The organism is Rossellomorea sp. LJF3, from assembly GCF_037046045.1.
Lineage (GTDB): Bacteria > Bacillota > Bacilli > Bacillales > Bacillaceae_B > Rossellomorea.
On the sequence record NZ_JBANLY010000017.1, the window covers coordinates 1 to 57671 of the forward strand.

The window sequence follows — 57671 nt, forward strand, 5'->3', positions numbered from 1 at the left end:
TCCCTCACTTTTATGTAATATCTTCATTTTACAAGAAAACAGCGTATCTTTCTTCGATTTCTCGAAGAAAGATACGCTGTTTAGTAAATGAGGTACTTTTTCAGTGGCCTCAATTTTTTAGGGTCTTTTTCTTATTACAAGAGGGACGGACCTCCAAATGCCTTTGATTCGAGAATGAACCGGGGCTTACTGGAGGTCCGTCCCTCTTGTATGTTTACTATTTCACATATAGGGAAAATGTTGTTCATTAGATATTTCAAGGAGGGTTTAGTTTATGGGAAGATTGGATGATAAGGTTGCGGTGATTACCGGGGCCGCCACAGGGATCGGGGCAGCGACTGCCAAAGTGTTTGCCCATGAAGGTGCGACGGTGGTTTGTGCAGATATAAATGAAGAGGAAATGAATAAGACAGTCGATGGGATCAGAAGCGATGGTGGGAAGGCAGAAGCATTCCAACTTGATGTTTCAAGTGAGGAAAGTGTCACGTCGTTTGCTGAAAAGATAAAGGGGAAATTTGGTGTGATCGATGTCCTCTTTAACAACGCAGGGGTCGATGAACAGGGGGGGAAGGTGCATGAATATCCTGTCGAACTATTTGACCGGATCATCGCAGTCGATTTGCGAGGGACCTTTTTATGCAGCAAGTATCTAATCCCGCTTATGCTTGAAAACGGTGGATCCATTATCAATACGGCGTCCATGTCCGGCCAAGCGGCAGATCTTGACCGGTCCGGCTACAATGCGGCAAAGGGTGGCATCATCAACTTTACGAAGGCCATGGCCATTGATTATGCGCGACATGGCATCCGAGTGAATTCCCTTTCACCCGGAACAATCGAGACTCCCCTGATTGACGATCTTGTCGGGAGCAAACAGGATAAGATGGGAGAGGAATTCAGGGAGGCCAATAAGTGGATCACACCGATGGGCCGTTTGGGAAGACCGGAAGAAATGGCGACGGTTGCTCTATTCCTCGCATCGGACGACAGCTCCTACGTGACCGGTGAAGACATCACAGCAGACGGAGGCATCATGGCTTACACGTGGCCGGGGAAAATGCTGATCGAGGAAGAAGAGTGGAAGAAGGGTACAGAATAATAGTTTTGAGGGACGGACCTCCGATCTTACGGCAATCCTTTGCATCAAAGGATTGCATGTAGGATGGGGGTCTTTTTAAATTGAATATATTAATAGAAGAAAATTTATAAAATTCAGAGGATAATAGTTGTTAAATAGAGGTCTAACTAGTAGGATAGTCTTACAAATATATGAGTTGGAAGCAAGGATCATTCACTGATGAAATGGGCGCTGTTTGTGAATAGGAGCGAGTGGCGCAACCGGCCAGCACACTGCCAAGCTGAGAGCCTTCATAAAACGACTACTATCTCTTTGGTACATATTTGTCTTGTCTCTACTAATTTTTTTGAAAAAGAGGAAGTGTTGCGAAGTGCTGAAAACAAAATCAAGAAATAGTACTCAAGTGTTTAAGGAGTCTGCAATACTAGCAGCCATTGAAGAATCTCTTGCCATGATTGAATTCGATGGTAACGGAAATGTGCTCTGGGTGAACGGGAATTTTGCAAGGACGATGGAATATGATACAGAAGAAATGATTGGGATGCACCATCAGACATTTTGTACAAAGGAGTTTTCCGGCAGTCTGGATTATAAGAAGTTGTGGCGGGATTTAAGGAATGGGAAAAGCTTTCAGGAGAAAATTCAGCGGGTCACGAAGACCGGGAATCTTCTTTGGCTGGAGGCTACCTATACACCGGTATATAGTGAAGAAGGAAAGCTTGAAGGTGTTGTAAAGGTCGCGACTGATATTACGGAACGGGAAACAACGATTGGAAAGGTCGCTTCTGAATTACAGAAGATGTCTGAAGAGCTGAGTGAAAAAGCGGAGCAGGGGATTACGAGAAGTGAAGAAGCGGCTATTGCCACCGGGAAACTGGTAGAGGACTCAAATGAAAATATGAAAACCTTGGAGTCTCTTACTCTGCAGGCGCATTCCATCGGAAATATTGTCAAGACGATCAGGGAAATTGCGACTCAAACCAATCTTCTTGCACTGAATGCCGCCATTGAAGCGGCACGGGCAGGAGAACATGGAAGAGGATTCAATGTGGTAGCAGGTGAAGTGAGAAAGCTTGCGACGAGAGTCCAGGACTCCATTCAGGAAGTGAACGCCCATGTGGAAGGAATCACAGGCGAAATCAAAAAAATCAATGAAGGAACACTCCGGTCACAATCAGGTATCTCAAATAACCAGGGCCTCAACGAACAGGCCGTCCTGGCCTTCAAAGAAATCGGCAGTGCAGCCCGACGACTCGACCTCCAAGCACGGGACTTCAAAGATATCCTGTAAGGTTGAGGGACGGACCTCCAATTTCACCTCCTTCCGTTTGTGAATCAACCGGAAAAGGTGAAGGATTGGGGGCTTTTTTCTTTAGTGGGGTAATGCGGTGAGGGACGGACCTCTAAATATCCTTTACGGGACCGGTGATCAACGAATTTGGAGGTCCGTCCCTCAAACCATATCTTCCCATCCATCACGGGGTGTGGTAGAATGGGTGTAACTTATGAGAAATGGAGGTTTTCCTTTTGATTTTGATCAGACTACGCATCCGCAATTTGAACGCTTAATTGAATAAGTTCAAAGGCTCTGCCTGTGTGCAGGGTAAATGGGATTGGTCTGACTATTTTTAAAGGAATTCTTCATTTAACGTGAAATGAAGGAAGGGAGTGCGCATGGCACTTTCTTAAAAATAGAATTGAATACTTACCGAAAGGCGCTATCGTGTGTTTTTTAAAATGAAAAACACGCCGGGGGAAAATGCGGTCTTCTTCTTGTGCCATTGGTATATTCAAATCCATTTACAAAAAGCACAGGCGGAGGCCTGTGTTTTTTTCTGCACCATCATGACCAAAATAAACAAACAGGAAGTGACTATGTAATGGAAGAAAGATTAAAAGCTATCGCCATAGGCGTTAATACAAAGGATAAGAACAATGACTTTGAGTATTCGATCTTAGAGTTGAAAGGATTGGCAGATGCCAGGCAAATCGATGTCGTGGGGGAACTGACTCAGAATCTGCCCCGGCCGAATCACGTGCATTATATCGGAAAAGGGAAGATTGAAGAACTGTTGCCACTCATAGAAGAGTGGGAAGCGGATGTTCTTATTACAAACGATGAACTCGCGCCTTCTCAGATCCGGGTCCTCGAAGAAAAGCTTGATGTCCGGGTGATGGACAGAACGATGCTGATTCTGGATATCTTTGCAGAACGGGCCAAAACCCGCGAAGCCCAGCTGCAAGTCGAGGTGGCACAACTGCAATACATGCTTCCCCGTCTGGTTGGACGCCGGGAATCACTGGGCCGTCAAGGTGGCGGGTCCGGACTTGCCAACCGTGGAGCCGGTGAAACGAAGCTTGAGCTTGACCGCCGCCGGATTGAAGAAAAAATTACTGCCTTGAATAAAGAACTGGATTCCCTGGTTGACCTGAGAACCACGCAGCGAAAACAGCGCAAAAAGAGTGAAATCCCCGTCGTTTCCCTGGTCGGGTACACGAATGCGGGTAAATCGACGACTATGAATGCATTTGTCGAAACCTTTCATCCGAATGAGAACAAGCAGGTATTCGAGAAGGATATGTTATTTGCGACCCTGGAAACCTCGGTAAGGAACATCACCTTACCGGACAAAAAGGAATTTCTTCTGACAGATACGGTCGGGTTCGTAAACAAACTCCCCCATCAGCTGGTCAAGGCATTCCGTTCAACCCTTGAAGAGGTACTGGAAGCGGATCTCATCATACACGTGGTAGACTATTCTGATCCCCATCATGAAAAATTGATGAACGTGACTGATAAAACGCTTGAAGGCATTGGAGTAGGAGATATTCCGGTCATCTATGCCTTTAATAAAGCAGAGTTAGTGGAAGGAGAAGTTCCCAGAGTCGAAAAGGATCGAATTTATCTATCGGCCAAGAAGAGAATCGGGATGGACGAATTGCTCCATGTTGTGAAAAGCTATATTTTTAAAGATTACAAAAAGTGTCAGATGCTCATTCCATTTGATAAAGGTCATTTGATTTCTTATTTCAATGAACAAGGAAATGTAGTGGAAACGGAATATGAAGAATCAGGGACAAAATTGACCCTTGAGTGCAAGGTAAGTGACTTTGAGAAGTATCAACAGTATGTCATTCATGAGTAACATGGAAAGACAGGGCCTTTTTCTAATCGAAAGGTCCTGTTTTTTTACTTTTAATAATGCCAGGTACTTCACAGTTAACCTATCAAGAATAGGTTCAGACCGGCATTTCAATACATCAACTAAACACTTGGACCCGGTTAAGATAAAGTTTACCCACATACAGGAAAGGGTAGAGTGGCTAATAATTTACGAAGGAGGATGCTGTAACGATGATAGCAAACTACACAAAGACGTCTTCAACTCGGAATCTATGGGCCGGTATCTTATTTGGGATGGGGATCGTGGCATTTATCGATGAAGCTGTATTTCATCAGTTGCTTCATTGGCATCATTTTTATGACAAGGCCACCACATCGATCGGGCTCGTATCTGATGGTATTTTTCATGCATTTAGCTGGTTTGCTACTATCGGAGGTTTGTTTATGTTTGCTGACTTACGCCGTAAAAAAGGGCTGTGGAAGAAGAGATGGTGGGGAGGGATTTTGCTTGGAGCAGGAGGGTTTCAATTGTATGACGGAACAGTGCAGCATAAGCTGATGGGGCTTCATCAGATCCGTTATGTGGAGAATCTCCTTATGTATGACATGGTCTGGAATGCGAGTGCAGCTGCCATGATTCTCTTCGGGGTCATAATGGTTGTGAATACGAGATATAAAAGATATGAGAATACCGCAAATGCAAACTGATCATTCTATCTTAAACGTATCTCAAGGCGTGGGATTGAATTCTAATATTATTCTAGCCGTTCTTTTTATAGTTGCATTAGTACTGTACCTCCTTGCTGTGATAGTTTCCAATCGCAAACATAAACCATGGCCGATTTCCCGTACAATCTTATGGGTCATCGGTGTCGGCTGTGCATTGGTTGCTGTATCAGGACCGGTGGCTCAGCAGGCACATATGGAGTTTTCTTTTCATATGCTTGGTCATCTGCTTTTAGGAATGCTGGCCCCTCTTCTCCTGGTACTCGCTGCGCCGGTAACACTTACACTGCGGACGTTGCCAGTCACCCTTGCCAGGAGACTATCCAACATACTTAAAAGCCGCATGATGGGATTGGTAAGTGACCCCATTTTCACTGCTATCTTCAATATTGGAGGTCTATGGGTTCTTTATACCACCAGTTTGTACAAGGCAATGCATCACGATATACTCCTTTATTTATTCATCCACATCCACGTCTTCCTGGCTGGATATCTCTTTACAATTTCCATGATATATATTGATCCGGCTCCTCATAGAAGAGGATATATTTACAGAGGGATTGTATTGATCCTTGCCTTGAGCGGTCATGGCATTTTGTCTAAATACATATATGCCCATCCTCCGATCGGAATACCCCGTGATCAGGCACAGAGTGGAGGGATGCTTATGTATTATGGCGGTGATATGATTGATTTGATTCTGATCTTAATCTTTTGTTATCAGTGGTATAAGGCTGCCCGGCCGGGAATGAATATTAGCAAAAGCAAAGACAATAAAAATTTCGAAGAGCCACAGCCGTTTAAAGGCTAATTCCGGTCATAAGGGTAAAAGCACCCAGGTTTAGGGTGCTTTTTTCTTTATTGAAAAGTATACTTTCAACATTTACAAAAAAATCGTCAATCATTGTACATGCTCACCCATCTGGGCTTCTGCATACAGTAGGCTTGAGGAGGGATGCAGTATGTTTTTTCAACGACGCTATCCGGTTTATCCAACAGCGTATGAGTGTTACCCATTTGGAGCAGAAGTAAGAAACGATTATGAAGATATGTTTTTACCACATACTTATCAACAATACGTTCCATACAATGATTACTATCCGCAGAATCATCCTTATCAGGGATATATCCAAGAGCCTGTCTACACGGATCCATTTGACTCCCGGGCCAATTGGAGGGAATGGGAGGATCTTGGTGCACCGCCACGTGGGATGAAGGGTTCACCTGCCGTTGCATCCTGGCAGGCCAACCGGCTGGATACGTTTGTCAGGAGTGAAAACGACAGAATGTATCATAAATGGTGGGACGGATCCCGCTGGAGTGAATGGGAGGACCTCGGAGCTCCAAGGCGGGGGTTGAAGAGTTCGCCAGCTGCCGTATCGTGGGGCAGAAACAGGATTGACACCTTTGTCAGGGGGAACCGGGATATTCTTTTTCACAAATGGTGGGACGGCAGAAGCTGGAGTGAATGGGAAGACCTTGGAGGGCCTCCACGTGGCTTCAAGGGAAATCCGGCAGTGTCATCATGGTCAGCCAATCGGCTGGATGTGTTCGTCCAAGGATACGACAATAATCTCTGGCACAAATGGTGGGACGGCAGGAACTGGAGTCAATGGGAGAATCTCGGCGCTCCAAGGGGCGGCCTGAGGGATTCACCGGGTGCCGTATCCTGGGGACCAAATCGGATCGATTGCTTTATACGCGGGAACAATGACCGGATGTGGCATAAGTGGTGGAACGGTTCCAGATGGAGTAATTGGGAAGATCTCGGATCGCCGCCTCGTGGATTCGAAGGGGCTCCGGCAGCATCTTCATGGGCAACCAATCGAATCGACACCTTCGTACGGGGAGACAACAATAATATGTGGCACAAATGGTGGAACGGTTCCCGTTGGAGCAACTGGGAGGATCTTGGTGCACCACGTGGGGGCGTGCGTTCATCACCTGGAGTCGTTTCCTGGGGACCCAACCGGGTGGATGCCTTTGCCAGAGGAAGAAATGACCATATGTGGCATAAGTGGTATGCCTGATGAATGGAACCATCCCTGTGTGTGAAGAGGGATGGTTTTTTTATGCCTGAAAATTAAGATTATGTTATGATTTGGTAAAACAAGGAAGGGTGCGGTTTGCCATGGGAGAAGAGATTCTAGATATCAGACTAGCGAAAAAGGAAGATCTTGAAGAAGTGTTGGAGTTATTGGTGAATGCAGCAGGCTGGTTACTTACAAAAGGAACGAAGCAGTGGGATTATTACCTTACTGATCTTGAAGGAAACAAAGAAGAAGTCATCGCTTCCATTGAAAATGAATCAACCTATATCGTAGAACACGAGGGGAAGGCGATTGCCACCCTGACACTTGAATCGGCACCGAATGAGTGGGATATGGATATTTGGGGAGAGGAAGCAGGGGATGATGTTGCATACTTACATAGATTGGCGGTTCACAGAGATTTTGCGGGGAAAGGGATTGGGGCAAGCCTACTGGATTGGGCTGAAAATGCTATGAGAACGTCCGGTAAAAAAAGCATCCGCTTCGATTGCATCGCAGACAATGAGGGGCTGAACCGCTATTACCAAAAACGGTATCCGTTAAAGGAAGTCATCGATATCCATGGCCGTCATTGTAAATATGAAGTTCCACTAATGAAAAACCAGGTGTGAGACGTATCACACCTGGTTTTTAGTTTAACTGGCTTTTCTTTTAGGTTGAGCTTCCATCATCGGCATGTATTCGTTGAAATAATGATTTGTCTCCGAAACGATGACTTTATAGAGTAATAGTAAGGCAATCAGGTTCGGAATCATCATCAAGGCATTGGACATGTCGGCAAAGGCCCAAACCAGGTCTAAATTCGCGACTGCCCCGAGTCCGGTGGCAAAAATGTAAATAAGCCTGTAGGAGTTGGCAAATCGATAATTCGTAATATATTCGAAGCATTTCTCTCCATACATGTACCATCCGACGATCGTCGAGAATCCGAAGAAGATGACGGAGAAGGCTACGATATACTCTCCAACCACACCAAGGGCATGTCCAAACGCGGCGCTCGTCAATGCCCCGCCGTCAAGAGTCGGGGCGTGCTCGACCCCTGAAATCGCACCGCCTGTCGGATCCCAGAAACCTGTGATCAAGAGAACGAGACCGGTCATCGTACACACGACGATCGTGACGATGAATGTTCCTGTCATGGCGACAAGAGCCTGCTTGACCGGATGATCCGTTTTTGCATTACCGGCAATCAGTGCTGCCGTTCCAAGACCTGCTTCGTTTGAGAAGATTCCTCTTGATACCCCGCTGCGAATGGCTTCTGAAATAATGATCCCTGTAAATCCACCTGCAGCTGCCACAGGATTGAATGCGTAGAAGAAAATCATTTTAAACGCTGGAATGATCATATCGTAATTTAAGACGATAATCAGAAGTGAACCACCGATGTACAGGAACGCCATGACCGGAACAAAGAAGGAAGCGACGGTACTGATCCGCTGAATCCCTCCGAAGATGATCAATCCTGTCAGGACGGCGAGAATGATACCCGTTGTCAGATTGTTAATGTGGAAGCTTGTGTCCATGACATCGGCAATCGTATTCGACTGTACGCTGTTCCCGATTCCGAGAGCGGCGAAAGCACCGAATAACGCGAATGCGACGGCCAGCCACTTCCACTTGCTGCCGAGCCCCTTTTCTACATAATACATAGGACCGCCGGAGTATTCTCCGTTTTTATTTTTTACACGGTATTTCATGGCAAGCAGGGCTTCTGCGTATTTCGTTGCCATCCCGAGCAGGCCGACGATCCACATCCAGAAGATCGCCCCGGGTCCCCCGATGGTCAGAGCCGTTGCCACTCCGGCAATGTTCCCATTTCCAATCGTTGCAGATAAAGCCGTCATCAGCGTCTTGAAGTTACTGATATCCCCCTCTGATTGATCAGAGGATGCAGAAGGCTTCTCCTTCGTGAAAGCAAGTTTAAAAGCATACAGCAGTTTACGGAACTGAAGTCCTTTCAGCATAAATGTCAGGAATAGACCCGTACCGAATAATAGTACTAAACTTGGTGTCCCCCATAAGAATGAATTAATCTTGTCCAGCACATCTAACATAGAATCCTCCTTGTCATCTCGTGTTGTAAACGTTTTCTTTGTGAGTTTCCATCTACTATTTATATAGTATTCCGAACAATCTGTCCATAACAATTGTCGAATTTCCAGAGATTGAGCCTTTTTTAGTAGGGACGGACCTCGGTTTACGGTGAATAATGGAAGTGTCCAGTAGGAAGACAAATCGTGGAAACCGCATAAAGAAAGGGACGGATCTCTAATCAGCAGGACGTTTGCGTCACGTCTTGGCTTGATTTTCGAGGTCCGTCCCTCTACATCATAGGAGTGTCACGATCAGTATGACTAGGAGTGGTCCGATGAGGACGATGTATCCCAAGGGTCTTGCGAAGTTCAGGGTCCAGCCTACTCCGAAGCGTTTTTCTACGAAGATGGAAGGGTCTTCGGGATTGAAGTAGAAGAGGCCGCCTTTCCAGTATTGATCGTCGTCAGCGTTGATCACATCATCGGAGCTTTCATCGATGATTTCAACATCCAGGTCTGAGTCCTTTTTCCCCACTTTAATGGCGAGTATGACTGTCCCAATCAGGACAAGTGCAGAGAAGGCAAGTGGCATCGTGATGATCAGCAGGTCACTGACGCTGCTTTCGTACAAAGTGGTGAACTGCAGGAACGTAAACAGCATGGACACCAGGATGGAAATGAAGAACAATAGCCAGCTCGTGTACTTCCGCAGGCGCAGCTGACGGACGCGGGATGACTTGACATTCCCTGCGCTCAGCTTGATGCCGGAGTTTCTTGTGAGTTCATTGATCCCGAGGAACATGGCATTCATCACCAGTAGCACGAGAGGAAGGGTTAAAGAGGAAAGATACGTTTTCCCGGTGAAAGCATCGGGCTTACCATCCGGTCCCCAGTGGGTAGGAATCTGGTCCGGGAGGCTGGCGTAATTTAATAAAGTAAACACCACCAACCCGACTGTAATGACCATGGGTACGACATACACGATCCATGGGAGCATTTCATCCTTCGTTCTGAGGTTCAACTCAGAAACGCGAACCTGTTTTCGGTCCTTGAACCACTGCTCTCGCTTTTTCATTTGCGTCACTTTCATATGAAAATAAAAATAAAGGGCCATCGAGATTAGTAAGATGACAAAGGGCATAAACAATCCCGCAAATATGAGGTGATTTTCCGTGAGGGTGTTCATTGATGCCCAGATGAAATAGGTGGCCAACACGATGATTGAGACAAACAGTGTCAGGATGGCATAAAGTTTTTTATAATGTCGAAGTCGGGCATTCTTTACCTCATCAACAGGAATGGTTACACCGAACACCACCGTTCGTTTCACAATGAAAGGTACCGCCATTTGAAGTGCTGCCAGAAAGCCTACAATGACGAAAATAAGTGTCATTTCCATTTTTTAATCCCCCTTAACGTTTGAAATGATGGACGCGACAAATTCGGCAATCTCTTCTTCGCTCATGCCGGCGACCAGTGATTCGACTAAAATCGGCCGTAATGCTTCTGAAATCCGATTCAACCTTTGCGGTGGAATCGTTCCTTCGGAAGGTGAACAAATAACGGCACCCGACTTCGGAACAATCCTGATCACTCCTTTGCTTTCCAATTCATGATAGCTTTTATTTACGGTATGCATGTTCACACCAAGGTCACCTGCAAGACTCCTTACAGAAGGAAGGATATCCCCTGGAAGCAATTCGCTTCTGACAATCCCTTCCATGATCCCGTTTGTTACCTGAGCATAAATCGGAGTATCAGACTGAGGTTCAATTTGGATAAACAAAGTGTCACCTCCTAGTTTTGTTATATGTTAAGTATAACAGAATTGTTCTAGTATGTGTATAACAAAAATGCGGAAATTCCAAAAAAAGTTAGAGGCTTGGATGATATCCCGTTATACTTTGATTATAGAAATGATGGAGGAGAGGGAACAGGTGAGAAATAAAAAAATCCGCGGGGTGAAAAGAAGGAAGGATTCCATGGTTAAGAGGATTGAAGAGGCAACGGTATATTTTCCTGAGCAATTTATACATGGATACTGGCATTTACCATTGCCGGCTGGCAGAGATTTTATTACCTCCAGCAAAACCCCGTTCAAAATAAAACGATTATGCGTACAAACATTGCTTGATAGAGGTGAACGTCTGTACAAATTAAAAACCGAGAAAGAAATTCATACAAGGGTCATTGTAGTGATTGATCCTTCAGATTTATGGAACTCCAACATCATCGTTTTTAATCAAGAAGATGCTTTCAAGGCTTTTTTTGATCGGAACTTCGTGGACCAGAAATGGAAACCGCAGATAATGAACGGGAAGTTATTGAAAGAATGGAATATTAAGATTTCAAGGAATTTAGAGGCCATATGCTATTTGGAAAGGATCATGGACGAAGATATAGGCTATAGAGAGAGGGAAATTTGGTTTTTTGGGGAAATTACATAAAAAAATAGTAGTTTAAAGGTTCCAGTTTGTTATGAAGTTTAACAGGTATGTTGCTGAAATGAAATTTGTAATCTTTAATCTTTAGTAAAGATAATAATAGAATCGCGGGGGAAGGTGCCATAATGAATAAAGACCTGGAAATTAAAGAACTGACAACCATAGAAGAGCATATAGGTGAGCTTTCTCACCTTTTAAGGACAGTCGTGGACGACGGGGCGTCCATAGGTTTTTTGTCCCCAATGGATCCCTTTACTGCGGTGGAGTTCTGGGAGCATGCACTGCGTCCCCATGTGATCCTTTATATAGCATGGGCCGGGGAAGCCATTGCAGGAACGGTGCAGCTTCATCTTTGCACCAAGCAAAACGGTATTCACAGAGCCGAAATCGCCAAAATGATGGTCCACCCCGCGTACCGTCAAAAAGGCATCGCTAAAAAACTCATGCAAACCGCAGAGAAAAGAGCGAAAGTAGAGGGACGGACCTTGCTCATTCTCGATACAGTAGAAGAAGCTCCTTCTAATCATTTGTACACCTCCCTAGGGTTCGTAAAGGGAGGAAGGATACCAGATTACGCCACCTCGCCTTACGGGGAACTAGAGGCGACCATCATTTATTATAAGCACATTTAGAAATGAAAGAGGGACGGACCTCAAAACTGACCTGTATTTAACTGAAGTTCTCACCAGTAAAGGTCCGTCCCTCAAATGAATAGTAAAATAGAATCAGAAACTAATATCTGTCTGGTTCGTATGTGTAGGTAGCAAAGAAGTTTTGAGGAGGAAGACATGAGGGAGAAACGTTCGTTTTTGTTTTTAGTTCTGTGTTTGTTGAGCAGTTTCCTGTTTGTGACGGGATGCAGTGACTCGAGTGCCAGCAGCGAGGGGAAAAAAGCCGATAAAAGAGAAGAAGATCCGTATGAAAAAGAAGTAAAGAAAATGAATGATGAAATAGTAGAAGAAGAACCTCTGCAACTTACATCCTACAGCGAGGAAATCGGCGTGACAATCGATGAGCCGATATATAAAGAATTCGCTGCAAATGGAAAGGTGAGCGTGAAGGGGGAAATCGAAAAGTATCAAGATCTGAAATCGGACTTTGCCTGGATAAAGGTCAGGGCGAATGAAGAAGGGCCTGGAGGAAGGCAACTCGAATATTACACACCGATCGAAGACGGCAAGTTCAAACAGGATATCCATTTTTTCAATGGGGAAGGTGAGTATAGCGTTTCTGTGCAGCTCCCGAGCAAGGACCGTGAAAATTACTACTATGATACGGCGTCTTTTACCGTCCATAATGTGAATCCTGAGATCAATAGGGATGTGACCCTGACGCCATTCGGTCAGGAGGCGGAACTGTCATTAAGTACGAAATCCAGCTATGTCAAAGGCAACGAGGTATTTTCTTTAAAAGGAGAGGCTGCCAGTCTTTCAGATGAAGATACGATCATGCTCAGACTAAAGAAGGATTCAGAAAATTGGAAGCAAGTCATCCCCGTGAAGGATGGGGAATTTAATTATGATGTTCCCTTGTTTTACGGAAAAGGGGTTCACGAGCTTGAAGTACTGGTTCCGGATGGAGACCGTGAAAATTACTACCAGACGGCGACCACTCTTCTTATTGATAACGAGTCCGACCGGGTGATGAGCCCGATTGAGTATGCGGATACGTATCGTGAGCGGGGAGTGACCCTCGAATCTCCTCAATTTGGGGGAGAGGAGTCGGATGGCCAATACAGGATTAAAGGAAGCATCGATCCGGAAGCAGAATTCGGCCCGGAAACGACGCATATTTATATCACCACCAAAAAAGGGGGGGACGAAGCGTTGGATGTCATCCCTGTTGAAGATTTCACCTTTGATGATTCGTTTTACCTGCGATTTGGGCCAGGAACGTATGAAGTGACCCTCAGTGTACCTGAAATCAAGGAAGAGAACAGTGATTACTTCAGGTTTTTCGGCTTTGCGAAGTTCGAAGTGGAATCCACAGGTGAAGACAAGCGGGATCTCCTGCCTTCACGCGGTGTTCAGTCGGACTCCCCTGAAATCAAGAAGCAGTCAGAAACCGTCACTTCAGGAAAATCAAGTGACAGAGACAAGGCAAAAGCCATCTATGATTATGTGGCAAAGAATGTCTCGTATGATGTTAAAAAGTATGAAAACGACGATTTCAACTGGGATGACAGTGCATTGAAAACACTGAAAACCAAAACCGGCGTGTGCCAGGATTATGCGTATCTCGCGATTGCCATGCTTCGTGCCAGCGATATTGAGGCGAGATTCGTGGAAGGCAGGGCAGGCGGCATTTTCCCAGGAAGGCATGCCTGGGTGGAAGCGAATCTTGATGGGGAATGGGTGACCCTGGATCCGACATGGGGATCCGGTTACCTGAATGACGGTAAGTTCGTCCCTGCATTCAATGAAGATTATTTCGACCCGGATATGAATGAATTTAAGAAGACGCATACACGGACGGGTGTGTCGTATTAGGAAGATGGAACCAGCTCTCTTTTAGGAGACCTGGTTCTTTTTTTAGGGTTACGGGAAATTACTAGCTGTATTGTGAATGAAAGCCATAAATAGTACACTTAGACTAGAAGAAATTATGATATTCAGGAGCGTAATGATGCTTTTTACACAAAATAAGAAAACAGTCCTCATACTTTTTATCACCATGATCTTCTTGGAAATCCTCGACTTTTCATGGAAGACAATCGATCAATCCAATGGTGAAGGGTCGCTATTTCTTCACACAGGTCTAGTATTCTGTATGCTTGCTCTATTGTTCATCCTCTTTAGGGGGAATTGGAGTGCTTCCAGGGAATTATCCAATAGTAACAAGAATTTAAACGATATTTTTGAGACGCTGGATGTGGCTATTTGGTCCCATGATTTGAAATCAGATGTTCTCTTGATCACCCCTGGTATTGAAAAATTGTACGGATATCCATTAAATGACTTCTATCAGGATACACTTCTATGGAAAAAAGTGATTTATCCTGAAGATATGCCGGTATTGGAAGAGAGAGCGAAGAATCTTGGTTCCGGTCAGGCATGTGTGAGTATTTACCGCATCATTAGGCCGGATGGCCAGGTTCGCTGGATACAGGACCGGGGCATCCCAACCTTGGATGAAGACGGGAAAATGACTTCTTTTACGAGTGTGTTGTTTGATATCACCAACCGCAAGGAGAGTGAAGATCAATATCGCAGTTTAGTCGATTTGTCACCGGATATCATTGCAGTGATCAGTAACCAAACCTTTGATTATATCAATGAAGCGGGAAGCAGGCTGATAGGGGCAGAGAGCCCTGCTGATATCCTAAACCAACCTGTTTCCCGGTTTACCAGTGCTGAGAATATCATGAAAATCAGGGAAGGTACCAATGGCTCTACTTCAGGTGAACGTTTTGAACTGACCGTTTTTCGCCTTAACGGTGATGAGATAGAGTTGGAGATTTCCGCCATGCCCATTTTATATAGAGGAAGGATGGCTATACAACTGGTCGGCCGGGACATCACGAATCGGAAGAAAGCGGAGAAGACCATTCATGCCATGGCCTATTATGATTCACTGACAGGCCTTCCGAATCGGAATAAATTCAAACAGCATTTAAGCGGTTCATTGCGTGACGATCCGGATCAATCGATGGCGATATTATTTTTGGATTTGGATCGCTTTAAAATCATTAATGATACAAAAGGGCATTCTACTGGAGATGCCATATTAGGGAAGGTAGCCTATCGTTTGAAAAAGGTGGTAAGCGACAGAGGGATTGTGTTTAGACAAGGGGGAGATGAATTTATTATTATCCTCTCCAGTATGAGTGAAGAAGAAGTTGCAGCAACGACGAAAGACATTTTACAAAGTTTCATAAGTCCGATCTTCATCCAGGAACAGGAATTCTTTGTCACCCCGAGTATAGGGATCAGTATGTATCCAAAGGATGGGAAAGATCAGGAGAGTTTGATCAAACATGCAGACACAGCCATGTATTTAGCCAAGGAACAAGGGAAGAACAACTATCAATTCTACTACCCGGAACTTGAAAAAGCTTCTTCAAGGAATATGGAGATTGAAAATGGATTACGAAAGGTATTGGAATTCGACCAATTATGCCTCCATTATCAGCCGAAGGTGGACCTTGATACCCGTACTATAATTGGAGTAGAAGCTCTGATACGCTGGGATCATCCTACATTGGGGATGGTTTCTCCGGCTGAATTCATTCCACTGGCAGAAGAGACCGGGTTGATCGTTCCAATCGGGGAGTGGGTTTTAAGAGAGGCGTGTAAACAGAGCAAAGAGTGGGAAAAGACCGGAATGGGCATTATTCCTGTTGCTGTCAATATATCCGTCAGGCAAATGAAGGATGGCGGTTTTGTTGAAATGGTAGAAGGAATATTAGCAGAATATGAGTTTAACCCGGACCGACTTGAGCTTGAAATAACAGAGAGCATTATGCAGGACTTTGACATATCAACGAATGTCCTCAATAAGTTGAAAAAAGTGGGCGTCATGATTTCCATGGATGACTTTGGAACGGGTTACTCGTCTCTGAATAATTTAAGGCACTTACCAATCGATAGTATCAAAATCGATAAATCGTTTGTAGATGATATTATGGAAGATTCCAACCAGGTTTCCATTGTCAAAGCCATCATTGATATGAGTCAAAACATGAATTTTACAACCATCGCAGAGGGCATTGAAACGGAAAATCAAATGTTGTTCCTGAAACGGAATGGATGCCAGGTAGGACAAGGGTATCATTTCAGCAAGCCACTGCCTGCATCTGAGTTGCAATTAACTTTAAGCGGCGAGGTTGTTTAAATGTCGTGAAGAAATTAAAAAAGACAAGTAAATGATAATCGAATGAAATACCATTAAGTGTCAGTTTAGTCTGTAATCTGCTAAACTGACACTCTTTTTCTTTTCCCAGATGCTACATGACGTTTATACACGAAATGCTAATAACGATAATATTGATAGCTTAGCCACAAATCTGATCGGAAGCTGCTGCACAGCCTAAGCTACCAATTAATGAACATACCGCAGCTAACCCAAGTCCCCCAAGACCAGTGGTAATACCAAGTGCCGCGGCTACACCGTAACACGCAACTCCTCCTCCTGTCCCACACAGACCCGCTACAGCATACTCACAGAAACCGAGCGCCCCGATTTCATCCTCCCCATTTGGAGCAGTCAATGACTTAATGTTCAGCTGTCCATTCGAAAGGAAATCTTCCTGGCTCATTTCCAGACCATCCTTATCAAAAAGCAGCCCGTCTTTATCGATTGTTACATCATAAATCTCCTTTTTATTGTTGTTGAAGTGGTAAAGCATTTTTAAGTTTATATTTTCATCATCAACCATTTGGGCAAAAAGATCTTGGTGAGAAATGACTTTTTCAGCTTTTGTATCATAGGTAAACTGCACATATGCTAAACCATTGCTCTTACTTGTGAATTCACCGAATATGAATTCGATATACGCTATTTTTCCTTTTGTTCCTTCCACTGTGTTAATGACAATTTGATCGGTTGAGATGGAGTTGATTTTAGAGGTTGTCTTGTACAACTGATATTCTTCTGTCTTTTTTAAGGAGTTCCGTATGTGATTAAATTCCTGATTATCTACGTTGGATTCTCCCTTTGTAAACAATGGCTCTTCTGCACCCGCTTTTCCAGTGAAACTAAAGAGAGAAGATGTTACAAGGACAGCGATCATTACCAACATGCTTAAATTATTTCGGAATTTATTGCTCAAAATTATTTCATCCTCTTATTTTTTGCGATTTTTAATGATCATGAGGGTCGTGATGATTGAATAAATAAACAAGAACAATACGATGACTAATTCAACCGTTGATTCAAACATAGGGCATCCCCTTTCTTAAAAGTCTCTTAGAAAGTACCCACATAAAGGAAAATAAAACCTTTTTTTGGTAATTTAAATTTCTTTTTCATGTGAGGGACGGACCTCCAATTCGTGATGAACCCAAGGGTTTTATTGCTAATTGAAGGTCCGTCCCTCATTTCGATTGAGAAATGTTAAACTTATATAGTTGATATTTTGAGTTTAGGAGGAAGGTTTGTGAATAAGAAGGCGAGTGCCGGGAGTTTCATTTGTCTACGTGTTCCAACAGGCAGAAGGGAGGTCTCTAAGGTAGAAAGATGAAGACTGTAGAAAACAAAAACAGCATCGATCCAGCTTCAGGTGCCATCATTATGGCTCTTGGAATCTTTCTTTATGCTGCCGTTGATGCCTTTACATGGGTAAACCACATCACGGCAAAAATAATGAGTGTTTCCTTGATTGTGCTGACTGCCATTATATATAAATCTCTTATTAAGCAGTTGTTAACTAAATCAGATAGAATTCTTTTACTATCGAAACCTGTACCTTCATTCGTCATTGGATCATGGATTGCGGGTGTTTCGGTATTGAGTAATGTGGTCGTCAAATATTTTCCGGATATAAGCGTGGCGGTTCAGGTCGTCATGCTACTCAACACCTTTATGTGGCTCGGTTTTATGGCAAGCTGCGTCTACCAGTTTAAAGAGTTGATGAAACGGCCTACAGCACATCCCACTCATGGTGTAGTGTTATTGTCAACCGTTGCCACCCAGTCAGTGGTGATTTTTTGGGTGAAGCTTTATCCTTCTCTTCCAAAGGGATTGCTGATTGGGGCGATATCACTGGGAACCTTTTACTATTTGATTGGGATGACACTGATAATCGTTCGTTATGGCAGAGGAAAACGGTGGACACTCATTGATGATTGGCCGAGTACAAACTGTATCATTCATGGTGCTTTATCCATTACGGGACTTGCCATCGTCTCATCCGGTATGTTGTCCGCAAGAATTATGATGATTTTTTGGCTGCTTATCTTTGTCCTTCTGATTGGAGTGGAGTGGCTGGAAATGGTGAGAGCAGTCAATCGGGTTCAGAAACTGGGGTGGAAAAAGGGGGTTTTCACCTATCATATTAGCCAGTGGTCCCGGAACTTCACCTTTGGGATGTTCTATGCTTTTACGATGACCATGCATGATAATCCTTATTATTTGAATAGCTTTTATCCGTTTCATGAGGAGTTTTTACATGTTTGGGCGTGGATTGTGTGCCTTTTTCTCATAGCCGAGGTTGGTTTATGGGTGGAATCAAAACGGTATTTGAGTGAAAGTAAGAGGAAGGAGCGTGTGTCTTGAGTACATTTTTCTTGTTTATGGCCATCATTTTATGTGCATCTATCTTGCAGACCAGTACCGGGTTCGGATTTTCCATCATGGCTACACCTTTTCTATTACTCTTGTATCCACCTAAAGAAGCGATTCAGATTAATTTGATCTTATCCCTTGTGATTTCTTTGGCACTGATTGTGAAAATCAGGCGTGATATTGACTTTTCACTGGTAAAAAGGTTTGTAGTCGGGAGCATGCCCGGCTTATTCCTGGGTATAGTGGTTTTTACTCTAATTGATATGAGACTCCTAAAGATAGTGATCAGCCTGGTCATCATACTGCTCACGATTTTACTTATCATGAAATTCCGCATCAGGCAGTCGACTGGCCGGGACTTTCTGGCAGGGGGATTATCAGGTGTGCTGACTACGAGTATCGGTATGCCAGGGCCCCCTCTGCTTCTGTATTTTTCAGGCACAGGGACAAAGAAAGAGAAACTTCGGGGCACGACACTTGCCTTTTATTTGTTCATCTATCTCGTCAGTTTAGGAATACAGGTGAAAGTTGCGGGAACCACTCTGACAGTATGGAAATCAAGCCTGCAAGCATTACCGGTAGTAGCTGTCGGCCTCTTGTCAGGACAGGCATTATTCAGCAAAATCAATCAAAAGCTCTTTCAAATCGTTACTTACATACTCCTCTTATTTAGCGGCATCTATCTTTTGATCGAAAGTGTTTTTTGAGGGACGGACCTTCAATCAGCGAATTTTGCTGACGCAGAGGTCCGTCCCTCTTACATATCCTCCAGGACTTCTTTAAGCACGACGGCATGGTTGTGCTTGTCATCTTTTGCTCCGTAGAGAAGGACTAGGCGTTCATTTTCTGCCATTTCCTTCAGTTCCCGCAATTTTTTTTGTTTTTCTTCATCTTGATAGAGTTCGTCTTTATAGGCTTGTTTGAACTTCTCGAACTTTTCTGGGTCGTGGTTAAACCACTTCCGTAACGAGGGACTGGGTGTAATTTCTTTCATCCACTCTTCAAGGTCTGCATCTTCTTTCGATATTCCACGGGGCCAGACTCGGTCGATCAAGATTCGGTGACCTCCTAATCGGGGAGGTTCCTCATAGATTCGTTTCAAAATGATAGACATCGTAAACCCTCCTTCTATTATCAGGATAAATGGGAATGGGGGAAGAAGCAACGTTTAGAAATCCAGGCATACACACCCCTTCCAATAGCTCCTCACCCAATCAACAAGGTCCGTCCCTCATGGATTTTCAAATATTTGTAATACATTTGTAGCATTTCTGTTATAATTGTTAAAAAATTCAAAAATAAGGGGGCTTTTGGATGGTTAATGGGGTCAAGGTCGATGGGGTATCCAAGGTATATAAAGGTGAAGGTGTAGAGACGCATGCTTTATTGAATGTAAATGTTGAATTTCAACAAGGGGAATTTGTCTCTGTGGTAGGGGCATCCGGCTCGGGAAAGTCGACGCTATTGAGTGTGATCGGGACGTTGGACCGTCCGACGGGTGGAAGTATCTTATTCGAGTCAAAGGATGTGACTGAATTCAGTCAGAGGAAGATGGCGGATTTCAGGTTCGAGAACATCGGTTTCATCTTTCAACAATTCCATTTGATCCCTACGATGACGGCATTGGAGAATGTGATGGCACCCCTTTTCTCAAGGAAAGTTCCATATGATAAAAAACAGCGGGCGAAAGAATTGCTGGAATCCATAGGGCTTGGTGATAAGCTGGATTCCCTTCCTTCACAACTATCAGGCGGACAGCAGCAGAGGGTCGCGATTGCACGGGCATTGGTACACGAGCCTAAGTGGCTGCTGGCCGATGAACCGACAGGCAATCTGGATACGGAAACTGGGGAGCTTATCTTTCATATCATAAAATCACTCAATAAGGAAAAAGGCTGTGGGGTCATCTTTGTCACCCACGACTCGGAACTTGCTGAGAAAGCGGATCGAATCATTGAAATGAAGGATGGCAGGATCATGTCTGATCGGATGGTGGGAGCCCTGTGATCCGCTTTATTTGGAATACGTGGTGGCGGAACAAGCAGCGTTTCATCCTGCTGATCATCGGAGTCCTGCTTTTAAGTGTCGGACTGAGTTATCTCGTCGGGATGACCCAAACCAACAATGGAACGATTGTGAAAGAATTGCAGAAACGATGGAAATCTTCCTATCACATGGTTGTGAGGCCGCCTGACTCCAGAAGTATCACGGAGGATATGAATCTATTGGAACCGAACTATTTGAGTGGACTCGACGGAGGGATCACTCTGGAACAATATGAAGCGATCAAAGAAATGGATGATGTCAAGATTGCAGCACCCATCTCTGTGATGGGGTATGTATTCAATGACGTTCAAATGGGAGAGATGAACATAACAGAGCCGGGAATTTACCGGTTGAATCAAAAAGAAACGGTTCAGACCGGGGCGAAAGCGGAGGTCAACGAGGGGAACTATTATTTTACAGTGGGTGGCGGACATTATTCGATGGATCGGGCATATGGGGTTGGTGAGTCATTAGGTGAATTATCCTATGGTACACAGGTCCTCGTTGCAGGGATTGATCCCGAACAGGAAGCGAAGCTTGTCGGACTCAACAATGCTATGGTGGCTGGAAAAGGGAGCCGGTATTTTTCAGAGAATGACGAGGTCATGGATATACCACTGGAAGGCAACCTGAACGATATATCGATACCGGTCATTCTAAGCAACCGTGAATTCGTTGATGGGGAAATACACTATACAGTGGAAAAGCTCGATATGCCATTCGATCCCGACAATCAGGATGCAACGATGGAAAAAGTGAAGAAGAATGGCGGGGAGAAATATTTAGAGGAGCAAACAGGGAGTGTCGTGGAAGAAAGAAGGTTCACGACAGAGGAAGCGCACAAAAAAATTGTCAATTCCGTCATGAACCCAAGTTTCGAATCAGGTTTGGGAGGTATGAGCTGGATGGCCTTCAAGCCGTCGCCGGTGGAATACAAGCCGGTTACCAGCCCGTTTAGGGAAAGGTGGGCATTCAGTTATGAAGTGGAACCATACAGCTTACCGGAGGATTCTCTTCTGGCAGTCGACCAGGCGTACAGGCCGGTTGAGTCGTTCGGAGAGGATAGCTCAAGCTGGCCGCGGCTTCGACTGGACTACATCGGAATCTTTGATGCCCAGAAGCTGACCATTTCGAAAGACCCCTTGACTGAGCTGCCAGTTGAAACGTACTTTCCTTCGAAAGCCAGCTGGGTATTAGATGAAAAAGGGGATCCCATCAATCCACCCGTCACGATGAAGCCTGCAAACAATCCTTATGGTTTCCTGACGAAGCCGCCTTTAATGTTGACGACACTGGATGCGGCGGCTCATGTTCTGGGGGAAAAACCCATCTCAGCCATACGTGTCAACGTGAAGGGGGTTGACAACTTCAATGAAAATAGTGAAGCAGCCCTTCAAAAAGTGGCAAAAGAAATCGAAGAGAAAACGGGATTGATCGTGGATATCACGTTAGGGTCCTCCCCGCAGCCTGCTTTGACTCATATCCCGGGCATTCAGGGGGAAAAGAGCTTGGGCTGGATCGAACAGCCGTGGATTAAGATCGGTTCCTCCATCACGATTTTTAAAGAAGCAAAGCTTGGGGTGTCAGGAGTGGTGGGGAGCGTCATCCTGGTTGCTATCGTGTATGTGTTTTCATCGAATCTCATCATGATGTATGCGCGGAAAAAGGAGTTTGCCGTTTTTCTTTCATTGGGCTGGCGTCCGAATCAGCTTTCAAGGCTCCTGCTCCTTGAAGCGCTATTGCTGGGTATGGTCGTATCTTTCATCAGCTGGCTCATACTGGCATGGTTTTCAATTACAAGCGAACTGGAAACATCCTATTTTCGAGTCGCCCTCATCGGATTGATCGGACTGACCATTTATACCGCGGGTGCACTTATTCCCGCCTATCTTGTGAAAAAAATCAGACCATACGAAGCGATGCGATCAGGGGAAATCTCCATGAAACACAAACGGGTGGCAAGGTCTGAATCAGTGGTCGGAATGGCTATCAATTCAATGGTGTCCAGGTGGAAACGAACCGTTTTATCCGTCGTTTCCATGGGTCTGCCGACGGGTCTTCTTGTCTTTTACTTATTCATCACCTTTCGATTGAAGGGAGTCATGTATACGACCTGGTTAGGGGAGTACGTGGCCATGGAAGTCAGTACGATGCATTATGTGGCAATGGGAATCGCCCTCTCTATCGCCATACTGACTACGGCTGAAATCATCTGGCAGAACGTAGCTGAGAGACAGCCCGAAATATCGGTATTTAAAGCTCTTGGCTGGAAAAATGGGACCGTCCGGATGCTTGTTATTCTGGAAGGGATGTTTTCAGGGATACTTGCCGGTTTCGTCGGCCTGCTTTTTGCCTTTGTATTAGTCTGGAAGATTTACGGAAGCTTCCCTTTCACCCTTTGGTGGATCTATGTGGCCGCCCTCTCAATCCCGGTCATCACCGGAATCATCGCAGCCGTCCTGCCTGCGGGGAAGGCTGCCAATACTCCTCCTTATCAGGGACTGAATGGAGGATATAGCAATGATAAGAAAGTGGAAAAGCAATTCAAATACATTCTTTCAGGGGCAGCTGTCATCCTTCTCCTCGGTGTCATGACTTTAGTGGGGAAGGGAATTCCTGAAGTGCAGAAAGGTGAAACCGCCAAAGTGGCATCTCCTGTGAAAGAACAAGGAACGGAAGGGAAAACAACGTCGGTCTTTGCACCGGAAAAGAAAGAGGAGGCTGAGCCACAGGAGGATGTTCCCCTTGCCTTTTTAAAAGCGAAAGAACTTGCAGGAAAGCAGGCAGAACTTGGTGAAAAGCTGGACCTTGATCAGCAAACGATCCTTATTGAGTCACCAAGTAAAACGCCACCGGAATTAAAGGCAAAAAAGAAACATCAGCTCATCACGATACCTGTCAGCTGGGACATCAAATATAGTGATCCCAATACAAGTAACCTCTCATTCAAACCAGGTGCCTATTTCCTATTGGACGAAAAGGAGAAGAAGTATTATCCATTGAAAACGGACATTGTGGATGCACTCAATTTCCGTGGGGGAAGATTGAAGTTCCCAGGTAGAGTGACGGCTTTATTGACGTTCGAAGTGCCCGAGAAATATGAGCGCTTTCTGATAAGCGGAAGGATCCCTGATCATTTTAAAGATGTAGTGGCCGAACTTACGAGAGAAGACCTGAGAAAAAGCAGAGAGCCCTTTACATTGAAGAAAACCGGTGTTTCCCCGGGTGCAACAGGGGATTATACGATGAAGATAAAAATGGATAGGGAGAAAAACTGGAGTGTGGAGACTGACATCAGGGTGACCAATCATTCAGAAGATGCGTTTGAGAATGTTGGGTTTTATTTCATTCCGAATGCATTTTCGGAGAAAAATAAACCGGATTTCCTGAAAGATCATGCTGAGAGCAGCATTCACTCCATAAACAGTACCGGTGAGGATCTTCAGTACTCCTTAAATGGAAATAAGCTACTTGTCGACCTTGACAAAAAACTGCAGCCTGGTGAAACGAAATTGATCAGCATCGACTACAGCTTGAAACTTCCGGAAGATGGATTGCGACTATCGCAGAAAGGGGAAGACTTCTTTCTTGCACAGTGGTATCCAATGCTTGCGACGTATCATGATGGGTGGGATATTGAACCTTTCGATCCTAAAGGCGAATCATATGAAACAACCTATGGAAATTATCATGTATCCTTTGAAACTCCGGGGGAATATTTGGTGGCAAGCTCCGGGGAAGATGCGACGGATGAACCGGTGAAAAAAGGGGAAATCGAAGGAGGCAGCATCCGGGATTTCTATCTCGCATTCCTGAACCCAGATGAATGGGAACAGAAAACGAAAAAAGTGAAGGTCGGGATGTATCGAAACGTGGCCATCCGTGCTTTTATGAAAAAAGAACAAGATTTCATTATGGATGATGTGCTCAAAAAAGCAGCAGATTCTTTCCTTTTTTACCATGATAACATCGGCGAGAATCCGACGGGTGAATTGGATCTCATTGCAAATAATGGGGACATGGAATACTCCAATATCGTGGAAATATCGGGTGACCCTGACGGATATGAACATCCATTGTTCCATGAAATCGCCCATCAATGGTTCTATCAGGGAGTGGCGAACAATCCTTATCGGGATGCATGGCTCGATGAAAGTCTCGCAGAGTTACTATCCTCCTACTATCTCGCATATGAATATAAGGACGAGGGAAAGGCATTTGCTTTCTCGAATCAAGTGTTGAACACGGAGAAGCCGGAAAAGTTCTTGAATACCCCGCTGAATGAATTTCAGCGGAATTATGTTTCCACTGTTTACGGAAAAGGGCCGAACTTGTTGAATGATTACTTCGAGAATAATGGAGGAAGAACGGAAGCGTTGAACTTCCTATCGGCTTACTATAAAGAGTATCAATTCAAACATGTTGATTCCGACACATTCGCAGAGTTCTTCGAAGCCTACTACGAAGGCAGCCAAGAAGAATTCCTGACAGGATGGCTTGAATAGAAAGTGAGAGGGACGGACCTCCAAACGGTTCTCTTGGAATTCATTGAGGACTTCGTGGGAGGTCCGTCCCTCATTGTGATTGCCATTTCATCGGGACGAAGACGACAATTGTGATGGATTGTCATAAAGAAAGTCCTTTTGCTGCTACAATCAGATAGGTTTTCTTCAGAATAAGGAGAGGGAACAATGACTGCTGCATTATTGTTTTTCAAGAGCGTTATGATAGGAGTGGCCATTGCTGCACCAGTTGGACCTGTGGGGATCGTATGCATTCAAAGGACACTGGCATATGGGAGGCGGACAGGTTTCTTATCAGGGTTGGGAGCTGCCACGGCAGATGCCTTATATGGGTTGATTGCCGTTATGGGGCTCACGGTCGTTTCAGGTTTCCTTATGGCTCATCAGTTCTGGATTCAAGTATGGGGAGGGACGTTCCTTTTGCTGTTGGGTTGGAAGACATTCACGTCTCAACCCCCTGCATTACATGCAAGGGGACCGGACACTCCTTCGTCGGTTAAAGGATTTTTGTCCGTTTTCTTATTAACGCTCACGAATCCCCTCACTATTCTTGCATTTATTGCGATATTCGGGGTGTTTCGGGTGGGGGGTCCCGATGATTTTCTAACCTCCTTGACGGTGGTATCGGGAGTGTTTTCCGGATCTGCGCTTTGGTGGGGAATACTTGCATTCGTGGGTGGATGGATAAGCAGCAGGATCGGACCGGGCTCACTAAAAATAATCAATCGTGCAGCGGGCATCGTCCTAACGATATTCAGTGTACTCTTTTTAATTGACCTGTTATAACCGTCGGCACTGGTCTAATTGAGGGACGGACCTCCAAAAGGGATTTCTACTTTACATAAGATTCCCGCTTGGAGGTCCGTCCCTCTCTCTTTTAAAACTCCCCATGCTCATTACCCCACTGGTGCATGTGCTGAAGGATGGGCATGAGGGTCATGCCGAGGTCGGTCATGGAGTATTCGACTTTCGGTGGGATGGTGTCGTATTGGGTACGGTTGATGAATCCTTCTTCTTCGAGTTCTTTCAGCTGCTGGCTCAGTACTTTATGGGCGACACCAGGAAGGAGGCGACGCAGTTCATTGTACCGGTGGGTACCCTCCGTCCCGAGGTGCCAGAGGATGACGGTCTTCCATTTCCCTCCGATTTTCCTCAGTGTGTACTCGATTGAACACTTCAGTTTTCCGTTTTGATCGATGGGTGTATCCATATCTTAACCAGTCCTTTCTTACCTAAAGGTTAGTTTCTCACAAAAAAGTGCATTCTTACATAAATCCGCTTCTCTTCGTATAATGAAGTTGTGTTAGATGAAACTATTGAAAACGAAGGAGGAGTCAGTACGATGTTACCATATCCAAGATCATTTTCTCATATCGGACTATCCGTCCCAAGCCTTGAAGAGGCGATAAAATTTTACCAAGAGGTGTTCGGCTGGTACGTCATCATGGAACCTTCCGATGTCGAGAATGACGATACACCGATCGGACAGATGTGCCGGGACGTGTTCGGGAACGATTGGGAGAAGTTCAGAATCGCCCACATGGCAACAGGAGATAAAATCGGGATCGAGCTATTTGAATTTCCTCATAATGAAAAACCGGAGAATAACTTTGAGTATTGGAAGACGGGATTATTCCACTTCTGTATCCAGGATCCCGATGTAGAAGGCATGGTCGAAAAGATCAAGCAGCACGGAGGAAAGCAGCGTATGCCGGTCCGTGAGTATTATCCTGGTGAAAAACCTTATCGCATGGTGTATGTGGAAGATCCATTCGGGAATATATTCGAGATTTATTCCCACAGCTATGAATTAACCTATTCCGATGGCGCTTACTAATTGAAGCCAAAAGGCACGTTCAGCTCTTGAACGTGCTTTTTTTATTGGATAGAGGTTTTCTGCCGCGGATGCAGAATGTATTAGTGTTACTTTCAAAAAAAGTGAGAGAGGAAAACCGCAATGAAAATAATTGAATTACATAAGGATTCAAGCATGTTTGAAGAAGCAGTGAATATATTCTGGGGACAATGGGGGAATGAGGATAACTACAGGTTCTACCATGATTGCATGTTCCATTCCTGCCAGACGGAAGCGGATATTCCCCGTTTTTATATCGCTGTTCGTGAGGGGGACATCATCGGCACGTACGCATTACTAAGAAACGATCTCAACAGCCGTCAGGACCTGTATCCGTGGTTGGCATGTCTGTATGTTCACCCTGACCAGAGAGGGGAAGGGTTTGGTTCAATCCTCCTCGACCATGCTCTCCGGGAAGCTCATAAAAAAGGGTACGACAGTCTTTACCTGACGACTGACCTCGAAGGCTATTATGAAAAATACGGCTGGACTCATTCAACAGAAGCCATTGGACTGAGTGGAGATTCCATGAACGTTTATCAAAAACGGACCAGGATATAAAAAAGCAGCAAGGGGAATGTGATGGGTCACATCCTCTTGCTGCTTTTTTTTGAGAGGTCCGTCCCTCAAATGATTTTCTTTTGAAAGAGGTCCAGTCCGTATCCGATGATGACGGCCAATAGGGCGGGGGTGGTCCAGGCCAGTCCATTTGCACTCAAGGGAAGATGGCTGATGGCGGCCTGAATTCCTTCCATGTTCACGTTGAGGCTTGCCAGCATTTCGTATAAGGAAAAGACCGCCGCGATGCTGACACCATACACATACATCCTTCTGCTTTCCCCGAAGAAGTGCTGAAAGAGGGAAAGGGCTACGAGTACAATCGCCACGGGATAAATGAGAACAAGCAGGGGGGTGGCGACCTTTAATATCATATTCAGTCCGAGGTTGGTCACAGCCATCCCGATCAGGATGAAAATCAGTACATATGCTTTATATGAGTATCTTGGATAAATCTCGTGAAAAAAGCGTCCGCACGCATTGATCAGTCCGATGCATGTCGTCAAACAGGCAATCATCACAATCAAACCAAAAAGGAGATTGCCACTGTACCCAAATAGTTGCTGAGATGCTAACACGAGTATTTCTGCACCATTACTGATAGGTGTTTCATGGGGAATCACCCGTCCGATCCACCCGAGGGAAAGATACACCATCACGAGTCCAATGGCGGCAATCATTCCGGCACTGATGGTTCCGCGGATCAGCTCTTTATTTCCGGAAGCTCCTTTATCTTTCAATCCATTGATGATGACAATGCCGAAAGCCAGGGCTGCCACGGCGTCCATCGTGAAATACCCTTCAAGGAAGCCTTTCAGGAACGGTGCTGACTGGAACTTCTGGCTTGCTTCTGCATCGGTATAATCGAAGGTGATAAAAGCCTGTACGCACAGTACAGCCAGTACTAAGAGTAATATGGGTGTTAAAAATTGTCCGACGAGATCAATCACTTTTTTAGGATTGATGCTGAGCAAGTAGGTCAATCCAAAGAAAGCGATCGAGAATAATAATAATGGAAGCCGACCTTCCACACTGACCATTTGCAAAAATCCCAATTCGTACGCCACATTGGAAGCCCTCGGGATTCCGTAAAGAGCACCGATGGACATATAAATCACGATGGCAAAAACAATCCCGAAAACGGGGTGGACCCGCTCACCAATCGATAATAATCCATTTTTAGAAAGGGATACGGAAATGATCGTCAAAAAAGGCAGGAACACCGCCGTTAAAATAAAACCGGAAATCGCTGCTATAAAGTGGGTTCCCGATTCCATCCCGAGATAGGGCGGGAATATTAAATTCCCTGCACCAAAAAATAACGAAAAAAGCATAAATCCCGAAATCAGGACATCTCTTTTTCTCATAAACACGCCTCCAAATTCATGACCGACTGATAGGCCATCCGTCACATTTTACATAGCACATGAAAAAACCCGCCCCTGATCAGGGACGAGTCTGAACTCGCATAACTAACCATATTCCGTATGTTCCAAACTTTCGGATGCAAAAGTAGATTTGCTATATTCATACTTTTCTTCTTTTTAAAAAATTTCATTAATACTCACAATCTAGCACAGGCCATTTGTGTCGTCAATGAATTTTCCTACTATAATGTTAATTTCTTCTCTATCTTCAGTTATGCAAGCAACAAGTCTGGAATATGTATATAGAAAGAGTAGGGGAGTTGGATCCATGAAGCATGTTGCAGCGGCAATCTATCTTTCTTTCGGGATGCTATTCTTGTTTTTGCAAGGGTTTGACGGGTTTACCGGACCGGAAAATATGAATTTTATCATTTTCTTATTCCTAATGGCCGGGGCATCGTATCTGTACCGGGAAATCAGGGAACGTTTTAAAAAAAAATAGACAAAGGCACGCATGGGGATGCGTGCCTTTGTCTGTGCTGTATGCTTACAATCCAACGGAAATATACTTCACTTCCAAAAATTCATCTATACCCTGGTGACCGCCTTCACGGCCAAGGCCGCTTTGCTTGAATCCTCCGAATGGAGCTTGTGGAGTCGATGGCAACCCATCATTCAATCCGACAATACCGTACTCAAGTTGTTCACTGATCTGGATTCCCTTCGTGATATTATCGGTGAAGACATAGGCAGCGAGGCCATAGATGGAGTCGTTGGCCCGTTCGATGGCTTCCTCTTCGGTTTTGAAGGTGGTGATCGGAGCGACGGGTCCGAATGTTTCGTCATTCATGCACAGCATGTCATCGTTGACGTTCGTCAAAACAGTCGGCTCAAAATATAGCCCTTCTATTCCTTTTCCTCCGTAGGCAACGGAAGCTCCTTTGTCTACGGCGTCTTCCACATGCTTGCGGACTTTCTCGATGGCATCCTCATCTATCAATGGGCCGATATCGACACCTTCTTCTAGCCCATTTCCAACTTTCAGCCCTTTTACTTTTTCAACCAGTTTTTCAGAAAAAGTATCTGCGATGGATTCATGGACATAGATCCGATTGGAGCAGACGCAGGTTTGGCCGGCATTCCTGAATTTGGAGGCAATGACACCATCTACTGCCTTCTCTAGATCAGAGTCGGCCATTACGATGACAGGTGCATGCCCGCCAAGCTCCAGGGATATTTTCTTAACGGTGTCCGCAGACCCCTTCATCAGGACCTTACCGACTTCGGTTGAGCCGGTGAAGGTCAGTTTCCGGATGCGTGTATCTTCCATCCATGCTTCCCCGATGGATTTCGAATCTCCTGTCACGACGTTGATGACGCCTTTCGGGATGCCCGCTTCTTCAGCAAGGGCAGCCATCTTTAATGCAGTCAAAGGGGTTTGATTTGCCGGTTTGATGACGACCGTACAGCCGGTGGCAAGTGCCGGTGCAACCTTGCGTGTGATCATTGCTGCAGGGAAGTTCCACGGAGTGATGACCGCTACGACTCCGACGGGCTGCTTATGGACGAATAATCGCTTGTTCCGCTGAGTGGCAGGGATCTGTTCCCCGTAAACCCGCTTTCCTTCTTCAGCATACCAGGAGATGAATCCGTTGGCATATTGAATTTCGCCGAGTGCCTCTTTTAGCGGTTTTCCCTGCTCGATGGTCATCGTGCGTGCAAGATCCTCTTTGTTTTCATTAATAAGATCATACCATTTTCGAATGAGTTCACTTCGTTCGTACGCAGAGAATTGGGACCATTCCTTGAATGCCTCATGAGCGGCATCCACCGCCTGCGAAGCCTCTTTTTTTCCTCCATTCGGAATGGTGGCAATCACTTCCGATGTAGCGGGATTGGTTACCTCTTTCTTGTCAAGATCCGATCCGGTTTGTTCTCCATTGATGATGAGATTGTAGTGTTGCATCGTGTTCCTCCTTTAGAAAGATAGATTCCCATATGTTTATGACTATGTAGTTTGTCTTAAATTTACAATAGTGTGAGGGAAGAATCCAGTAAAACACTTTCATGAATGACGATGGGCTCTCCATTGTTTAAATACCCTGAATAAGAGGGAAGATAAACCGTATGTTCACAAACAAGGAGGGCGTAGTGATATGAAAGCCATCATCATCAACCAGTATGGAGACAAAGACGTTTTACAGGAAAAAGAAATCGATCGGCCGGCGATCGGCGACAATCAAATCCTGCTCGAAAATCATGCCACATCCATCAACCCCATCGATTGGAAGGTGAGGGCAGGGTATTTAAAAGATATGCTGAACTTTGAATTCCCGATCATCCTGGGATGGGATGCAGCGGGAGTGATCGCTGAAAAAGGGAAGAATGTAAAAGGATTTGAAGTGGGTGACCGTGTATTTGCGAGGCCGGCTACGACAAGGGAAGGTACCTACGCTGAATATGTGGCTGTGGATGAAGACCTGCTTGCTAAAATGCCTGAAAACATGAGCTTTGAAGATGCGGCGGCCATCCCTCTGGCCGGATTGACAGCCTGGCAGTGCTTAGTCGACTTCGGTGAAATCAAAGAAGGCGATAAGGTGCTGATCCACGCAGGATCCGGTGGGGTAGGGAATTTTGCGATTCAAATTGCCAAAAGCTTCGGAGCGCATGTCGCAACAACGGCAAGCGGAAAGAATGAAGAGTTCGTCCAATCATTGGGAGCCGATCAATTCATCAATTATAAAGAAGAAGACTTTAGTGAAGTGTTACAAGGCTTCGACCTGGTGCTGGATACCATGGGCGGGGACGTTCAGTCGAACAGCTATAAAGTCCTCAAGGAAAATGGAAAGCTCGTATCGATTGCAGAGCCCCCGAAAGAGGAGGAAGCGGCTAAGTACGGAGTGAAAGCCGAATTCCTTTGGCTGGATCCAAAAGGAGAACAACTCTCAAAGCTTGCCGACCTTTATAAATCCGGTCAATTAAAGCCAGTGATTGGAGAAACTTTCGAACTGAGCGAACAAGGATTAAAAGACGCTCACGCACTCAGTGAAACGCACCACGCAAAAGGGAAAATCGTGATTAAAGTGAAATAATGATAGGAGGGACGGACCTTTGGAACAAAGGTCCGTCCCTCTTATTATTCAATCTTCATTATTCTCTTCCAGAACGTATTTCAGCTTGGTCAGTTTATTGCTCCAGAACTGTTCGTAATAGGCTAACCAGTCCTTTAGTTCTGCGAGGGGCTCAGGATGAAGGCGATAGATCTTTTCCCTGCCGACTTTTTCACCTGACACCAACTCGGCTTCTGTCAGGATGGCAAGATGCTTGGCAATGGCGGTCCGGCTCATCGGAAAATGGGAAGTCAGAGCCGAAATGGGCATCTCTTTTTCTGAAAGAAGGCGAAGCACTTCCCGGCGGGTCGGGTCTGCAATCGCCTGGAATACGTCATGTTTAACGGCAGACACTTATTCCTCCACAACCTTCCGAAGGCGCTGATCCACTATGCCGACCCAACCGTTCTCCATTCGTTCCCGGATAACGGAGCTTTTTTCGTTCGGTTTTGAAACAACGGCATCATCATGCTTCCAGCCACCATGAATCAACGTGAATTCGGTTTGTGTCCCGACCTCTTTTAAAAGAAATGTGACGAACCAGCCATCCGTATCCCAGGAAAAGGACAGCTTATGAGGCGCATCCACCTCCAATACTTTACATGGAGACGGACCGAAAGGGGACTGAATGTGGAATTCATAACCCTCATCTGGTTGGAAATCATTAGGCATGAACCATGTAGATATGCCTTCTGAAGTGGAGACGGTGTCCCATACTTTTTGAATGGGGGCATTGAAGAGGACGGTCTGGGTAATATCTTGAAGCTGATTGTTTTGATTTGATTTCATATTTCTCGCCTGCTTTCTGTGGATAAAATAACACCAATTGGTTTCATTTTAATGATATAACACCATATGGTTTCGTGTCAACGAAAAGAGGAGAAAGGTGAAAGAGTGTAGAAGTAGTGACTTGGTGAAGATTAGTATTAGCAAAGGAGCTAATAATTATCGAATAGAATATAACCGGTCATAGCAGTGCACAAATTGACAGGTGTACCGATTATTTGAATGGTACATTAGGGTAGTGGGGAGAAGATCAGAAATGGAAATGCTTCATAGGATGAATGACTGCATTCAGTATATAGAGGAAAATCTTGAAGGGGAAATCAAGATGGAGGAGCTTGCCAGGCTCTCGCTGAACTCGAAGTTTCACTTTCAACGGCTGTTTTCTTTAGTCACAGGCTGCACTGTAGCTGAGTACATCCGGAGAAGAAGGCTGACTCTTGCGGCTCAGGAATTGAATCAGCCGAATGTGAAGGTCATTGATGTCGCTTTAAGGTATGGATACGAAACACCCGAATCCTTCTCGAAGGCGTTTCGAAAAGCTCACGGTGTTTCCCCATCCCAGGTGAAAGAATCGGGAACTCCTTTGAAAGCATTCCCGCGTATCTCCTTCCAAATCCAATTAAAAGGGGAAGTTGAAATGAATTATAAAATCGTCGAAAAAGAAGCCTTTCGGGTGATTGGAAAAGGGAAAAGAGTCTCAACCAATAATGGCCAAAACTTGAAGGAGATTCCGGCATTTTGGGATGAGGTGAATACTTCCGGCTTGGACAGTGAGATTTGCGAGGCTGCGGGTAATGATGAAATGCTCGGAATCTGCATGGAGTTTGATTATCCTAATGAAGATTTCACCTATTTTATCGGATCAGAAAAGAAGTCTGAGACTCATCCCCCGCTGGAGGTTAAGGAGATACCTGCTTCCACATGGGCAGTATTTGAATCGGTCGGTCCGATGCCTGACGCGATCCAGGGTGTGTGGAAACGGATTTTCTCTGAATGGTTCCCGTCTACAGGGTATGAGCATGGAGATGCACCTGAATTTGAATTATATCCGCCGGGGAATCCGAATGACGAGGATTACAGGTGCGAGGTCTGGGTTCCCGTTATGAAGAAATAAGGTCATGCTTTAAAAAGTGAGAAGCCCCTGAATCGAGCAGGGGCTTCTTCTTTTAATTGGCATCTTTATACCGGTAGCGATATTGAATGTTTGCCGTGCGTTCATCCGTATCAATGGTAAACCGATTCCACATGCTGTTGTCCCTCGGGGTTTCACTTTTTGGGAGGAAGGGGATCGTTTCATTCGCACCAATGGCCATGGTGCCCGTTTCAATGGTGTCCATTACATTCCCCGAAGAATCATAAAACGCAATCTGAACTTGGACCAGCAGGTCACGGTCCTCAAAATTCCTCATGAATACGAGGTTGGAATAATCCGATCCCCTGCAGGATGAGGAGTTTGAGTAGCAAATCTGCTGTGACAACGAAAGCGTCATCCCAATCGGCTGATCGGTTTGTGTATCCATATCGCTTAAAGATTTATCCGCTCGCTTCATGGCCGCAGCGTAGGTGGATTTCTCTGCGACGGGCAGGACGAAAATGAAAATCATCATCATGGTCAGGCATAAAAGGCTTATGACAATGAAAATGGGAGAGCTTTGCATGATTGATTGCAAAAATGGCGTTCGTGAAAAGATTCCCATCAGGATGACGATCAACATGATAATTCCCAATAATAATCCGCAAACCATCAACATGATCTTGATTTCTGATCCGGTTGGAAGGAGTGGGAAACCATATTCCTCCAAGTAATGAAGGTTTACGATCAGGGTGACGGAAAAGATTACCGCCCAAATTCCTGCACTGATTAAAGCGTATCGCAGGAGGACCCTGTAATGCCGGTGATGGTCCATCAGGGCAAATATATAAATGAGAAACGGAATGGTTGCGATCGGTATGATCAGGAATGCCATGTTGCTTCATTCCTTTCTTCGTTTGAATCGTCGATATACAGTTCTCTATTTGTAAGTGAAATTGTCTCACACAGGTCTTGATTGAATTCATTACCTGCAAACGTCCTTCCAGGCGAAGGAGATAAGGTTTCATACATTTCTTCAAATCGGTCAGGATTCGATTCCCATTTGCTGAACAGGTAAAAATAATGGTCATGCCAAAAGTTATACACCTTCCATTTCATCATCTTCCAGGTCAGGAGGGTGAAATAGATGACTTTCGCAGGCGAGATCATTTTTTTGATCTGGGCTGAAGGCATTTTGCACAATTGACGGAATACCGTGAAACATTCATGCAGTTGTTTCATGACTCCGAGAATAATTGTTTTGTCCACCCCCGCAGTCATAAAATTCCTGTATAGTACTTTATTGTGCTGGCGCGTTCCCTCGTCATACGTCTCCAGTTCGCTCAGAACGTTATAGCAGGAAAGCATGTCGTTCTGTGAACGGCTGGGGACGGCAAAGAGATCAAGAAAATCAAGGAATGCCTGTCGGTCTTTGTCTTTCGTCTTTTTCCTAAAGAAGACCGAACAGATGGTATCCAATCTCTTATAATGCTTTTCTCTTTCTTCAAATGCCTCGAATTCCTCCTGGTCCCTCGTAACGGTCATCCCCCTGGATGTGTGAATGATAATCCGGGCATGCGACTCGCTGTCCTTCTTGAGAAGCTGTATGATGCGATCATCTAAATGATGGACAATGTTCTCTGAAACATCCTGATGATCTGCCACTTCGTATATAGAAATTCTCTCTTGTAGTACGTCGATTAACGTCAAACTGGTCACCTCTGATTTTTTCATGGTATGTATCTACGGATGGAGACCCTGTATGTTTCATTAACCTTATAAATGAGGAATATTTTCCTATACAGAGAGTGTTCATCCTGTTTGTTCCTATACCCGTCTGATTCAAAAGTCATTCCGTATTCAGTGGAAAATAGGAGGTGGTTTGAATTTTTTTCTTAGCCTTCTTTGTTTGTTTACCTGTAATTGTGGACGGAAATTCACAAAATCAGTTGCCTATTTATTAATTTATATGATGAAAACTCTTCAAATCAAGCTGAAAGAGTTATAATGTAAGTAAATGGAATAGATGTCAATTGGAGGTGTGGGAATGGTTCTCCGAAACTCGAAATGGTCATTATGGGCGCTTGCCCTGTTAACACTCGTTCTCTTAAGTAATGTACTGCTGTATCAGCCAATCGTGCAGCAGTTTTTGGCCATTGAACTTGAAAGTGGTGCCGTACTTGGGTCCTTGGTGGATCTGGTCATCATTTCACCGGCACTGGCATATGCGGCTTTTAAAGTTTCAAAGAAGCAGGCGGCCGGATTCGTCGTATTTGGCCTCGTCTTAGCAAGAGTCATCATCCCTGAAGAATACTTCGCACCCTATACGATCCTCCTATACTCCGGGATTAGCTTTGAAGCCTTGTTTTTTCTGGCGGAGCTCGGACTGATCTTCCTTCTCCTCATGAGAATTCCAGTCATACGGACCGAGATGAGATCATCTGAAACAGGTCCGATCTTTTCATTCCTTCCTGCAGTGGAAAGAAAGGTAAGCAGTCTTCCCCTTATCCGAATCGTGGCATCTGAGATTCTGATGGTGTATTACGCCTTCTTCAGCTGGCGGAAAAAAGCACCTGCTCATGCCGGAGCGGTTACAATGCATCATAAGACCAGTGCCATCGCCATGAATATCATGCTTATCCATGCCGTTGCTATCGAAACGATCGGTCTTCACTGGTGGCTTCACTCCAAGATCCCCATCCTGTCATTCATCCTGCTCATTTTAAACGTGTACAGCATTCTCCTCGTACTGGCTGAAATCCAAATAACACGATTGCATCCTGTTGAAGTGAAAAATGGCGAGCTGCGTGTCGTGCAGGGATTAAGGCAGCGACTGATTCTGCCCCTAACAAACATCGAGGAGATGGAATGGGGAGAGAAGAAACCAAGTAAAGGCACCATGGTCTTTATACAGAAAGATTTTGAGGAGATTCATCCTCAAGTGATCCTGATATTGAAGGAGCCCGTCGAAGCGACGCTGTTCATGGGTAGAAAAGAAGAGGTATCCAAAGTGGCTTTGAGAGTGGATGAACCCGAGAAGTTAAGGCGGTTAATAGAGCAACATAAAAATCGTGCCTGATTCTTACCAGGCACGAGCCTTTCCTACCCCATGAGATAAACCTAATCATATTCCCCGATCATCGACTCATCATGGGTGACCAGTGACGGAAATGAAACCAATTTATTACCGGACTGCCTCCTGTGGGATATAATAATAATAAAATCATCCTTTTACCCATATCTTTTTCACAACCTTATCCGTTATAAGCATGAGAGGATGCAAAGGAGTGAAGACAATGCAAATGAGATCGGTATTCAACCTGGACGAAGAAGGGATCGAGGAAATGGTCCTAAAACTGTTCCGGTACTGCTATTTTCTTACAAAGGACAAATGGGACGGGGAGGATCTTGCCCAGGAATCTGTTTATAAAGCCCTCAGTCGATACCCTGATCGGCAAAGTTGGAGTCCTGCTTTACTGAAAAAAATGGCCTATCATCTGTGGATCGATAAGGGACGGAAAGAAAGCAGGGAATGGATTGGATCTGTCCCGGAGTCAGGTGTGGAAAACCATCCAAAAGAGTGGATCAGTCCGGAGATAGTCGGCATGCTTTCTAACAGATTGACCCCTAAGCAACTGGTTGCTTTCGTATTAAAGGAAGCCTTTCAGTACAAGATTTCTGAAGTGGCCTTACTACTAAAGCTGACAGAAACAGCTGTGAAGGCTTTATTGAACCGGTCCAGGGCAAAATTGAAAAAGATCTCCGTCGATGATGAATGGATAGAACGTGACACATATTGGGATGAAAATCTCCAAAAAGAGCTGAACGCCATTTTATATCGGAGCCTGAAAGCACAGGATCCGAGTCTGCTCATCGCCTACATTCCGACCCTGCTTGCATATGGACCGGTCCAGATGGTGCCACCGGTATCTCCTTCGCCTTCGAACGTCCTCTCGATGGCTGCATAACGAATGAGGGAGGAAGAAGACATGAACGCAATACCTTATGTAATTGAACAATCAAGTAAAGGAGAACGTTCCTACGATATTTACTCACGGTTATTAAAGGACCGGATTATCATGGTGAGTGACGAAGTGAATGATCATATGGCCAATAGTATCGTTGCTCAATTATTATTCCTGGCAGCAGATGATCCAGATAAGGACATTTCCTTGTATATCAACAGTCCCGGCGGCTCGACTTCTGCGGGGTTCGCCATCTTTGATACGATGGAGTACATCAGCCCCGATGTGCGGACGATCTGCACGGGCATGGCGGCATCATTCGGGGCGATGCTGCTCTTAGCAGGCACGAAAGGAAAAAGGTTTGCCCTGCCTAATAGTGAAATCATGATCCACCAGCCGTTGGGAGGCGCCAGGGGGCAGGCGACAGACCTTGAGATTTCAGCGAAACGCATCCTGAAATTAAGGGAGCATATCAATGAAATCATAGCTGAGAAAACGGGGCAATCGGTTGAAAAAGTTGCATTTGATACAGACCGTGACTACTTCATGAGTGCCTATGAGGCAAAGGAATATGGGATCATTGATGAGATTATCGAGAAGAAGAAGTGATGGATGTGTGGACGGTCTTGATGGCCGTCTTTTTTTATTCAGCTGCTGAATAATTGGATGATTTCAGCAGCTGAACGAACAAGATCGAATACAGGTGGATGATTGTATACCCCCTACAATCATCACAAGATATACCATAACATGAGAGCTGTATGGTAAAATAAACCACAAATGACAGGGGGGGTAACAAGTGACATTATTTTTCATTTTGGGTATTGTCGGGCTTTTCTTTTTTTCGAAAATCCCGAGGGAGAGAATCTATACGTTTAAGTGGATTCAATCTCTAAAAAAGCATAATTGGTTTCAGAATCCCTGGTTAGTCGGGGTATTTTTGTTTGGGATGAATCTATTATTATTCGGTACAACCGGGCTGCTATTGTATGGGACGACTCTACTGATGATTCCATATGTTCATCTCGTTATTATGATGCTTGCCACTGCGTTGAGTCTTCTCCTATGGAGTTCACTTGTCCGTTCAAAAGTGTGGGGGAAAGGGGAACGATGGAAAGCAGGAACGGTCGGAAGCAATTTTTATTTGGTTGTTTTTTTGTTCATCCTGTACCAATGGGTCACGTATGTACCCCAGTATCCTGGTGAAGACGGATTTATGGCCTTCATCGGTTTTTTCCTTGGGTTAGTGGTGACGGGTATGGCATTCCTCATATGTTTTGTGATCATTGTTTTTCTTCCAATTGATAAGCGTGTATAAGGGATGGCGATTGCTTTCCTTTTCCAATCCATTCTATTATCCTTGTAGAATAGATTCTGATGAAAAGGAGGTTTTAGCATGAAAACAATACATAGCGATGTGATTCAATTTCGCGGTTCCCATTATGACTTCGGGTTTATGCAAGGGGAACGGATAAAGGATTCCATAACGGTAAGAAATCGTGAGAATCAGTGGAAGGTACGAAAACCCAGGTTTTCCATCAGTATTGAAGAAACAAAGACTGCGATCGGAAGATTTGCCCCAGGGCTCTGGGATGAACTCCTTGGGCTGCAAGAAGCCCTCCAGTGGCCGATGGAGCGGGTGCTGAAGGAGTTTGGCGGCTACCGGGTGGATTATGTGAAGTCCGGCTGCTCGATTGTAACGGGTGAAGACTATCTGATCAGGAATTATGATTATCATCCGAAAACGTATGAGGGAAGATATACGTTTTATCAGCCAACGGATGGAGGATACGCCATCATCGGTCCCAGTCAGCGCGTGACGGGCAGGATGGACGGGATGAACGAACATGGCCTCTCATTGGGGTATAACTTCATGCACCGGAAAAATCCCGGCGATGGTTTCATTTGCTGTATGATCGGACGATTGATCCTTGAATCCTGTAAAGATGTTACCGAAGCCGTCGACATGCTGAAGGAAATCCCTCATAGGCATTCGTTCAGCTATGTAGTGTATGATCACAGTGGGGAGACGTATATCGTGGAAACCTCACCACGTGGGTTGGCGACTCGGAAAGCCAATGCATGCACCAACCATTTTGAAATGATGACGGATGAGAACAGAAATCACCTGGTCGATTCTAAGCGGCGATTGAGCATCATTAAGGAAACGGGTGATCAAGACGCTCATAGTGCATTCCGGTTAATGAATGACAGTGATAAAGGAGTATTCTCGGATCTCTACGGCAGCTGGGCAGGCACGATTCATACATCTGCTTATTTTCCGAAAGAAATGAAAGCATGGTTTGCCCTTGGCGGAGACCGGGAGCCTGTTATCTTTGATTTTGCCGAATGGCTAAAGGGTAAGGATGTTAAACAGGAAAAAATGACGGGTAAAGTGGATACTGATATTCCGTTTGTTCATATGGATGAGGGGGCGGATTGGTTCCGGAACTAAATGTAGGACTTCAGGTTTACTCCTGGAGTTCTTTTTTTTATGAATGGATGGCGATGAAAATTCCATTTTACTAGCAGAATTTTTCTGTTTTTTCCTTAAATGTAGGGCTTTTAGTCGGTTTTACGTTATTTTGCAATAGTGACAAAATAGTCACATAGTTTTTGGATATTGAATCAGTATAATAGAACTAGAAAGGTTTTGTAGGAGGGATGCGAATGAGTCATCAGAAGAGAAATTGGCTAGAACGATTAAGAAAGTTGAAGGGGTATAGCCAAGAAGAAATTGCCTATTTAGTTCATATCGACAGGTCCTACTATTCTAAAATTGAAAGTGGCGTCAGAGTACCAAGCAGGAGGTTGGCAGAGGATTTGGCAGAGCTGTTGAATTTTCATGTTTCCGTCTTCGAGTTGGAGGAAAGTCCCTTTTATTTTGCCCTGCAAGATTCCCCGATGGTGATTGCCCATTTTGATTTAGAGTTGAGATATACATGGATTTTCAACCCCCATCCGGACTTTGATCCTGTTTCAGTAATTGGTAAGCGGGACGTGGAATTAGAAGATAATGATGGTACCAGGGAATTAATGAAATTAAAGCAAGAGGTCATTAACGTTCGTACATCCATTAGAAGGAAAATCTCGTTTCCGTTATCCGATCAAACATATGAATATGATGTTACCTGCCACCCCTTATTTAATCATAAAGGTAAACTGATTGGCGGAAGCTCTGCCTCCACTCAACTGATTAAAGAAGAAGTGCAGATTCCGGAATGTGAAGTTCCCTCCTGATAGGATAGTCCAATTGAAGTGAGAGAGGGGTGTAGACATGCATGATTCCGTCTTAACGAACTTATTATTGAATTTTTTATTTATTGTAGTGGGACTCTTGCTATTCGCCCTTTATTACGATGTGACAAAGAAGCAACCCTCTAAAGGAATCGTCATCCTGCTTTCTACGGTTACGATCCTGTTATGTGTGTTGTTTAGTCATAAGCTGACGAATGGAATTTATGTCGATTTACGAAGAATACCCTTTTTTCTGGCCAGCTTATATTTTGGACCGGTCGTATCATTTGTTTTGATGGTCATCATCATAGCTTTACGCTACTTGATCATCGGGAGCGGTCTGATCCATTTAGTGATCCTCAACTATTTTATCAGCTTTATCATTTTGGCAGCCTTTTCAAAAGGTTTCCTGAGGGCAAAGAAAAAAGAGAAAATGGTCTTTGCCGTTGCCATCTGTTTTAGTATGACGATCTTTAATCTCTTATTTGGATATATCCATCAAGCCGAGATCTCTGTGGATGAGTATCTTTATCTTGTGATCATTCCTTTGGCTGCCACCATGATCTCTGTGATGATTTCGGAAATGATACGGAAAGTAATGATGCTGAGAAAAACATTCTCCCAACATGAAAAGCTGAGAGTGGTGAGTCAATTGGCTGCCAGTATATCTCATGAGATACGAAATCCTCTAACATCCTCCAAAGGTTTCCTGCAGCTTGTACAAGAAGAAAGAAACGAGAAAACACAGAGGGAATTTATTGAACTGTCTTTAATAGGGATTGATCAGGCCACACATGTCATAGAGGAGTATTTGACGTTCACAAACTCGGCTAAGGATAAAATAGAACGTATAGATGTGAAGCATTCCATCCTCGAACTGATCGAAAACCTGAAATCTGAGGATGGACAGGTTTCATTCCGCCATCAACTTATAGATGATGTGTATGTGGATGGTCAACGCAACAGTTTTCGGAAATGCATTGGGAATATTATAGCAAACGCCATAGAGTCCATGCCTCTGGGTGGGGAAGTATCCATCTCCATGGTTGAAAAAGAAAACCTTATGATTTCCATTTCAGATTCTGGTGAGGGGATGACGAAGGAACAAATTCAACGATTTGGAGAACCCTTCTTTACGACAAAAGATGAGGGAACGGGCCTCGGGATGATGGCAGCCACTATTATTGTGCATTCGATGCAGGGCAAGATCCAAGTGGAAAGTGAGCTGAATAAGGGTACCACCGTTTTTATAGAATTGCATAAGTCCCTGAAGGCAGATACAGGTTAAAAAAGGAATCCCGGCGAAAGCGGGATTCCTTTTCACATTATTACACAAACTTCACGATATCTTCATAAGGACGGCGTGATTTAGGTGCAGGTTCATTAGCGCGGTAACCGAATGCCACCATGACAGAAATGCTGAAACTGCCGTCTTCAAGTAAGCCTTCCTCATCCAGCAGCTTATTCATTTTCTCAATGTCAAAGCCTTCGATCGGGCAGGAGTCTACGCCGATCTGGGCAGCAGCGGTCATCATATTACCAAGGGCTATATACGTCTGCTTTCCGGCCCAGTCGTAAAGAGGACGGTCGCCTTCAAGTAAATCGAAATCAACCTTCTGGAACTGTTCGATCCGTTCTAAATACTTTGCCAAATGATCCTCAGGCATGTTCTTTTTATTTTTGAAATGATCCTGTAAATAGTCTGAATCGTACTTGGTATCCTGTTTGGTTCTCGCCAGGATTACGACGAAATGACTCGCCTCAGGCAGTTTACCATATGCTCCCCAAGCGGTGTTCTTGATCTTTTCTCTAAGTTCAGGATTTTGGATGACCAGGAATCTCCATGGCTCGAATCCGAAAGAACTTGGAGACAGGCGGCCCGTTTCCATAATGAATCTGAAATCGTCATCAGATACTTTCTTATTCGGATCGAATTCTTTGGTTGCATGTCTGAAATGGTAAGCATCTAGTATGTCTTGCTTGATTTGGTCTTTTGTAGACATTGAACATTCACTCCTTAATCCAATAATTCCAACATGTTTAACTTACCACAAGACCAGGAGGTTAATCATGTGATGTGTTTTATGTAACTCTTTTAAGTCAATGAATTCCATTAAACCAAATGGGGAAGTGGGTAAAGGTATCTTATTTTCGGATACCTTTTTCGCTGTTGTAAAAAAGTTTGTAAGAATAGCCTTTGAAAATATCTATAAAAATGTGAAACTTTGTTTGACATTTTTGGGGTGAAGGGAATAAGATGAACATATAATTTGCACAAGGGAAACTTTTTAACATAAAGACAATATAATTTACCGGAGGAATGAAATATGTCCGAAGTCAAGAAGCTGCTTCTTTCAGAATGTAAACCAGGCGACCGCGTTCTTATAACATCACTATCATTAGAAGGTACCATGAGAAGAAGATTATTGGATCTGGGATTTGTAAGGGGAGCCGAGGTAGCGGTCGTTCAAAAAAGCCCACTCGGTGATCCAATGGCCTTTCGGGTGAGTGATACCACGATTGCCCTTCGTAAAGAAGAAAGTTCAAGGATTCATGTTGAGAAAATAGGAGGTGCGTAAAGATGGAATCATACAGAATTGCTCTTGCAGGAAATCCGAATACGGGGAAAAGTACATTATTCAATCTGTTGACGGGATTAAGACAGCACACTGGGAACTGGCCGGGTAAAACAGTGGTGCATGCAGAAGGTGAGTTTCATCATAAGGGGAAGGATTTCACCATTGTCGATCTGCCCGGAACCTACTCCCTCTACTCCAATTCAACAGATGAAGAGGTTGCGAGGGACTATATTATCTTTGATAAGCCGGACGTGACACTTGTGGTATTGGACGCAACGTCCCTTGAGAGAAATATGAACCTAGCCCTTCAAGTGATGGAAATGACGGATCGAGTGATCGTAGCCCTCAATTTGATGGATGAAGCGAAGAAAAAGGGAATCGAAGTAAACAGTGAAGCACTAAGCAAAACACTGGGCGTACCGGTTGTGAAGATATCGGCAAGAAATAATACGGGCATAGAAGAGTTACTGGATACCGTAAATGAAATGGCTCAAGGAAATGTACCGACCACTCCATACCGCATGACCTATTCTGCGGATATCGAAGCGAAAATTGAAGAGCTTTCTCCAAAAGTACGCCAAATGATCGGGGATGAGTTTCCGATTCGATGGATTTCCCTGCGATTATTGGATGGAGACGAAAGCATACTCAACTCGTTGAATGATTACTTCCGGAGGGAACGAAAGGGAGGAGGATTTTCCAATGTCTCAGTCAATGCAACCACATAATGGAGATCAGGGTCTTCTGCATTTATTCAATCATGCGAAAGGGATGTCGAGTGACAACCTGCGGGATGAGATTGTAGAAAACATTTATTCGACGAGCAGAGGGATTTGCAAGGAAGTCGTAAAATACAAAAACAAAGAACGGATCCATTCCGAAAAGCTGGATAAAGTGCTGACTTCACCTATTTGGGGATTCCCCATCATGCTTGCCATGCTTGGAGCGGTGTTTTATTTGACGATTGCGGGGGCGAATATCCCATCGAGCATGCTGGCGGAAGGATTTGCCTGGATGGAAGGGAAGTTGACCCTGCTCTTTAACGCCATGAATGCACCGGCATGGCTTCACGGTGTACTCGTTCTGGGGTTCTTCAGGGGTACAGGATGGGTGATCAGCGTCATGCTTCCTCCGATGGCGATTTTCTTCCCGGCTTTTGCTCTTCTTGAGAATTACGGGTATTTGCCCCGTGTCGCCTTCAATATGGATCGCCTGTTTAAGAAAGCGGGAGGCCACGGAAAGCAATCCTTGACGATGGCGATGGGCTTTGGGTGTAATGCTGCTGCCATCATGTCGACGCGTATCATCGAATCACCGAGAGAACGGATGCTTGCCATCCTGACCAATAACTTTGTCCCTTGTAATGGTCGCTGGCCGACTTTGATCCTGCTTGCTTCCCTGTTCATGGCAGCCGGGTATGCCGGTGGGATGGCTTCCCTTGTGACCGCCGGAATGGTCATGACCATGGTGTTGATCGGAATTGTCGTGACGATTTCGGTGTCGTGGATACTGTCCAAAACGGCACTTAAAGGAGTTCCGACCCATTACACACTCGAGTTACCTCCATATCGTCGTCCAAAAATCTGGAGTACCATTTTACGCTCGAGTAAAGATAAGTCCTGGTATGTGTTAAAAAGAGCGGTGATCGTTGCCGCACCAGCCTCGATCATCACGTGGATCATCGCCAATATCCATATTGGTGACACGAGCATCCTCATGCATTTTGTACAGTTCCTTGATCCGTTCGGGCAGGCACTTGGGATGGATGGGTTCATCCTGGCCGCCTTCATCATCGGGCTGCCTGCCAACGAAATTGTGGTGCCGATCCTGATCATGGCCTATCTTTCTCAAGGGGCGATGCTTGAACTTGATGATCTGACCGAGTTAAAAGCAGTCTTCGTCAGTCATGGATGGACGTGGTTAACGGCACTGAATATGATGCTCTTTTCCCTGCTCCATTTTCCTTGCGGCACGACCCTTGTGAATATCTATAAGGAAACGAAGAGCAAGAAATGGACGTTCCTGTCCTTTGCGATTCCGACAGCGATTGCAATCGGGGTCACATTCCTGGTAGCAACGATTGTCAGGGCATTGGGCTGGGTGTAAGACATATGAAAGCAAATCCCTTTTAGGAGGGGTTTGCTTTTTTAATGTCTGAAAAGAAGCGGGAATCGTGGTACGATGGGAGAGCATATATACGGCAGGTTCAATAAGGAGAACAGAATGACCGAACATGATTATGATACATTACTGAATATCAAAACGGGCGATCGTCAAATAGGCTTTCATAGATCCTTTCACTATCATCGCTATGAACCGACTCCATACGCGGCATTACAGGAATTATTTCAGAGTTATGAACTGAAAAGCAATGATCGGGTCGTGGATTTCGGATGTGGGAAAGGCCGCTTGAACTTCTTTGTTCATCATCTTTTTCAATCGACTGTCATCGGTGTCGAAATGAACGACGAGTTTTACGGTGATTGTATGAGGAATCTTTCGTCCTACCGCGAGAAAACAAAAATCAGGAACGATGCGATTTCCTTTCGCCATTGCCTGGCTGAGGACTATGAGATAAACCCGGCAGACAACCGTTTCTACTTTTTTAATCCCTTTTCCGTTCAAATTTTTATTAAAGTCATCAATCATATTCTATTATCAGTAGAATCCTTTCCACGTGATATCGAGATTCTTCTGTACTACAGCTCGGATGATTATGTTCATTTCCTGGAGGATCATCCATTATTTCAGCTGCGAAAAGAAGTTGTGTTAACAGGGGAGTTCGCGAAGAACGAATATGAGCGGTTTCTGGTTTATGGGTTGATGTACTGATCAGAACTTTTGATTTATCCGCTTTCATATTGGAGAATGAAATAGAAGATCTAACAAAAAAGGAGGCGGATGGCATGAGAATATTGGTTGTAGGAGCAGGGGCCGTCGGGGGATACTTTGGAGGCAGATTGGCAGAGAAAGGTGAGGACGTCACGTTTCTCGTGCGGGATAAAAGGGAACATCTGCTGAAGGAACATGGACTTCATATCGAGAGCGTTCATGGCGATTATCACTTTCAGCCGAAGACCCTTAAGGCTGAAGAAAAAGCAGAGCCCTTTGACGTGGTCATATTATCCACCAAAGCGTACCACCTGAAAGGGGCCATTGATAGTCTAAATCCGTTTGTAGGGGAGAACACAATGATTCTTCCACTGTTAAACGGCATGTCCCACGTCGATGACCTGATCCAAGCATTCGGAGAAGAAAAGGTGATAGGCGGCTTATGCTTTGTCGAGTCCACACTTGATGGTTCAGGTAAAGTCATTCAGACAAGCCCTATCCATGACCTGGTGTTTGGAGAGAGGAATGGAGATCGGACGGACCGGATCACCAGACTGGAAGAAGCTTTCTCTGGAACGAAAGCGAGCTTCCGATTATCCGATACCATCGAGCAGGAAATGTGGCATAAATATCTCTTTATCACCACCCTTTCAGGAGTTACATCCCTATATCGTGCCCCAATCGGTCCGATCCGGGAGACCGGTGAAGGAGAGGGGCGGATCAAGGCGGTCCTTTCTCAGGCAGCGATGGTCATGAGGAAGTTGGAAGCGCCCCTTGGAGAAAATATTGAAGACGCTCTTTACGATAAAATCAGCGGGATGGGCTACAGCATGAAGTCTTCCCTACAGCGTGATATGGAGAAGAATCTATCAGTGGAGGCCGATCATTTATACGGTTATTTACTGGAGGCTGCCGAGGGTAAGGACGTAGAGGTCCCTGATTTACGTTTGATTTATGGGAATTTGAAGATTTATGAGATTGCGAGTCAATGAGAATGGGAGACATCGGATGCCTTTTTGGGGGTCCGGTGTTTTTTTGATGGGCGGGTTCAGCAGCGGAATCAGAGGGGGGAATCACCTGCTGAATATCAAGGTGAAGACAGCAGCTGAATCAAAAGCGGAAAATCTGCCGATAAATGAACCAAAAAGAAACCTTCCTTCATCCCAACCGTATATACTTATTGAACCTACTCTACTCAAAAAGGAGGCCCTCCCATGAACAGACTCATCACCATCAGCGCTGTACTCGTCGCCATCGCCACCATCATCATCTGGCTCACAACCAATGTCACCAATGCCCTCTCACTGCTTGCAGCCTATGGAATCATCCTATCCTTCCTCGTCTACTTTTCATTCTTTAAAATCAAAAAAAGATAAAAATCGAGGGACGGACCTCCAATCATCTCTTTTGCGGAAGCAAAAGGATGGTTGGGGAGGTCCGTCCCTCTCAGTCGACTGCTTCTAATAGGAAGTCGACGATGTGGATGGCTCGCATTTTGTCCGACAGGCCTTCCCGTTCGATGCCGAGTTTCATTTGGAGGAGGCAGCCCGGATTGGAAGTGATGATGGTGGTTGCCCGGGTGTCTTCGACGTTTTCCATTTTGTGATCGAGGATCTTCATGGACATGTCGGATTCGACGATATTATAAATTCCTGCAGATCCGCAGCAGTGGTCGGCTTGTTTCATCTCGACGTAATCGGCCCCTTCCACGGATTGGAGAAGTACTCTTGGCTCCATGAATGTTCTTTGAACGTTTCTTAAGTGACAGGAATCTTGATACGTGATCCGTTGTGGCGAAACATTCAATGTCTTTTTATGAAACTCCAATTCTACCAGAATCGAGGAAATATCCTTAATCTTATTTTTAAATCGGACAGCACGGTCTTGCCACTCGGGATCATCTTTCAGTAAGTGATCGTAATCGACAAGAAAAGCTCCGCAGCCACCGGCATTCGTAATGATGTAATCGACCCCGTTTGCTTCAAATGCTTCAATATTCCGTTTTGCGAGTCCCTTGGCGGCATCCTTTTCACCGCTGTGTCCATGCAGGGCCCCGCAGCAGGTTTGCGTCTTTGGAATCACGATGTCACAGCCTGCCAGTTGAAGGAGTTTCGTGGTGGCATTATTGGTTTCCAGAAACATCGTATCCATCAAGCAACCGGAAAAGAATGCGACTTTTTTCCGAACCTCACCAATCGAGGAAAGGGAAGTAGGGCGTTCCTTCATCTCTTTCAGCTTTGGAACCTGGGGTAGTACGCGTTCCATCGTGGCCATGCTTTCAGGGAACAACTTCATCACTCCCGTAGTGTGTACAGCCTTCTGCAAACCGGAACGCTGATAGATTCCGAGAAGATTCGTGACCATCCTCATTCTGTCGGGATGTGGGAATAAACCTTGGAATACGGTCTTCCTGACAATCCGGGCAGGGAGGGTATGCTTTTTATTTTGATTGATGATATCTCGTGCTTCTTCCAATAAGTGACCATAGTTCACACCGGATGGGCAGACCGGCTCACAGGCCCTGCATCCGAGACAAAGGTCCAGTGTGCGCTCGACTTCTTCATCGGGCTCGATCACACCATCGACGACTGCCTTCATCAGGGCGATGCGTCCCCGTGGGGAGTGTGATTCCTTGAACCCGGATTCGATATAAGTGGGACAGGAGGGAAGACAGAATCCGCATCGCATACAATTCAACAACTCATCTTCATCCATGCGATCTTTGAATGCCTGTTGAATCTTTTGTTTTTCCTTGACGGTCGTCATCTTGAAATCACCACACGTTTTCTTGATTCTTTCGCAAATACTTTATTCGGATTCATGATGTTATTGGGATCGAAGGATTGCTTGATCATCTTCATGGCACCAATCCCTTCAGGTCCAAGTTTCCATTCGAGATAAGGGGCCTTCATCATCCCGACGCCGTGTTCCCCCGTAATGGTCCCGCCCAATTCGATGGCATGGGCGAAGATTTCTTCAAAGGCAGCTTCGACCCGCTCCATTTCATCATGGTCCCTGGCATCTGTGGCAACGGTCGGATGGAGGTTTCCGTCCCCAGCATGGCCAAAGGTGCAAATCTTCAACTCATGGCGCTCGGCTATATCATTGATTGCTTTCACCATCTTGGCAATTTCGGAGCGGGGTACCGTGGCATCCTCCAAGATTGTCGTCGGCTTAAGTCGGGCAAGAGCCGAGAGGGCAGAACGCCGGGCAGTGCGAAGGGCATCTGCTTCGATTTCGGTTTTAGCTAGTTGAACGGATACGGCATCGTTTTCTTCACACACTTCTTCGATGCGCTTCATATCACGTGCGACTACTTCGGGTGGACCGTCCTGTTCAATCAAGAGGACTGCTTTCACATCCGTAGGCAGTCCGATTTTGGCAAAATCCTCTACCACTTCCAATGTAGGCTGATCCAGAAATTCCAGGGTCGTCGGGATGATCCGATTCGAGATGATGCTCGATACACTTTTTGCAGCTGCTTCTATGTCCTGATAAAGGGCAAGCATCGTCTGTTTCGTCTCCGGCATGGGAACGAGCTTCAATGTTGCTTCAGTGATGACACAAAGGGTCCCTTCCGAGCCGACAAACAGACGGGTCAAGTCATACCCGGCCACATCTTTTGCGAGTTTCCCGCCTGTCCGGATGATATCACCATTCGGGAGGACCGCTTCAAGGGCAAGGACATAATCCCGGGTGACTCCATACTTCAACCCTCTCAAGCCGCCGGAGTTTTCATTGATATTCCCTCCGATGGTGGAGATTTTCATGGAACTTGGGTCGGGAGGATAGAAGAGTCCCTTGGCTTCAACTGCGGTAATCAAATCAAGTGTTACTACCCCGGGCTGGACGGTGATCGTTAAATTTTCTTCATCCAATTCGAGGATTTTGTTCATATGGGTGAAAAGAAGGACAAGACCGCCTTCAGTTGGGCACGTACCGGCACAAAGGTTCGTTCCGGATCCCCGTGGGACAACGGGAATGGCATGCTCATTGCAGATCTTCACGATTGCCGATACTTCTCCCGTTGACCGGGGAACGATGACGGCATCGGGCATGGATTGGTAGTTGGGTGTTGCATCATAGGAATAAACAAGCTTTTCAGCTGGGGTATCACGGTAATTATCTTCACCGACGATGCCGACGAACCGATTCTTGATATCAGGAGTGATCATACTGGTTTCCACCTTTATTAGCGAGTTTTCAATACTGTTCATAAAAGAGCAGAGAGACGGTACCCGACTGTGGTCAAGGTCCGTCCCTCCTGATATATTATTTTGTGATGGTGGGGCTTGGTGTGATCGACCCGAGGATGACGGGTTTTTTCGCGCCGGTTGCCCCAGGGACGTTGCCTGGATTGCCGTATAGCGTTTCGTTGGCTAATAGTGCAAAGGCAATCGCTTCTTTGGCATCGGAGGAGTATCCGATATCTTCCTGAATGAGGATTGTCACTTCAGGGAGAAGTTCCCTCATCATTTGGAGAAGGGTCCGGTTATAGCTTCCCCCGCCACCGATGATGACCTCATTGATCGGATGTCGAGGGAAGACGAATGTATTATACGCATCCGAAATGGAAAGGGCGGTAAAGTAGGTTGCCGTCGCAATCAGATCTTCTTTCGGGATATTGGTGTGTTCCTGAAGAATCCGGTTCACAAACACCTCACCAAACAGTTCCCTGCCGGTGGATTTAGGCGGCGCTTTCTGAAAGAAATCCTTTTCCCACTCCATCCATTTCCTTGCTGCTTCAGGATGAACCGTTCCCCTGGCGGCAATCGATCCATCCTCGTCAAAAGACAAACCGAATAACTTCTCGCACAGTCCATCGATCACCATATTCCCGGGACCAGTATCAAAAGCAAACACTTCTTCAAGGGAGCAGTTTATCGGCAAGACGGTCACATTCCCGATTCCCCCAATATTCTGGAGGAGCCTGCCCCCATCCTTTTTCCGGTAGAGAAGGAACTCTGTATAAGGGACAAGGGGAGCACCTTCCCCTCCTGCAGCCATATCCATGGATCGGAAATTGGATACCACCTGTGTGTTGGTCCGGTAGGCAATCACGCTCGGTTCTCCGATTTGAAGAGTGGAAGCAACCGAATCTTCCGTATGAAAAGGCTGATGATAGACCGTCTGTCCATGGGATCCGATAAAGCTGAGCTCATCAACAGAGATGCCTGCCTCCGTACATACTTTCTCTACGGCATCGGCGTATACGTCTCCAAGCTCAAAATGAAGGCTGGATAAAAGAGGGGTGGAGGAATGATCAGGACTCATGACATCAAAGATTTTCTTTTTCACCGGTTGTGAAAAAGGCGTGGTTGAATACTGGACAAGCTCCACCACCGTATCCGTCCCTGCTCCTTCGATGGAAACAAGGGCGGCATCCACAGCGTCAACGGACGTGCCGGACATCAGCCCGACTGCTAAACGTTTACTCATCATACATACCTCCCCATTTGTATCGCTTCAATGATATCCACTGCGCCTGTAGCAGGGGAAGTGGTATCGGTGATGAAAGTCGGTTCGTCAAACCGTTTTGAAATCGTTTCTTTAAAAATGGCTTGAACAACCGGATTGTGTTCAAGCACACTGCCTTTTAATGCAATGACCGGATGTGATTCAAGTTGTAACTTCTCGATTAATGCGCTTGTCTGCCCGGCAAGGTGTTCGCCGGCTCTTTTTAATAAATGAACGGAATATTCATCTCCGGCCTCTGCTTCCTCGTGGATGACTTTCGCAAGCCGGGCAATCTCCCCTTTTGAAGAAGAATAAATGAATCCTTTCAATCCTTGGGCTTCAGTAGCGTTGATGTTGTTCAGTATCCTGAGGGAAAGGGGGGAGAGGGGGATGCCTGAGTCCATTTCCCTGACGATTTTTTTGCTCGCTTCGATGGCAAGATGGTAGGCACTGCCTTCGTCCCCAAGTAAGTGGCCCCAGCCCCCGGTCGTTCCTTCTCTTTTTCCGTTCCTTCCGTAACAAATCGATCCCGTGCCCGCGATCGTCATCACACCATTCCGGTTACCGATCAAACTGAAATAGGCAAGAGTGGCATCGTTTATAAGAATGATGGGAAGAGAAGTCATCCTGCTCAATTCAGACTGAATCCTTTGTGATAGATTTCCCGACCCGCCGCCTGCCATCCCGATCACAATATGTGTGGCCGCTTCTCTAGTCTGGTCCAGGCATTGTTGAACGACGGACGAGAGGTTGCGCAATGCTTCCTCGTACGAGACTGACGGGTTCCCGTGTCCGGATAAACTTTGGAAAAGGATATTTTTCTCCCTATCCATGACAAGTCCCTGAACCTTCGTTCCGCCTGCATCGATTCCTATTATTCTAGTCATCTCTTAAACCTTCTCACAAGGCTTGAAGGCAAATTTGCCCCAAGGTTTCAAATAATCCAAAAGGAATATTTCTTCTTCACGGATCCTGCCCACCACGTTCGTTTTACCGGAGTTCTCCATATCCTTGAGGGCAATCTGAAGTTCTCCCGCGTATTGGGCATACAGGTCGTTTTCAATGATGATGTCTCCACGCTTGATGTCGACGTTGTTATGGGGCGCAAATTCTCTTCCTCTGTATTTGACGCGGCTTTGAGTGGACCGGATCATATAATCCGATACATCTCCACGGTAAAAATGGGGTTCTTCAAAGATGATCGTTTTCTCTAGATCAGTAGTCGTTTCATGAGTCTCGACGGTAAAAGTGAGCTTCGATGTATTCAGTTCACTGAGCAGCTGCATCTCACGTTCCGATGCATAAGCATTGCTGATGATGACGTCGTCAATCAATCCAGTAGCAAACAGATGCTTGGCCTGGACATCAATAGGAAGGGATCGGTGCATCTCAAGTGTAGGCAATCCTTCTGTAACGGGCCATGGACCGAATGTGGCATCCGCGGAAGACACAAAGGCTGCCGTTCTCATACCGAAATCTTTGAATTTCTGGCTGCATTCGATAAAGAAAGGATAAGATAAACCGGAGTAACGGTGCGGATAGAAGTTATGGCACCCTAATAATTGATCCTTATTGGGCTGATACGTCATGATGTTATCGATGTATTTCGTGGCATTGCTCATGTTCAATTCGATTTTTAATTCATAGGGGTTATACGACATCATGGATTCCTCATGCCCGGTATATCCGAGGTCAAGGCGGATACCGTGAGCACCCAGGTCGGCAAAAAAGGATAGGTCATCGTAAGAAATATCCAGCTCTTTGAAAATACGTGGGCTGATGTCTGCGATGACTTCCATATTCTTCTCACGGGCAAACTTGATCGTTTCCTTGAAGTTCGCAATGATGCCGTCCTTGTCTCCTTCAACGGATAATAAGCAGGTAAACACACGTTGGAATCCATAAGAAGCGGCAAGGGCCAAATACTCTTTATCTTTTTCAGTTACAGAATGATTCGGATAGATTGAAACGCCAAGTCTTTTACTCATCGGGACTCCTCCTTAATTAGATTGGCTTTCGAGTGCATGGATTCTCTTTAACATAGGAATCATTTGTTCTATTAATGAGATTTCACTGATCGACGTCATCAAGTGATCCTGTGCATGAATCATAAGAAGTGATTTTTCAAATTCTTCCCCGTTGATTTCGGCCTGTATCAGGCTTGTTTGCGTCTTGTGGGCTTTATTCAGTTCGTCATGGGCGGTCTTTATCATCTCTTCCGCCTCATCGAATTTTCCCTCATGGGCTTTAGCGAGGGCTTCGTAAGCGGTACTCTTCGCATTCCCACCGTTTGATATGATCTCAAAAATCTCCACTTCCACGTTGCGGACCTCTGTCATCGTGTATTCCTCCCTGAACCTTTTTAGAACTCTTTTCTACTAATTTTGTAAAATAAAAGTTTAAATATTTTAGAATAATATTGAAATTTAATTTCATTATCGCATATAATCATATTAAACTGAAAGCCTTTTCAAGACAATCATTTTTTTGGAGGTGACCATGACAGAATTCCAGGTTTTAAAACACATCAAAAGTCAGATGGAGAGCTTTACACCGTCTGAAATAGCGGTTGCTCAATATGTGCTCGAATTTCCGGAGAAAGTGATGGAGATGACCACAAAGCAACTATCACAATCATGCGGCAGCAGTGAAGCCGCCATCATCCGGTTCTGCAAACGGATCGGGATCAACAGTTTCAGCGGCTTGAAGATCGAGCTCGCGAAAAGCACGAACATCGAAGAAACGAAGAGTCATGACATCAACACGCTCCTCTCCTTTGAAGATAATCTTGAAACCGTCTTCAATAAAGTATTGGTCAATACCTATCAAGCCATCAAGAATACGGAAAAGCTTTTTTCCATCGATGAACTCGGCAGGGCGGTCAATGCGTTCCATGAAGCCGAAAGAGTCTATCTGTATGGGGTTGGCGGTTCCGCCGTGGTAGCGGAAGATTTCACCCAGAAGCTGTTGAGATTGAACTACCTGGCGTTTCAGGCAAGCGATATCCATGTCCAGATGATGATGGCTGCGAACTTAACGGAAAGAGACGTGCTCTTCGTCGTCTCAACATCCGGTCAGACGAAGGAAATCCTGAAGCTGATGCATGTCGCAGAGGAAAAGGGAGCCACCATCGTCCTGTTGACACAGCACGGAAAATCACCGGCAAGAAAGCTCGCCGATATCGTACTGACGATTTCCGAGGAGGAACATAATATCCGAATCGGTACCATGACGGCAAGAATTGCTCAACTCGTCGTGATCGACGCTTTATTCGTGGCATTATGCATGAAAAAAGGACATGGCGTTTACGAGCAAATTATTCATACACATGAAGTGGTTCAACGAATGAAAGAGGAGGAGGAATAGGGATGAAAGTATTATTCGTATGCTCTGGAGGGATGTCCAGTGCGATCGTCGTCAATGCCCTGAAGAAAGAAGGCACAAAAGAGGGGATTGAAATGGAAGTCCATGCTATCGGAACCGGGGAAGTATCCGAGGAAATCTCTAAGGGATGGGATGTATGTATGGTAGCACCTCAGATCAGACACCGTTTTGATCAAGTGAAGAAAGCCGCCGATGAGGCCAATGTTCCATGCGGCCCGATTCCGCCACAGGCTTACACGCCGCTTGGAGGGCCGACTTTATTGAAAACAGTAAAAGAATTGACAAACTAACTTAATAGGAAACAAGGGGGTAGTAACATGCAATCGTTTGTGAACTTTCTGGAGAATAATTTGTCAGGTCCAATGGCCAGACTCTCTGAACAAAGGCATTTGCAAGCAATCCGGGATGGGGTTATTTCAGCACTGCCATTTATTATCGTCGGTTCATTCTTTCTGATCTTAGCGTTTCCGCCACTGCCTGACGCCTGGATATTCGGGGACATCAAACAGTGGGCAGCAGACAATATTGTCGATATCTTGATTCCGTATCGTCTGACCATGTTCATCATGTCACTCTATGTCGCCTTCGGGATCGGATACAATCTCTCGAAAAGCTATAAACTGGATCCTTTATCCGGGGCACAGATCTCAGTCGCGGCACTTCTATTGACGATCACACCGAAAGTAATGGACGGAGAAGGCTGGGTCCTTCCAATGACCAACCTCGGTGGGCAGGGATTATTTGTTTCCATGGTCGTCTCGATCCTGGCAGTTGAAATCCTGCGTTTCTGTAAGACGAAGAACATCACGATCAAAATGCCTGAGCAAGTACCGGCATCCGTTTCACGAAGCTTTGAAGCACTTATACCTGTAGCAATCGTTATTTTATTGATTTCATCCGTTACTGTCCTAGCAGGGGTTGATCTGCATAAGTTGGTCGGTGTCGCGGTCGCACCATTGGTCACTGCCGGCGACAGCATATTCGGAGTATTGGTTCCGGTATTCCTGATCGATTTCTTCTGGTCCTTCGGGATCCATGGAGTATCCGTTGTGGGAACCGTGGCCCGTCCACTATGGGAAGTATTCCTTGTGAACAACGCTGATGCGGTTGCAAGCGGGCAAGCGATCCCGCATATCGCTCCGGAAACGTTCTATCAATGGTTCATCTGGATCGGTGGATCAGGAGCCACGCTTGGTTTGGTCCTTGCAATGGTCTTCTTCTCCCGTTCAAAATATTTAAAAGCATTAGGGAAAACATGTCTTGTGCCGGGTCTTTTCAATATCAATGAGCCTGTCATATTCGGTGCTCCAATCGTATTGAACCCGATCTTGATCATCCCATTCATCACAGTACCTTTGATTACAGCCACTCTTTCGTATGTGGCCACCACTGTCGGTTTGGTATCACCAACCTACATCATGCCGCCATGGACACTGCCTGCACCAATCGGCGCGTACCTTGCAACGGGTGGTGACTGGAGAGCGATCGTCATGGTTCTGATCAATGTAGGAATCTCATTTGCTATCTATTTCCCATTCTTGAAAATGTATGACAAGAAAATGTTAAAGATGGAAGAGAGCGAGCAACAAGCGGCATAGAAAAGCGGAAGGGGCTAGCCCTGAGGCGACAAGCATAAGACGAGTCATCCGGAAAGGCGTCCTTTGCCTTTTTGGATGAATTGGCTTATGACCTCGAGCCTCAAGCCCCTGGAACTGGACAGAGAAAAGCGGAGGCGGCTTGCTCAGGCCCGACAAGCATAAGGCAAGTCCACCGGAAAGGCGTCCTTTGCCTTTTTGGTGGGCTGGACTTATGACCTCGAGGGACTAGCCGCTGGAGCTGGACAAATGTTAGCATTTTTATAAGAAAACAGAAGTGGGAGTCCTAGGATTCCCACTTCTTTACTAGCATAAGGAGTGATGGAAATGACAGAAACCGTGGTGCCAAAGAGAATCGGTTTTAAAAGTGTGTTTGTATTATTGATCTCTGTATCTATTGGACTTTTACTTCTTTCTAAACCATTGATGAGCACGGGAATCGCAAAAGAATGGAGTATGTTTTTGGCTACGGGCATTTCAGCTTCCATCGGGCTTTCATACATTTTATTGAAAATTGAAGGACCTGTGGAAGATGCTTCTATTAAAAAGAAGCGGATGCTACTGGCTGTCGTAGTCAGTTTCGTCATAAGTTTCATTCTGGCTTTCGTGGCCAGGTAACTGGAGG

The 57671-nt window shown here is 45.3% G+C and carries 57 protein-coding genes; 38 read left to right on the forward strand and 19 right to left on the reverse strand.

Going from position 1 to position 57671, the window contains the following annotated elements; all coding sequences use genetic code 11:
- Positions 1-274 precede the first annotated feature (274 nt).
- The 7 genes from V8G47_RS15335 (at position 275) to V8G47_RS15365 (ending at position 7590) form a co-directional block, all read left to right on the forward strand.
- Entirely contained in the window at positions 275-1099 is an 825-nt protein-coding gene (locus tag V8G47_RS15335; protein ID WP_336200873.1) for an SDR family oxidoreductase, read from the forward strand.
- A 349-nt stretch (positions 1100-1448) separates the two neighbouring features.
- The gene (locus V8G47_RS15340; protein WP_336200874.1) at positions 1449-2369 is read left to right on the forward strand and encodes a methyl-accepting chemotaxis protein; all 921 of its coding nucleotides are present in this window, start codon (positions 1449-1451) and stop codon (positions 2367-2369) included.
- A 589-nt stretch (positions 2370-2958) separates the two neighbouring features.
- Entirely contained in the window at positions 2959-4224 is a 1266-nt protein-coding gene (gene hflX / locus V8G47_RS15345; protein ID WP_336200875.1) for a GTPase HflX, read from the forward strand.
- Positions 4225-4433: 209 nt separating this feature from the next.
- A complete protein-coding gene (locus V8G47_RS15350) occupies positions 4434-4910 on the forward strand; it encodes a DUF2243 domain-containing protein (protein WP_336200876.1) in 477 nt (158 codons plus the stop codon).
- Positions 4900-5739, forward strand: a complete 840-nt coding sequence (locus V8G47_RS15355) for a cytochrome c oxidase assembly protein (RefSeq protein WP_336200877.1) — start codon at positions 4900-4902, stop codon at positions 5737-5739. Before V8G47_RS15350 ends, V8G47_RS15355 begins: the two co-directional genes overlap by 11 nt.
- A gap of 151 nt (positions 5740-5890) precedes the next feature.
- Complete coding sequence (locus V8G47_RS15360; RefSeq protein ID WP_336200878.1) at positions 5891-6958, forward strand: carbohydrate-binding protein; 1068 nt, start codon at positions 5891-5893, stop codon at positions 6956-6958.
- A 101-nt stretch (positions 6959-7059) separates the two neighbouring features.
- Entirely contained in the window at positions 7060-7590 is a 531-nt protein-coding gene (locus V8G47_RS15365) for a GNAT family N-acetyltransferase (RefSeq protein ID WP_336200879.1), read from the forward strand.
- Between the two features lie 24 nt (positions 7591-7614).
- Here the strand turns inward: V8G47_RS15365 and V8G47_RS15370 are convergent, their stop codons facing one another.
- The 3 genes from V8G47_RS15370 to V8G47_RS15380 all read right to left on the reverse strand — a co-directional run bounded on the left by V8G47_RS15370 (position 7615) and on the right by V8G47_RS15380 (position 10798).
- Positions 7615-9033, reverse strand: coding sequence for an alanine/glycine:cation symporter family protein (locus tag V8G47_RS15370; protein WP_336200880.1), 1419 nt, complete (start codon positions 9031-9033; stop codon positions 7615-7617).
- Positions 9034-9307: 274 nt separating this feature from the next.
- Positions 9308-10411, reverse strand: coding sequence for a DUF1648 domain-containing protein (locus tag V8G47_RS15375; RefSeq protein WP_336200881.1), 1104 nt, complete (start codon positions 10409-10411; stop codon positions 9308-9310).
- 3 nt (positions 10412-10414) lie between these two features.
- Positions 10415-10798 carry a GntR family transcriptional regulator gene (locus tag V8G47_RS15380; protein ID WP_336200882.1) on the reverse strand — a complete coding sequence of 128 codons (384 nt, stop codon included), beginning with the start codon at positions 10796-10798 and terminating at the stop codon, positions 10415-10417.
- Positions 10799-10949: 151 nt separating this feature from the next.
- Between V8G47_RS15380 and V8G47_RS15385 the strand changes: the two genes are divergently transcribed.
- From V8G47_RS15385 to V8G47_RS15400, 4 genes are all read left to right on the forward strand, one after another.
- Positions 10950-11459: a DUF3916 domain-containing protein gene (locus V8G47_RS15385; RefSeq protein ID WP_336200883.1), complete on the forward strand. Its 510-nt coding sequence runs from the start codon at positions 10950-10952 to the stop codon at positions 11457-11459.
- A 122-nt stretch (positions 11460-11581) separates the two neighbouring features.
- Positions 11582-12088 (forward strand): GNAT family N-acetyltransferase, encoded by a 507-nt coding sequence (locus V8G47_RS15390; RefSeq protein WP_336200884.1) that lies wholly within the window; start codon positions 11582-11584, stop codon positions 12086-12088.
- Between the two features lie 156 nt (positions 12089-12244).
- Complete coding sequence (locus V8G47_RS15395) at positions 12245-13945, forward strand: transglutaminase domain-containing protein (protein ID WP_336200885.1); 1701 nt, start codon at positions 12245-12247, stop codon at positions 13943-13945.
- Positions 13946-14081: 136 nt separating this feature from the next.
- Positions 14082-16289, forward strand: coding sequence for a sensor domain-containing protein (locus tag V8G47_RS15400; RefSeq protein WP_336200886.1), 2208 nt, complete (start codon positions 14082-14084; stop codon positions 16287-16289).
- A gap of 160 nt (positions 16290-16449) precedes the next feature.
- On the opposite strand, the gene V8G47_RS15405 is transcribed toward V8G47_RS15400, so the two are convergent.
- Complete coding sequence (locus V8G47_RS15405; RefSeq protein WP_336200887.1) at positions 16450-17226, reverse strand: halocin C8 precursor-like protein; 777 nt, start codon at positions 17224-17226, stop codon at positions 16450-16452.
- A gap of 407 nt (positions 17227-17633) precedes the next feature.
- On the opposite strand from V8G47_RS15405, the gene V8G47_RS15410 reads away from it, so the two are divergent.
- Both V8G47_RS15410 and V8G47_RS15415 read left to right on the forward strand, forming a co-directional pair.
- On the forward strand, positions 17634-18671 hold the full coding sequence (locus tag V8G47_RS15410; protein WP_336200888.1) for a hypothetical protein: 1038 nt from the start codon (positions 17634-17636) through the stop codon (positions 18669-18671).
- Between the two features lie 17 nt (positions 18672-18688).
- On the forward strand, positions 18689-19387 hold the full coding sequence (locus V8G47_RS15415; RefSeq protein ID WP_336200933.1) for a sulfite exporter TauE/SafE family protein: 699 nt from the start codon (positions 18689-18691) through the stop codon (positions 19385-19387).
- Positions 19388-19437: 50 nt separating this feature from the next.
- Here the strand turns inward: V8G47_RS15415 and V8G47_RS15420 are convergent, their stop codons facing one another.
- Entirely contained in the window at positions 19438-19794 is a 357-nt protein-coding gene (locus tag V8G47_RS15420) for a DUF488 domain-containing protein (protein ID WP_336200889.1), read from the reverse strand.
- Positions 19795-19994: 200 nt separating this feature from the next.
- On the opposite strand from V8G47_RS15420, the gene V8G47_RS15425 reads away from it, so the two are divergent.
- The 3 genes from V8G47_RS15425 to V8G47_RS15435 all read left to right on the forward strand — a co-directional run bounded on the left by V8G47_RS15425 (position 19995) and on the right by V8G47_RS15435 (position 26035).
- Positions 19995-20687 (forward strand): ABC transporter ATP-binding protein, encoded by a 693-nt coding sequence (locus V8G47_RS15425; RefSeq protein WP_336200890.1) that lies wholly within the window; start codon positions 19995-19997, stop codon positions 20685-20687.
- Complete coding sequence (locus tag V8G47_RS15430; protein ID WP_336200891.1) at positions 20684-25231, forward strand: FtsX-like permease family protein; 4548 nt, start codon at positions 20684-20686, stop codon at positions 25229-25231. Before V8G47_RS15425 ends, V8G47_RS15430 begins: the two co-directional genes overlap by 4 nt.
- A gap of 186 nt (positions 25232-25417) precedes the next feature.
- Positions 25418-26035, forward strand: coding sequence for a LysE family translocator (locus V8G47_RS15435; protein WP_336200892.1), 618 nt, complete (start codon positions 25418-25420; stop codon positions 26033-26035).
- Positions 26036-26126: 91 nt separating this feature from the next.
- Here V8G47_RS15435 and V8G47_RS15440 read toward each other — a convergent pair whose 3' ends face one another.
- Positions 26127-26459 (reverse strand): winged helix-turn-helix transcriptional regulator, encoded by a 333-nt coding sequence (locus tag V8G47_RS15440; protein WP_336200893.1) that lies wholly within the window; start codon positions 26457-26459, stop codon positions 26127-26129.
- 132 nt (positions 26460-26591) lie between these two features.
- On the opposite strand from V8G47_RS15440, the gene V8G47_RS15445 reads away from it, so the two are divergent.
- Together V8G47_RS15445 and V8G47_RS15450 are read left to right on the forward strand one after the other, a co-directional pair.
- Positions 26592-27086: a lactoylglutathione lyase family protein gene (locus V8G47_RS15445; RefSeq protein ID WP_336200894.1), complete on the forward strand. Its 495-nt coding sequence runs from the start codon at positions 26592-26594 to the stop codon at positions 27084-27086.
- Positions 27087-27206: 120 nt separating this feature from the next.
- Positions 27207-27665: a GNAT family N-acetyltransferase gene (locus tag V8G47_RS15450; RefSeq protein ID WP_336200895.1), complete on the forward strand. Its 459-nt coding sequence runs from the start codon at positions 27207-27209 to the stop codon at positions 27663-27665.
- Between the two features lie 65 nt (positions 27666-27730).
- Here the strand turns inward: V8G47_RS15450 and brnQ are convergent, their stop codons facing one another.
- Entirely contained in the window at positions 27731-29029 is a 1299-nt protein-coding gene (brnQ, locus tag V8G47_RS15455) for a branched-chain amino acid transport system II carrier protein (protein WP_336200896.1), read from the reverse strand.
- 328 nt (positions 29030-29357) lie between these two features.
- Here brnQ and V8G47_RS15460 point away from each other — a divergent pair, with 328 nt between their 5' ends.
- Positions 29358-29531, forward strand: a complete 174-nt coding sequence (locus V8G47_RS15460; RefSeq protein ID WP_336200897.1) for a hypothetical protein — start codon at positions 29358-29360, stop codon at positions 29529-29531.
- A gap of 45 nt (positions 29532-29576) precedes the next feature.
- Here V8G47_RS15460 and V8G47_RS15465 read toward each other — a convergent pair whose 3' ends face one another.
- A complete protein-coding gene (locus V8G47_RS15465) occupies positions 29577-30995 on the reverse strand; it encodes an NAD-dependent succinate-semialdehyde dehydrogenase (protein ID WP_336200898.1) in 1419 nt (472 codons plus the stop codon).
- Between the two features lie 190 nt (positions 30996-31185).
- Here V8G47_RS15465 and V8G47_RS15470 point away from each other — a divergent pair, with 190 nt between their 5' ends.
- Complete coding sequence (locus V8G47_RS15470; RefSeq protein WP_336200899.1) at positions 31186-32121, forward strand: NADP-dependent oxidoreductase; 936 nt, start codon at positions 31186-31188, stop codon at positions 32119-32121.
- Between the two features lie 48 nt (positions 32122-32169).
- On the opposite strand, the gene V8G47_RS15475 is transcribed toward V8G47_RS15470, so the two are convergent.
- Both V8G47_RS15475 and V8G47_RS15480 read right to left on the reverse strand, forming a co-directional pair.
- Positions 32170-32493, reverse strand: coding sequence for an ArsR/SmtB family transcription factor (locus V8G47_RS15475; RefSeq protein ID WP_336200900.1), 324 nt, complete (start codon positions 32491-32493; stop codon positions 32170-32172).
- Positions 32494-32928, reverse strand: coding sequence for an SRPBCC family protein (locus V8G47_RS15480; protein ID WP_336200901.1), 435 nt, complete (start codon positions 32926-32928; stop codon positions 32494-32496).
- Between the two features lie 253 nt (positions 32929-33181).
- Here V8G47_RS15480 and V8G47_RS15485 point away from each other — a divergent pair, with 253 nt between their 5' ends.
- The gene (locus tag V8G47_RS15485) at positions 33182-34039 is read left to right on the forward strand and encodes an AraC family transcriptional regulator (protein WP_336200902.1); all 858 of its coding nucleotides are present in this window, start codon (positions 33182-33184) and stop codon (positions 34037-34039) included.
- A gap of 52 nt (positions 34040-34091) precedes the next feature.
- Here the strand turns inward: V8G47_RS15485 and V8G47_RS15490 are convergent, their stop codons facing one another.
- Both V8G47_RS15490 and V8G47_RS15495 read right to left on the reverse strand, forming a co-directional pair.
- Positions 34092-34892 (reverse strand): hypothetical protein, encoded by an 801-nt coding sequence (locus V8G47_RS15490; RefSeq protein ID WP_336200903.1) that lies wholly within the window; start codon positions 34890-34892, stop codon positions 34092-34094.
- Positions 34880-35731, reverse strand: a complete 852-nt coding sequence (locus V8G47_RS15495; protein WP_336200904.1) for a hypothetical protein — start codon at positions 35729-35731, stop codon at positions 34880-34882. Before V8G47_RS15495 ends, V8G47_RS15490 begins: the two co-directional genes overlap by 13 nt.
- A 313-nt stretch (positions 35732-36044) precedes the next feature.
- Here V8G47_RS15495 and V8G47_RS15500 point away from each other — a divergent pair, with 313 nt between their 5' ends.
- From V8G47_RS15500 to V8G47_RS15530, 7 genes are all read left to right on the forward strand, one after another.
- Positions 36045-37076 carry a beta-carotene 15,15'-monooxygenase gene (locus V8G47_RS15500; protein ID WP_336200905.1) on the forward strand — a complete coding sequence of 344 codons (1032 nt, stop codon included), beginning with the start codon at positions 36045-36047 and terminating at the stop codon, positions 37074-37076.
- Between the two features lie 217 nt (positions 37077-37293).
- Positions 37294-37965, forward strand: coding sequence for a sigma factor-like helix-turn-helix DNA-binding protein (locus V8G47_RS15505; RefSeq protein WP_336200906.1), 672 nt, complete (start codon positions 37294-37296; stop codon positions 37963-37965).
- Positions 37966-37968: 3 nt separating this feature from the next.
- Positions 37969-38571: an ATP-dependent Clp endopeptidase proteolytic subunit ClpP gene (clpP, locus tag V8G47_RS15510; protein WP_286163088.1), complete on the forward strand. Its 603-nt coding sequence runs from the start codon at positions 37969-37971 to the stop codon at positions 38569-38571.
- A 190-nt stretch (positions 38572-38761) separates the two neighbouring features.
- Positions 38762-39280, forward strand: a complete 519-nt coding sequence (locus V8G47_RS15515) for a hypothetical protein (RefSeq protein ID WP_336200907.1) — start codon at positions 38762-38764, stop codon at positions 39278-39280.
- 78 nt (positions 39281-39358) lie between these two features.
- The gene (locus tag V8G47_RS15520; RefSeq protein ID WP_336200908.1) at positions 39359-40417 is read left to right on the forward strand and encodes a C45 family peptidase; all 1059 of its coding nucleotides are present in this window, start codon (positions 39359-39361) and stop codon (positions 40415-40417) included.
- Between the two features lie 215 nt (positions 40418-40632).
- Positions 40633-41202, forward strand: coding sequence for a helix-turn-helix domain-containing protein (locus V8G47_RS15525; protein WP_336200909.1), 570 nt, complete (start codon positions 40633-40635; stop codon positions 41200-41202).
- 37 nt (positions 41203-41239) lie between these two features.
- Positions 41240-42487 carry an ATP-binding protein gene (locus V8G47_RS15530; RefSeq protein WP_336200910.1) on the forward strand — a complete coding sequence of 416 codons (1248 nt, stop codon included), beginning with the start codon at positions 41240-41242 and terminating at the stop codon, positions 42485-42487.
- 40 nt (positions 42488-42527) lie between these two features.
- Here the strand turns inward: V8G47_RS15530 and V8G47_RS15535 are convergent, their stop codons facing one another.
- Positions 42528-43202 (reverse strand): NAD(P)H-dependent oxidoreductase, encoded by a 675-nt coding sequence (locus V8G47_RS15535; RefSeq protein ID WP_336200911.1) that lies wholly within the window; start codon positions 43200-43202, stop codon positions 42528-42530.
- A gap of 324 nt (positions 43203-43526) precedes the next feature.
- On the opposite strand from V8G47_RS15535, the gene V8G47_RS15540 reads away from it, so the two are divergent.
- From V8G47_RS15540 to V8G47_RS15565, 6 genes are all read left to right on the forward strand, one after another.
- A complete protein-coding gene (locus V8G47_RS15540; protein WP_336200912.1) occupies positions 43527-43778 on the forward strand; it encodes a FeoA family protein in 252 nt (83 codons plus the stop codon).
- A gap of 2 nt (positions 43779-43780) precedes the next feature.
- Positions 43781-44506, forward strand: a complete 726-nt coding sequence (locus V8G47_RS15545) for a FeoB small GTPase domain-containing protein (RefSeq protein ID WP_336200913.1) — start codon at positions 43781-43783, stop codon at positions 44504-44506.
- Positions 44493-45884: a nucleoside recognition domain-containing protein gene (locus V8G47_RS15550; protein ID WP_336200934.1), complete on the forward strand. Its 1392-nt coding sequence runs from the start codon at positions 44493-44495 to the stop codon at positions 45882-45884. The genes V8G47_RS15545 and V8G47_RS15550 overlap by 14 nt, the downstream gene beginning before the upstream one ends.
- A 117-nt stretch (positions 45885-46001) precedes the next feature.
- Positions 46002-46610: a class I SAM-dependent methyltransferase gene (locus tag V8G47_RS15555; RefSeq protein WP_336200914.1), complete on the forward strand. Its 609-nt coding sequence runs from the start codon at positions 46002-46004 to the stop codon at positions 46608-46610.
- A gap of 74 nt (positions 46611-46684) precedes the next feature.
- Complete coding sequence (locus V8G47_RS15560; protein WP_336200915.1) at positions 46685-47602, forward strand: ketopantoate reductase family protein; 918 nt, start codon at positions 46685-46687, stop codon at positions 47600-47602.
- 222 nt (positions 47603-47824) lie between these two features.
- Positions 47825-47986: a hypothetical protein gene (locus V8G47_RS15565; RefSeq protein ID WP_336200916.1), complete on the forward strand. Its 162-nt coding sequence runs from the start codon at positions 47825-47827 to the stop codon at positions 47984-47986.
- A gap of 70 nt (positions 47987-48056) precedes the next feature.
- Here the strand turns inward: V8G47_RS15565 and V8G47_RS15570 are convergent, their stop codons facing one another.
- The 6 genes from V8G47_RS15570 to V8G47_RS15595 all read right to left on the reverse strand — a co-directional run bounded on the left by V8G47_RS15570 (position 48057) and on the right by V8G47_RS15595 (position 54406).
- Positions 48057-49376 carry a (Fe-S)-binding protein gene (locus V8G47_RS15570; protein ID WP_336200917.1) on the reverse strand — a complete coding sequence of 440 codons (1320 nt, stop codon included), beginning with the start codon at positions 49374-49376 and terminating at the stop codon, positions 48057-48059.
- Complete coding sequence (glcD, locus tag V8G47_RS15575) at positions 49373-50785, reverse strand: glycolate oxidase subunit GlcD (protein WP_336200918.1); 1413 nt, start codon at positions 50783-50785, stop codon at positions 49373-49375. Before glcD ends, V8G47_RS15570 begins: the two co-directional genes overlap by 4 nt.
- 97 nt (positions 50786-50882) lie before the next feature.
- A complete protein-coding gene (gene anmK, locus V8G47_RS15580; RefSeq protein ID WP_336200919.1) occupies positions 50883-52049 on the reverse strand; it encodes an anhydro-N-acetylmuramic acid kinase AnmK in 1167 nt (388 codons plus the stop codon).
- Positions 52049-52954, reverse strand: coding sequence for a BadF/BadG/BcrA/BcrD ATPase family protein (locus tag V8G47_RS15585; RefSeq protein WP_336200920.1), 906 nt, complete (start codon positions 52952-52954; stop codon positions 52049-52051). Before V8G47_RS15585 ends, anmK begins: the two co-directional genes overlap by 1 nt.
- A gap of 3 nt (positions 52955-52957) precedes the next feature.
- Complete coding sequence (locus V8G47_RS15590; RefSeq protein ID WP_336200921.1) at positions 52958-54055, reverse strand: DUF871 domain-containing protein; 1098 nt, start codon at positions 54053-54055, stop codon at positions 52958-52960.
- Positions 54056-54067: 12 nt separating this feature from the next.
- Positions 54068-54406: a PTS lactose/cellobiose transporter subunit IIA gene (locus V8G47_RS15595; protein WP_336200922.1), complete on the reverse strand. Its 339-nt coding sequence runs from the start codon at positions 54404-54406 to the stop codon at positions 54068-54070.
- 160 nt (positions 54407-54566) lie between these two features.
- Here V8G47_RS15595 and V8G47_RS15600 point away from each other — a divergent pair, with 160 nt between their 5' ends.
- The 4 genes from V8G47_RS15600 (at position 54567) to V8G47_RS15615 (ending at position 57664) form a co-directional block, all read left to right on the forward strand.
- On the forward strand, positions 54567-55433 hold the full coding sequence (locus tag V8G47_RS15600) for a MurR/RpiR family transcriptional regulator (RefSeq protein WP_336200923.1): 867 nt from the start codon (positions 54567-54569) through the stop codon (positions 55431-55433).
- A 2-nt stretch (positions 55434-55435) separates the two neighbouring features.
- On the forward strand, positions 55436-55741 hold the full coding sequence (locus V8G47_RS15605) for a PTS sugar transporter subunit IIB (protein ID WP_060673327.1): 306 nt from the start codon (positions 55436-55438) through the stop codon (positions 55739-55741).
- Between the two features lie 27 nt (positions 55742-55768).
- Entirely contained in the window at positions 55769-57049 is a 1281-nt protein-coding gene (locus tag V8G47_RS15610) for a PTS sugar transporter subunit IIC (protein ID WP_336200924.1), read from the forward strand.
- 324 nt (positions 57050-57373) lie between these two features.
- Positions 57374-57664, forward strand: a complete 291-nt coding sequence (locus tag V8G47_RS15615; RefSeq protein WP_336200925.1) for a hypothetical protein — start codon at positions 57374-57376, stop codon at positions 57662-57664.
- Positions 57665-57671 lie beyond the last annotated feature (7 nt).

Coding starts and splice junctions, on each gene's coding strand:
- V8G47_RS15335 (WP_336200873.1), top strand. CDS start 275: ATGGGAAGATTGGATGATAAGGTTGCGGTGATTACCGGGGCCGCCACA.
- V8G47_RS15470 (WP_336200899.1), top strand. CDS start 31,186: ATGAAAGCCATCATCATCAACCAGTATGGAGACAAAGACGTTTTACAG.
- V8G47_RS15360 (WP_336200878.1), top strand. CDS start 5,891: ATGTTTTTTCAACGACGCTATCCGGTTTATCCAACAGCGTATGAGTGT.
- V8G47_RS15495 (WP_336200904.1), bottom strand. CDS start 35,731: ATGAAAAAATCAGAGGTGACCAGTTTGACGTTAATCGACGTACTACAA.
- V8G47_RS15485 (WP_336200902.1), top strand. CDS start 33,182: ATGGAAATGCTTCATAGGATGAATGACTGCATTCAGTATATAGAGGAA.
- V8G47_RS15375 (WP_336200881.1), bottom strand. CDS start 10,411: ATGGAAATGACACTTATTTTCGTCATTGTAGGCTTTCTGGCAGCACTT.
- anmK (WP_336200919.1), bottom strand. CDS start 52,049: ATGAGTAAACGTTTAGCAGTCGGGCTGATGTCCGGCACGTCCGTTGAC.
- V8G47_RS15600 (WP_336200923.1), top strand. CDS start 54,567: ATGACAGAATTCCAGGTTTTAAAACACATCAAAAGTCAGATGGAGAGC.
- V8G47_RS15615 (WP_336200925.1), top strand. CDS start 57,374: ATGACAGAAACCGTGGTGCCAAAGAGAATCGGTTTTAAAAGTGTGTTT.
- V8G47_RS15370 (WP_336200880.1), bottom strand. CDS start 9,033: ATGTTAGATGTGCTGGACAAGATTAATTCATTCTTATGGGGGACACCA.
- V8G47_RS15530 (WP_336200910.1), top strand. CDS start 41,240: ATGCATGATTCCGTCTTAACGAACTTATTATTGAATTTTTTATTTATT.
- V8G47_RS15610 (WP_336200924.1), top strand. CDS start 55,769: ATGCAATCGTTTGTGAACTTTCTGGAGAATAATTTGTCAGGTCCAATG.
- V8G47_RS15425 (WP_336200890.1), top strand. CDS start 19,995: ATGGTTAATGGGGTCAAGGTCGATGGGGTATCCAAGGTATATAAAGGT.
- V8G47_RS15590 (WP_336200921.1), bottom strand. CDS start 54,055: ATGAGTAAAAGACTTGGCGTTTCAATCTATCCGAATCATTCTGTAACT.
- V8G47_RS15435 (WP_336200892.1), top strand. CDS start 25,418: ATGACTGCTGCATTATTGTTTTTCAAGAGCGTTATGATAGGAGTGGCC.
- V8G47_RS15465 (WP_336200898.1), bottom strand. CDS start 30,995: ATGCAACACTACAATCTCATCATCAATGGAGAACAAACCGGATCGGAT.
- V8G47_RS15445 (WP_336200894.1), top strand. CDS start 26,592: ATGTTACCATATCCAAGATCATTTTCTCATATCGGACTATCCGTCCCA.
- V8G47_RS15505 (WP_336200906.1), top strand. CDS start 37,294: ATGCAAATGAGATCGGTATTCAACCTGGACGAAGAAGGGATCGAGGAA.
- V8G47_RS15540 (WP_336200912.1), top strand. CDS start 43,527: ATGTCCGAAGTCAAGAAGCTGCTTCTTTCAGAATGTAAACCAGGCGAC.
- V8G47_RS15415 (WP_336200933.1), top strand. CDS start 18,689: ATGGCCATCATTTTATGTGCATCTATCTTGCAGACCAGTACCGGGTTC.
- V8G47_RS15480 (WP_336200901.1), bottom strand. CDS start 32,928: ATGAAATCAAATCAAAACAATCAGCTTCAAGATATTACCCAGACCGTC.
- V8G47_RS15450 (WP_336200895.1), top strand. CDS start 27,207: ATGAAAATAATTGAATTACATAAGGATTCAAGCATGTTTGAAGAAGCA.
- V8G47_RS15565 (WP_336200916.1), top strand. CDS start 47,825: ATGAACAGACTCATCACCATCAGCGCTGTACTCGTCGCCATCGCCACC.
- glcD (WP_336200918.1), bottom strand. CDS start 50,785: ATGATCACTCCTGATATCAAGAATCGGTTCGTCGGCATCGTCGGTGAA.
- V8G47_RS15355 (WP_336200877.1), top strand. CDS start 4,900: ATGCAAACTGATCATTCTATCTTAAACGTATCTCAAGGCGTGGGATTG.
- V8G47_RS15490 (WP_336200903.1), bottom strand. CDS start 34,892: ATGGCATTCCTGATCATACCGATCGCAACCATTCCGTTTCTCATTTAT.
- V8G47_RS15460 (WP_336200897.1), top strand. CDS start 29,358: ATGAAGCATGTTGCAGCGGCAATCTATCTTTCTTTCGGGATGCTATTC.
- V8G47_RS15585 (WP_336200920.1), bottom strand. CDS start 52,954: ATGACTAGAATAATAGGAATCGATGCAGGCGGAACGAAGGTTCAGGGA.
- clpP (WP_286163088.1), top strand. CDS start 37,969: ATGAGGGAGGAAGAAGACATGAACGCAATACCTTATGTAATTGAACAA.
- V8G47_RS15545 (WP_336200913.1), top strand. CDS start 43,781: ATGGAATCATACAGAATTGCTCTTGCAGGAAATCCGAATACGGGGAAA.
- V8G47_RS15595 (WP_336200922.1), bottom strand. CDS start 54,406: ATGACAGAGGTCCGCAACGTGGAAGTGGAGATTTTTGAGATCATATCA.
- V8G47_RS15410 (WP_336200888.1), top strand. CDS start 17,634: ATGAAGACTGTAGAAAACAAAAACAGCATCGATCCAGCTTCAGGTGCC.
- V8G47_RS15525 (WP_336200909.1), top strand. CDS start 40,633: ATGAGTCATCAGAAGAGAAATTGGCTAGAACGATTAAGAAAGTTGAAG.
- V8G47_RS15500 (WP_336200905.1), top strand. CDS start 36,045: ATGGTTCTCCGAAACTCGAAATGGTCATTATGGGCGCTTGCCCTGTTA.
- brnQ (WP_336200896.1), bottom strand. CDS start 29,029: ATGAGAAAAAGAGATGTCCTGATTTCGGGATTTATGCTTTTTTCGTTA.
- V8G47_RS15440 (WP_336200893.1), bottom strand. CDS start 26,459: ATGGATACACCCATCGATCAAAACGGAAAACTGAAGTGTTCAATCGAG.
- V8G47_RS15400 (WP_336200886.1), top strand. CDS start 14,082: ATGCTTTTTACACAAAATAAGAAAACAGTCCTCATACTTTTTATCACC.
- V8G47_RS15555 (WP_336200914.1), top strand. CDS start 46,002: ATGACCGAACATGATTATGATACATTACTGAATATCAAAACGGGCGAT.
- V8G47_RS15390 (WP_336200884.1), top strand. CDS start 11,582: ATGAATAAAGACCTGGAAATTAAAGAACTGACAACCATAGAAGAGCAT.
- V8G47_RS15350 (WP_336200876.1), top strand. CDS start 4,434: ATGATAGCAAACTACACAAAGACGTCTTCAACTCGGAATCTATGGGCC.
- V8G47_RS15420 (WP_336200889.1), bottom strand. CDS start 19,794: ATGTCTATCATTTTGAAACGAATCTATGAGGAACCTCCCCGATTAGGA.
- V8G47_RS15365 (WP_336200879.1), top strand. CDS start 7,060: ATGGGAGAAGAGATTCTAGATATCAGACTAGCGAAAAAGGAAGATCTT.
- V8G47_RS15520 (WP_336200908.1), top strand. CDS start 39,359: ATGAAAACAATACATAGCGATGTGATTCAATTTCGCGGTTCCCATTAT.
- V8G47_RS15535 (WP_336200911.1), bottom strand. CDS start 43,202: ATGTCTACAAAAGACCAAATCAAGCAAGACATACTAGATGCTTACCAT.
- V8G47_RS15605 (WP_060673327.1), top strand. CDS start 55,436: ATGAAAGTATTATTCGTATGCTCTGGAGGGATGTCCAGTGCGATCGTC.
- hflX (WP_336200875.1), top strand. CDS start 2,959: ATGGAAGAAAGATTAAAAGCTATCGCCATAGGCGTTAATACAAAGGAT.
- V8G47_RS15550 (WP_336200934.1), top strand. CDS start 44,493: ATGCAACCACATAATGGAGATCAGGGTCTTCTGCATTTATTCAATCAT.
- V8G47_RS15570 (WP_336200917.1), bottom strand. CDS start 49,376: ATGACGACCGTCAAGGAAAAACAAAAGATTCAACAGGCATTCAAAGAT.
- V8G47_RS15395 (WP_336200885.1), top strand. CDS start 12,245: ATGAGGGAGAAACGTTCGTTTTTGTTTTTAGTTCTGTGTTTGTTGAGC.
- V8G47_RS15560 (WP_336200915.1), top strand. CDS start 46,685: ATGAGAATATTGGTTGTAGGAGCAGGGGCCGTCGGGGGATACTTTGGA.